This is a genomic window from Brevundimonas sp. GCM10030266 (assembly GCF_042666595.1).
GTDB lineage: Bacteria > Pseudomonadota > Alphaproteobacteria > Caulobacterales > Caulobacteraceae > Brevundimonas.
Genome location: NZ_JBHTCY010000001.1, coordinates 326,500 through 380,385 on the forward strand (window position 1 = coordinate 326,500; position 53,886 = coordinate 380,385).

Below are 53,886 nucleotides of genomic sequence, written 5' to 3' on the forward strand. Positions count from 1 at the left end.
CAGGGACCGGGCGCCCATCTTGCGCATGGCCGAGCCCCGATGGATCTTCACCGTGACCTCGCTGATATCGAGGTCGCCCGCGACCTGCTTGTTCATCAGCCCCGCGCTGACCCGCTGCATCACCTCGCGCTCCCTCTGGGACAGGGTCGCATAGCGGGCGCGCAGGTCATCGCCGTCTGCGTCCGAGGCGCGGCGCGCGCGATCCCGGTCCAGCGCCACCGAAACGGCGTCCAGCAGATCCTGGTCGCGGAACGGCTTGGTCAGGAAATCGACCGCCCCGGCCTTCATGCCCTGGACCGACATGGGGATGTCCCCGTGCCCGGTCATGAAGATCACCGGCAGATGGATGCCCAGCCCGGCCATACGGCCATGGAACTCCATCCCGCTGCCGCCGGGCAGACGCACGTCCAGCAGGACGCAGCCGGGACCGGTCCAGCCGCGCGCCTCGATGAATTCCGACGTCGAACCATAGCCCCGCGCCTCCAGACCGACGGACTCGAGCAGGGCCTGCACCGCCTCGCGCACAGGCTGGTCGTCATCGACCACATGAATGACAGCCTCAGGCAATCCGGTCCCTCCCCGGCGGAGGGTGCCACGTCTCCCGAGGCCGGACCATTCATCCAAAAGGATGAAACCGGCGGCCGTCAGCCTGTCGACATCGCCTGACGATAGCGGCCCGGGCTGACGCCGACCGCCCGGGTGAAGGCGCGGGTGAAATTGGCCTGGCTGGAGAACCGGCAGGCCAGGGCGATGTCCCCCAGGCTGTCGGCGCCGTGGGCCAGTCGCTGCTTGGCCCGGTCCAGACGACGCGCGCTCAGATAGGCGTGCGGCGTGATGCCGAGGGTGGACTGGAAGGCCCGCGCGAAGTGGAAGACGCTGACGCAGGCGACCTCGGCCATGTCGGTCAGGGTCATGTCGCGTTCAAGGTTGTCGTTGATGTAGGCCAGGACGCGTTCCAGCCGGCGCTGGTCGAGCAGCCCCGCGCCCCTGTGCAGGACGGCGGGGCGGGCCTGCTCGGCATGATCCGCCGCGAGCGTCGCGATCAGGTCCACCGCGAGCGCGTCCATCTGCAGGCCGCCGGCGGCGCCCTCCCCGACCAGTTCGCACCGGATACGCCGGAGCAGGTCCAGAACACGGGGGTTGTCGACCCGGGCCTGATAGCGCAGGTCCTGCGCCCGGAAGCCGAGCGTGCCCACTTCGCCGAGCAGGAAGCTGTGCCGGGGGATGTAGACGTGCAGCACGCTGGGGATATCGGCGGACAGGCGTGTCGCCTCTTCCTGGATATCGGCCGGGCAGAGCCAGGTGGTGCCCGGCGTGGCCGACACCTCCTGCCGGACGCCGCCGGAAGCGCGGGACGACACCGCGGACTGGTCGTCCCGGAGGATCTGGGTGATCTCGGCGTTGCGCGGGGTGAATGCGCCGATCTCGCCCGCGCCATGGCTGCGGATTTCGGCGGCGATCAGCGTCCAGGGCCGATCCGCTGATGTCGCCAGAAGACTGGCGTCCCTGAATTTCGCCGCGCCGTGGCCGTCCATCAGCCCCTCCCGACGACGGGCAGGGAACCGCGTTTGCGACCGAGGTTCAACCCCGGAGCGAAATGGAAACCGCAAACCTTGAAAAGACTGCGCGACCGTATTGGTGCAAGCTTGGGCTGTCCGCCTCCCAACCGACGCTCGCCATGCCGCCGCTGATCCACATCGTCGATGACGACAGCCTGCTCCGGGAAGCCCTCCGGGGCCTGCTGCGCTCGATGAGCTACGAGACGATGGAACACGGCTCCATCGAGGCCTTCATGGCCGCTGACAAGGGCGAGCGGGCGGGCTGCGTACTGGTCGATGTGCGCCTGCCGGACGGCAACGGCCTGGACCTGCAGGGGCGTATGGCGGCGCAGGGACTGCAGCAGCCCGTCATCATCATGACCGGATACGGCGACATCGCCATGAGCGTTCGCGCCATGAAGGCCGGCGCGGTCGACTTCCTGACCAAGCCGGTGCGGGACCAGGACCTGTTCGACGCCGTCGTCGCCGCCGTCGCGCGCGATCAGGCGCGATTGGGGGAGCGGGAGAACGCCGCCGAACTGGAGCGCCGCTACGCCAGCCTTTCGCCGCGCGAGCGACAGGTGATGACGCTGGTCACGGCGGGACGGCTGAACAAGCAGGCGGCGGCCGAGTTGTCGCTGAGCGAGGCCACCATCAAGACCCACCGCAAGTCGGCGATGCAGAAGATGAAGGCGATCACCCTGGCGGACTGGGTGCGGATGGCCGACCGGCTTACGCATCCGGAGCAGAGCCCGGCGCCGGCAAGCTGACGACGAAGGTGGCGCCCGGCCCCGGGCGCGTCTCCAGCCAGATGCGTCCGCCCAGCGCCTCAACGGTGTTGCGGCAGATGGCCAGCCCCATTCCCATGCCGCCGGGCCTGCCCGAGATGAACGGTTCGAACAGATGGGCGCGCAGGTGCGGGGCCACGCCCGGTCCGTGGTCGGTGACGGCGATCTGGACCCTGTCCTCCACCGCGCGCACCTGAACGTTCAGATCCCGCGGCGCGGGACCGGCGGTCATGGCCTGCAGGCCGTTGACCATCAGGTTCACAAGCACCTGCTGCATCTGGACCGGGTCCGCCAGCACCCTGGGCAGGTCTTCCGCGGCGTCCAGATGCACGGAGGCGTCGTGCAGCCGGAGCTCGCGGTCGATCAGGATGGCGGCGACACGCGCGGTCTCCGCCAGATCGATCGGCTGCACGTCCGGCGGCGAGGCGCTGAGGAAGTCGCGGGTTCGACCGACCACCTCCTGGGTGCGGCTGGCGTCCACCACGGCCCGATCCAGCGCCTGCTCGGCCTCCGGCAGGTTGGGCGCGTCCCGACGGAGCCAGCGCAGCGCCGCCTGCACATTGGCGAGAATGGAGGCCAGGGGCGTGTTGACCTCGTGCGCGATGGAGGCCGTCAGCGCCCCGACGGTGGAAATCCGGGACGCGCGCGCCGCCTCCGTCTGGGCCTCGACCAGCCGGGTCTGCAGCCGCTTGTAATCGGTGACGTCCAGGGCGGTGACGAGGATGTCCCGGAAGCCATCCAGGGTCGTCGGCAGGGCGGCGGTGAACAGGCAGTCCAGATGTGAGCCGTCCGGCCGGACGATATGGGTTTCGGACCGGTAGAAGGCGTCGCCGCGCCCGAAGGCGACCAGCCACTGGCCGAAGGTCTGGTCACTGTCCGGCAGGAGCCGGTCCAGCGGTCCGATCAGATCGGCCTTCGACCCCGCGCCCATCATGCGGACCGCGAAGGCGTTCACGTCCTTGACCATGACCCGCCGGCGGAGCGCCCGCGCCTCGTCCGGCCGCGCCGCATACCAGGCGCCGATATCGTGCACCCCCGCCAGCTTCAGATCCCGGATCGCCTCTCCCACGGCGGTCCAGTCCTCGCGCCAGAGGGACAGTCCGGGACGCTCGAACAGGGTGGCGCGCCAGTGCGCCTCGACGGCCTCGGCGCGCCTCTGACGGCGGGACAGCATCAGGCCGACCAGAAGGATGACCGCGCCGGCGCCCCACAGGAAAGCCTGCGTCTCGCCCGCGATCAGGGCCAGGGCGCCGCCGAGGAACATCACGCCCAGCGCCCCGACCATGGCGACCTCGGTGCGGCTGACCGGCAGACGGTCGGGAGCTGGGCGGTTGACGACCCAGTCGGGCACGGCCGCGCCGGGCGACCGGTCGAAGTCGTCCGGTGTCGGCCAGAGCGAGAAGACCTCCTTCCCGGCGCCGCCAGATCTGATCCCGTCGTTCATCGCCCCGCCCGAACCTCGACGCCCCCACGCCTTGGGCGATCACAGTACGTCCACAGCGTGGCGTCCATAATACCAAAGGTGAAGGGGCGTGGCCGAATGGCCGAGTGTTCAGCGCGGGAACCGTCGGCGATCCTTCTACTGCAACCCAGTCGGAGCCCGACCATGTCCCCAGAGCCCGCCACCGCCGCCACGGACGCCTCGCGTCGAGGCCTGCTCCTCGGGGCCGGCGCGCTTGGACTGGCGACCGCCCTGCCCGGTCAGGCCTCGGCCTCGGCCATTCCCCCGATCCATTCCGGAGAGCAGACCATGTCCTTCATCACCACCAGCGACGGCACGCGGATCTTCTACAAGGACTGGGGGCCCAAGGACGCCACGCCCATCGTCTTCCACCATGGCTGGCCGCTGAGTGCGGACGACTGGGACAACCAGATGCTGTTCTTCCTGGCCGAGGGCTATCGGGTGATCGCCCATGATCGCCGCGGACACGGACGTTCGGACCAGACCTGGACCGGCAATGAGATGGACACCTATGCCGCCGACGTCGCGGCGCTGGCCAGCGCGCTGGATCTGCGCGGCGCGATCCACATCGGTCACTCGACCGGCGGCGGCGAGGTCGCCCGCTATGTCGCCCGCCACGGCGGAGGCGGACGGGTCGCCAAGGCGGTGCTGATCGGCGCGGTCCCGCCGCTGATGGTCCGGACGCCGGCCAATCCGGGCGGTCTACCGCTGGAGGTGTTCGACAGCTTCCGCGCGGCGCTGGTCGCCAACCGCGCCCAGTTCTATCGCGACGTGCCCAGCGGCCCCTTCTACGGCTTCAATCGCCCGGGCGCCCAGCCGCAGGAAGGCGTGATCGCCAACTGGTGGCGGCAGGGCATGATGGGCGGGGCCAAGGCCCACTACGACTGCATCAAGGCCTTCTCGGAGACCGACTTCACCGACGACCTCAAGGCCATCGCCGTGCCGACGCTGGTGATGCACGGGACGGACGACCAGATCGTCCCCATCGGCGCCTCGGCCCGCCTGTCCGCCCCCCTGCTGCGGAACGCCACGACCAAGATTTACGACGGGCTGGGCCATGGCCTGTGCACGATCAATCCGGACGTCGTGAACCCGGACCTGCTGGCCTTTATCCGAAGCTGACGCTCCCCTTTCGCCCTCCACAGGAGACGCCCGATGAACGCCCTGAGCCTCCTCGCCTGCCTTGCCGCCCTGATCTTGCCCTGCGCCGCGGCGGCCCAGGCCATCACCTCCCCGCCCCAGCCCGCCGAGACGGCGGCCTTCGATATCGTCCGCACCGATGTCAGGTCGGAGGGGGCCGATGTGGTCTTCACCGTCCAGGTCCGGGGCGAGGCCGGGGAAGTGAAGCCCAAGGCGGTCGGCCAGTTCGCCGGCAGCGCTGTGTTCAGCTATGTCTGGCCGACCTCGCTGGACAGCGCGTCGGTCGGGTTCGAGAGCGATCAGGGCATTCTGGCGCTCGCGGTCACCTTCCATCCCGACTTCGACGACGCGGCCTATGGCGGGGTCAATCGCCACGTCTGGCATCCGCACTGGGTGGTGCTGGTTCCGGACGAGGCCTGCGGTCCGGGCGCCCTGAAGGTGCGCGACATCCCGGCGGGAACCACGCCCCGGGTGCCCGCGACCTGGCCCAATGTCCCCCTGCTGATCGACAGTCCGGACTATCCGACCCGGCTGGGCGGGGATCTGGTCACGGTGCGCATCCCCGCCGGGGTCATCGGCGCCCCCGAGGGGGTCAGGTTCGACGGCGTGACCTCGGCCCTGCTGGTCAACGCCAACCTTCACGCCCCCCTGCTGTGCATCTCGGACGTGTTCGACGTCGCCTCGGGCGATCTGAGCCTGCCGGGACGCATCCAGCCCTGATGCGTCCCGAAGGCGACAGCGCGCCGGTTACTCGACCCGCGTGGCGGTGACGCCGCGCTGGGCCAGGATCGACTGGACGCTGTCATCGCCGACCAGATGCGCCGCACCGACGGCGATGAAGGCCGTGCCCGAGCCCTCCAGCAGGGTCTGGATCTGGCCCGCCCAGTTGACGTTCCGGCGAGTCAGCAGGGTGTCATAGACGACCAGATTGTCTTCCTTCATCTCGTCGACGGCATAGCGTTCGATGGCCGCGACATCGCCAGCGGCCCACGAACCGACCAGACGGTCCAGCTCGACCGTGGCGTTGTCGAAGGTCTCCAGCGTGCTGCGCAGGAAGTCGAGCTGGGCGTCATCCGGCAGGCCGGCGATGAGGCCCACCTGCTCCTCGAGCGTCTCGAAGCCGTGGAGCGGCTTGCCGGCGGCCTGGGCGCGGGCCTTCAGGACCAGTTCGACACCCGACGCCGGATCGTAACCCGCCTTGACCAGCGGGGCCATCGACAGGGTCAGGCCCGCCAGCCACGGACGGTAGATGTCCAGTTGGGCGGCCGGGACGCCGATCGAGGCGGCGGCGGCCTGGAGGTCGGCGTTCTCCTCGGCGTTCAGCAGGCTGGACAGCGGGGTCTGCGGCGACAGGCCAAGACGCTGGACGAGCGGCATCATGCTCGCGGTGTCATCGGGGTTGGTGACCTCGAACCAGATCTGGTCGGCGCTGTCGAAGGCCTGGTCGACGCGGTCGGTGGCCCAGCCGGTGGTGGGACGCAGGACGTGGACCGTGCCGAACAGATAGATGGTCGAGTCCGCATCGCGGATGACCCAGAGGGCCGGACCGGCGCCCTCGGCCCGGGGCGTTGCGACGGGGGCGGCGGTCGGCGCGGCGGTCTGGGCGAGGGCCTGGACCGGCTGGAAGGCGATGGCGGCGGCCAGGCCGAGGCCCAGCATGGCGCCGAGGGCGTTGCGGCCAGCGGCGGCGGCGGTGGTTTTCAGGCGTGAGGCGAGCGTCATTGGAAGTCTCTCCTTGAAAGGCGGTTCGGGGAAGAAAAGCGGTTGGACGAGGCGATCAGGCCAGGCCGCGACGCATGGTCACGATCATGGAGACCACCAGATAGACGCCCATCAGGACGACATAGACATCCCAGGCGGTGATCGGCGGGGCGACGGCGAGGCGCTCGGCGGCGGCCCAGAGGAACAACAGCCCCTGCCCCAGCCAGAAGGTCACGGCCCCGGCCTCGACCACGGTGCGGCGGAACAGTTCGTCCACCGAGCGGTAGAGCTGCAGGTTCAGGATGGTGTGTACGGCCAGCAGGAAGCCAACCCCGGCAAGACCGGCCCAAGGGGCGACGGCGAGGCCGGACAGGATCATCGGCAGAGGCAGGATGACGGCGGACAGGCCGGTCACGGCCGCCTGGATGCGGGCGGTGCGGATCTCGTCGTCACCGGCAGGCCCTTCAAGCTTGAGCATCCGGCCGAGACCGGCGCGGTTCAGGGTGATGGCCCAGGTCGCGGCGCCGGCGATCAGCAGGATGACGGCCAGCAGGCCAGCGACGATATCGGCCCAGCGGACGCCCGAGAAGTCGGGCTCGAGACCCGGGAAGTAGTCGGCGGCGACATGGCCGGCGAGGTAGCCGAGCGCGCCGCAGACGGCGCCCGCACCGGCGGCCTTGAGCAGGCCGCGGGCCCAATCGGGCATGGAGGCGGGGAAGAGGCGGGACATGGCTGTCTCCTATTCCGAGAAGATGGATTCGATGGGTTGTTCGAAAACCCGGGCGATCTTGAAGGCGAGCGGGAGGGAGGGGTCGTAGCGACCCGTCTCCAGCGCGTTGACGGTCTGGCGGGACACGCCGAGGGCCTCGGCCAGGTCAGCCTGGCTCCAGTTGCGCTCGGCGCGAAGGACCTTGAGACGGTTGTTCATGACGGGGCCCTCACCGGCGCTGCGCCCACCAGGCGACCCAGCCGATCGTGTAGCCGACCAGCAGGAAGCCGAGCGTCAGGGTCATGCCGAAGGCCAGGACCTCGTTCGACGTCAGGCCTGTCAGGATAGTCTGGTCCTCGCGGCTCAGCAGCGTCAGGAGCACCGCGCCCCCGACCGCCATGCCGGAGCAGCCGCCCCACCACCAGGCCCATTTGTGGGCTTCGCGGGCGGCCTCGTCGATCCGCCGCCACCACCAGACGCACAGCCCCATGGCGATCGCCATGACAGTACCGTTGATCAGCAGGTTGACGACAAAGCCGGTCACGCCGGGCAGGTTGTCGGTCATGATGCTGGCGATGCCCGCCAGCAGGCCGGCGAGACCGGACAAGCCCATGATCAGCAGGAAGGCCTTCGGCCCCGCGATCGGCGGTTTGGGTTTGGCGGACGACGCCATGACAAGCTCCCATGTCTGTTTGACAAGGGTGTTTTACAACAGCGTCAGAACTTGTCAAGCGCCCTTGTCAATTAGACGCCAAGACTTGTCCTATCCGTTATCCGTCAGGCTGAGGCGGGCGCTTTCGACCAGCTCCGGACGGCTGAGCGTCCGGGGCGACGGCTCGACCGGCGGCAGCTCCGGGATGTCCTTGCCCTCGTGGTCGACCTGCAGGTCCTCGAACCGCTTGGCCGAGACCATGACCTGGCTCTCCAGCGAGCCGACGAACTGGTTGTAGCGATTGACGGCGGCGTCGAGCGCCTTGCCGACCGAGGCGGCGTGGCCGCCCATGACGGACAGACGCTTGTAGAGCTCCTTGCCCAGCTTCGCGACGTCCTCGGCGTTCTTCGCCTGCTCCTCGGCGCGCCAGCCGTAGGCGACGGCCTTGCACAGGGCGAACAGGGTGGTCGGGGTGACGATGACCACGCGCGAGGCCATGGCGTCGGTCAGCAGGTTCGGCTCGTGGTCCAGCGCGGCGGCGAGGAAGGCGTCGCCGGGCACGAACAGGGCGACGAAGTCCGGGCTGGGCTTGAACTGGTCCTGATAGGCCTTGGACGCCAGCTGACGCATGTGGGTCTTCAGGCTGTTGGCGATGCGGACCGAACGGGCGTGGGCGCGCGTCTCCTCATCACCCTGATCGAGACTGTCGTCGAAGGCCAGCGGCACCTTGGCGTCGATGACGAACATGCCGCCACCGGGCAGGCGCACGATGAAGTCGGGTCGCTGCTGACGGCCCTCGTCATTGGCGGAGGAGTTCTGCTCCTCGAAGTCGAAGCGACCGGCCATGCCGGCGGCCTCCAGCACATTGCGGCAGGTCTGTTCACCCCAGCGACCGCGACGGCCGGTATTGCCGCGCAGGGCCTCGGTCAGCTTGCGGGCCTCGTCGCGGGTGGCGGTGGAGGCGGTCATCAGCTGGGCCAGCTGTTCCTTCAGCCCGCCGGTCTCCTCGGCGCGGGTCTTCTCGAGCGCGGCCACGTGCTCCTGGAATTTGGCCAGGGTCTCGGCGACCGGCTTGAGCTGGGCGTCCATCCGCTGCTGGGCCAGAAGCTCGCGGTTGCGGAAGGTCTCGTCCGTGCGCTTCAGCATCTCCTCGGCGGCGGTCTGGGCCGACTGGGCGGCCTGGGCGCGCAGGAGTTCGGTCTGGGTGGCGGCGGCGTCCTCGGCCAGGTGCAGCCGGGCCTCGGTGGCGGCGAAGCGCTGGGACAGATCCCACGCCCGGGCGTCGGCGGCGGCGGCGCGGCGACGCTCCATCAAGGCCCATGCAAGCGCGATCAGGGCGACAACGGCGGCGGCGATGGCGGCGACGAGAGAAGCGTTCATGCTCCGTTCCTTACCGGGAGTCGGAGGCCTGCGCCACGGCGATGGGAAGACGAGACACGGGAGACGGTGGAGACGGGCGAAATACACCGTCTATGCCGTCTATCCCGTCTATCCCGTCTATCGGCCGGGAGCGGGCAGGCGGCGAGGCAAGGAATACCGAGGAGGGTCATGCGCACATCATGCCCGCCCGATGCGTCATTTCTGGTCGTACGCCCGATCAGGCCGGACGTCTGGCCCTGAGCGCCTGGACGATGGTGCCGTCGTCCAGCCAGTCCAGTTCGCCGCCGACGGGGACGCCGCGGGCGAGGCTGGTGATCTCCACGCCGTCACCGGCGAGGCGTTCGGCGAGGTAATGGGCCGTGGTCTGGCCGTCGACGGTGGCGGGCAGGGCCAGCACCACCTCGCGCGCCTCGCCGCCGCGCACCCGCCCGACCAGTTCGGCCACCCGCAGGGCGTCCGGGCCGACGCCGTCGAGCGCCGACAGCAGGCCGCCCAGCACATGGTATTTGCCGCGGAAGGCGCCGGAGCGCTCCATGGCCCACAGGGCGCCGGCCTCCTCGACCACGCAGATCAGGCCGTTGTCGCGGGCGCCGTCCGAACAGATGGAGCAGGGATTACGGGTGTCCGGCGCGCCGCAGACGCTGCAGGAGGTGACCTTCTCGGCCGTCTCGGCGAGCGAGGCCGCGAGGGGGACAAGCAACTGCTCGCGCTTCTTCAGCAGGGCCAGCGCCGCGCGGCGGGCCGAGCGGGGGCCCATGCCCGGCAGCTTGGCCAGCAGGCTGATGAGGCGTTCGATCTCAGGTCCGGCGGAGGCGGCCATCAGGTTTCCAGCCAGTAGGGCGCGCCGACGCTTCGACCCTGCAGGTCCCGCGGGCCGTCCAGCGGACGCCAGGCCGGGTCGGCGAGATCGTCGGCCGGCGGGCGAACGTGGGCCGAGAAGCGCGGATCGCTGACCCCGGCGGTGATGAAATAGATCTGGGCCTCGGCCAGGCTGACGGCGTTGGCGCCGTCCCGCAGGAGCGGATTGCCCAGCTGGGCGCCGTCATCCTCCCACCAGCAGATCGGGCAGACCTCGGACGACCCCCAGCCCTCGGCGAGGGTCTGGTAGCCACAGCAGGGGCAGGTCGTCCGCAGGGCCTGGCCCATCAGAAGAGTTTGGGCATGCCGGGGATGTTCATCCCCGCCATCGGGCCGGCGGCCTCGCGCATCAGGGCCCCGTTGGCCTCGTCCAGCTTGCGCTTGGCGTCTGCGTGGGCGGCGACGATCAGGTCGGCCAGGATCTCGCCCTCGCCGGGAGCCATCAGGCTGTCGTCGATCGCGATGCCGGTGATCTCGCCCGCGCCCTTGAGGGACACGGTGACGAGGCCGCCGCCGGAGGTGCCGGAGGCGACGGTGTCGGCCATTCGGGCCTGGGCGTCCTGCAGACGCTGCTGCATCTGCTGGGCCTGCTGCATAAGGGCGTTGAGGTCTTTCATGCTCCCTAGATAGGCGGTTCGCCGCGCTGGCGACAGGGGGTTTGAGCGCGACCGAACGTCGATCCGCAACAGAAAATGTTCCAGAACCCCTTGGCGACCGGAGCGCGCCCGCCTATTTCGCATCCGCTGCTGTTGCAGTTGATTTTCAGGAGGGACCATTCGATGGCCTTTGACGCTCTGACCGACCGCGACGCCCCGCTTTCCGACGCCGCCCTTGCCCAACTTTTCACCGAAGCCCGCACCCGCAACGGCTGGACGGATCGTCCCGTGCCGGAGGCCCTGCTGCGCAAGCTGTACGACCTGACCAAATTCGGCCCGACGGCGGTGAACAACACCCCGGCCCGCTTCGTCTTCGTCACCTCGCCGGAAGCCAAGGCGCGTCTGATCTCGCTGATGAGCGAAGGCAACCGGGCCAAGACGGCCCAGGCGCCGGTGACGGTGATCATCGGCCAGGACCTGGATTTCCCCGAGACCCTGCCGGTCCTGTTCCCGCACGCCCCGGGCGCCAAGGACTGGTTCGGCGACGAAGCGATGCGCCGCGAGAGCGCCTTCCGCAACAGCTCGCTGCAGGGCGGCTATCTGACCATCGCCGCGCGGGCGCTGGGTCTGGATGTGGGACCGATGTCGGGCTTCGACGCCGCGGCGGTGAAGGCCGAGTTCTTCCCGAACTCGAACGTCGAGCCGAACTTCATCATGAACCTGGGCTACGGCTCGGACGAGAACCTGTTCCCGCGCTCGCCGCGACTGGCGTTCGAAGAGGCGTCGCAGATCCTCTAGGGTCGAGGCCCTTGTCATCCCGGCCGAAGCGAAGCGGAGAGACGGGACGGGACGGGATGCCCCAACGCCTTCCCTCCCGGAAATCGCGTAGCGGTTATCCGGGAGACGGGCGGCCATCGCTCCCGCGTCTACCTGTCGCCCGGATCGCTGCTGACGCAGCGTCCGGGCGTCTTGTGTTTCAGGTCGGAGCGTCCCGGATCACCGCTTCGCGGCGTCCGGGATGACAAGGGTTCCGGGGCTGGCCCAAAAGCGGATGCAGTGGACGGCTGCTATGGGGCGAGAGCCGAACTTCGCCCAAGGGTGGTCAGAGACTGGCTGCCACGGGACGGCGCCAACCATATGCGATCATCCAGACGATCAAGCCTGTGAAAAGCCCCGCAGCACAAAAGACGCGGAAGAAGCCCCAATGCACACTATCGAAGTCGCTCGTCAGAAGTAGAACGACAAGCGCGCCCAATATCGCGCCAAGGAGGCCGAATATCCAGCCTCTCACAAGCTCGAGTCTATGAAGCACGGCCCAAATTAGAAACGACATCAATATAACAGGCGAACCAAACAGTGCACCAAGGAGAGAATGCCCCGCGGCGGCAACAATGAAATCGACTACTCCGATGTTGAGGCCGCCAGGGTTCCAATCCGAGGGGCTGAGGATTGGACTCAGGAGGGCGACAAACAGCCCTGGGCAGAGGAAAGCGGCTACAACCGCCAAGGCTTTCCGGGAGTATGGATCGAGCTTCTGCAAGACGCCTCCCCTCGAAGACACGCGGTTCTTATACACCATGGAAACCGGCTTGCGCCTCAACACCCGAAACGGGTCGGAAGCCGCCCCTGCCCCTCAGTCTTCCTCGTCCGATTCGTCCGGGATCACCGGCAGCTCCACCGGCGCGGCGGTGACGCGGATTTCGCCGATCTTCGCGCCCGGGAAGGCTTCCATGATGGCCACGACGAAGGGGTCCGCCTCGACCTCGGCGCGCTCCTGGGCGCGTCTCTTCTTGTCGATCTCGATGATGGTCTCGCCGCCGCCCTGGCCGTTGGCGGCGATCAGCCAGGTGCGGCCGGTCCATTCGCGCAGACGGCCGGACAGGCGCCGGGCCAGATCGAACGGGGCGCCGGGCGCGCTTTCATAGGTGATGGCGCCGGGCTTGAAGGCCACCGGCTTGACGAAGCGCTGCACGTCCATCTGCAGGCCGACCTCGCGCTTCTCGCCGATCAGGGCGACGACCTGCTCGAAGGACTGGGGGTCCGGCAGGGCGGGCGCAGCCATGGGTCGGGCGGCTAGCTGGGCGGACGCGCCGCCGCCTCCCCCGCCGCCGACGCGCTGGCCCGAGCCGGGGCCGCCGCCGACCGGTTCGCCGTCGCGCAGGGCCTTGAGCGCCTCCTCGGGTCCCGGCAGATCGGCGGCATAGGCCAGACGCACGATGGCCATCTCCACGGCGTCGGCGGGATTGGGCGCGCGCCGGACCTCGTCCAGCGCCTTGAGCAGCATCTGCCAGGTGCGCGACAGGGTTCCGGCCGAGATGACCGCGCCGAGCGCCGTCAGCTTCTGGGCCTGATCATTGGGCAGGCGGGTGGCGTTGGGCCCCAGCATCTTGGCCACCGAGGCGGCGTGGCAATGCTCGAGCAGGTCGTTGGTCACCTGCACCGGATCGGCGCCATAGCCGTAGAGGGTGCGGAACAGCTCCAGCGCCTCGGGTGTGCGGCCGGCCATGATCGCCTCGAACAGGGCGATGGTCTGGGTGCGATCGGCCAGACCCAGCATGTCGCGCACGACCGTGGCCTGGACCGTCTCGCCGCGCTCGCCCTGCACAAGGGCCTGATCGAGCAGCGACAGGCCGTCGCGGACCGAGCCCTCGGCCGAGCGGGCGATCAGGGCCAGCGCCTCCTGCTCGATCTTCATGCCTTCGCGATCGGCGACCCGGCCGAGGTGTTCGACGAGGATTTCCGGCTCGACGCGGCGCAGGTCGAAACGCTGGCAGCGGGACAGAATGGTCACCGGGACCTTGCGGATCTCGGTGGTGGCGAAGATGAATTTGGCGTGGGGCGGCGGCTCCTCCAGCGTCTTCAGCAGGGCGTTGAACGCCTGCGTCGACAGCATGTGGACCTCGTCGAGGACATAGACCTTGTACCGCGCCTCGACCGGGGCGTAGCGGACGCTTTCAAGGATATCGCGGATGTCGTTGACGCCGGTGTGGCTGGCGGCGTCCATCTCCATGACGTCCATGTGCTGGCCGGCCATGATGGCGGCGTCGTGCACGCCGTTGGCCGACAGCTCCAGCGACGGGCGGTCGATGACGTCGGTCTCGTTGTTCAGGGCGCGGGCCAGCAGGCGGGCCGTGGTCGTCTTGCCGACCCCCCGCACGCCGGTGAGCATGAAGGCGTGGGCGATGCGGCCCGTGGCGAAGGCGTTGGTCAGGGTGCGCACCATCGCCTCCTGACCGATCAGGTCCTCGAAGGTGCGCGGGCGGTATTTGCGGGCCAGCACCTGATAGGCGGCGTCATCGCCCTCGGCGGGTTCAGCGGCGGGTGCGGGTTTGGAAGCGGCGGGGGGCGCGGCGGCCTGCACAGGGGCGGGCGCAGGTTCAGGCGCGGGTTCAGGCGCGACGGGCGGGGCGCCGAACATGTCGTCGGTGTTGGGGTCGCGCTCTTCCACCGCCTCGGGGGCGTCTTCGTCCCACGGGGGGCCGTCGAGATTCGGGTCCACGTCGCTCATGCGCCAGTCTTAACCCGCCGCAGCGCCGGGGCGAAGGGGCTGGGGCACGGAGTTGTGGGTGGTCTGACACGCCGCGACATCGTCAACGGGTTGTGAGGCCCGAGGGGCGTGCTACCGTGCCGGGCAAGGGGAGCGATCATCGACATGTTCAAGGTTATTTCCGCGACCGCGCTGGCCGCCGGTCTGCTGTTCGCCGCGCCGGTCGCGGCGGAGCCGTTCGACACCTTCCACGACCTGTGTTTCGCCACCCATGGCGACAGGCCGGCGGCGCACGCCGAAGCAAAGCGTCGCGGCTGGACTGAAATCCCGACCGAAGCGCTCGGCGACATGGCGGAAGAGATGTTCCGGGAGTTGGTGATGCACACCAATTTCAATCCGGCCACCGGTGAGGCGACAGACGGCGCGCCCGGACTGCTGCTGACCGGCTGGGGCGATGGCGAGGAGATGATGGGCGCCGAAAGCGTGGTGGTGGAAATCTGCAGCCTGATGTCGCCGGAGCTCGAGCTTGAGGACGCCGAGCAGCGTCTGACCGCACTGGTGGGGGCGCGGGCCGTCGCACCGGACGAAGAGAAGATGTGGCTCTACTCCCGGGTCGATGGCCGGTACGTCTCGGAAGCGGCGCTGCAGGAATTCGCCGGCGGCGAGATCGAGGCGGTCGCCCGACAGCGGGATCTCTACGTCGCCTTCGCCATGGAGGATGACGGCGCGCGCGTGCTGATGCTGGGCGCCGTGCGATCGGTGCTCCGCCTGCGCGAGGGCCGCTGAGTTTTCAGGGAAGGTGGAGACCGCGACCCGAAGGGGAATTCGTTGTGGCTGCTGCCTTCCGGCCCTGACCAGATTGGCGAAGCCTTCGCCCGCGATCTCCGAGACGGGATATGACGATTCCGGCTCGCGGATGCAAGCGCCGCCTTGCTAGAAGCGGGGCCATGCCCCTGTCTATCCAGAACACCTTCGCCGGCAATCCGCTCGATCGGGCGGGGGATCGACGGAACGATCCCGCCTGGCTGGCCGAGCAGGCGGGCAATCCCGAAGCCCTGGCCATGGTGATCTGGCAGGGCAAGCCGCTGGTCGAGGACCATGCGGACGGGCCGCGCCTGCAGTGGCTGTCGCTGAACCACGCCCGCGACATCGTGCCGGACCGGGAAGTCTTTTTGGGTCTGTGGAAGGAGGCTCCGGTCTTCGCGGTGGAGGTCGAGGGGCCGGTCGATCCGGCGGCGGGGCCGCTGCAGGGACTGGGCGCCTTCATGGACATGCGTGAGGCGGCGGGAGTGCTGTCGGGCGCCGATGCGGCCATGGCGGGGCTGGCCAAGAGCCTGTTCGACTGGCGGGCGCGACACGGCTTCTGCGCCGCCTGCGGCAAGGCCAGCGAGACCGCCTCGGGCGGCTGGAAGCGGGTCTGTCCGGCCTGCGGGACCGAGCATTTCCCGCGCGTGGACCCGGTGACCATCATGCTGGTCATCCATAAGGGCGGCGCCGAGGACCGCTGCCTGCTGGGCCGTCAGGCGGCCTGGCCGGAGGGCCGGATGTCGGCGCTCGCCGGCTTCCTGGAGCCGGGCGAGAGCATCGAGGAAGGCTGCGCCCGCGAGATCGCCGAGGAGGCCGGGCTGACGGCGACGAAGGTCCGCTACCATTCGAGCCAGCCCTGGCCCTTCCCGTCCCAGCTGATGATCGGCCTGTTCGCCGAGGTGGACAGCGATGACGCGCGGCCGGACCAGACGGAGCTGGAGGCGGTGGCGTGGCTGACGCGGGCGGAAGCGGCCGACGTGCTGGCCGGGACACACCCGAGCATCAAGGCGCCGCCGAGGATCGCCATCGCACGCACGCTGATCCAGGCGTGGGTGGATGGGTTCGACGTCTGAGGCAGCAGGCAGCAGGCAGCAGGCAGCAGGAGTTATGGGTCAGAGCGGCGCGGTCAATCTGCTGCCTGCTGCCTGACTCCTGCTGCCTCGCGCGCGGCCTCCAGATCCGCCGGATTGTCCACCGACAGCGGGGCTTCGTCGATGACGGCGGCCCAGATCTGCAGGCCCATTTCGAGCGCGCGGAGCTGTTCCAGCTTCTCGCGCTTCTCCAGTGGAGACGGCGGGGCGGCGCAGAATTTCAGCAGGGCCTCGCGGCGGTAGCCGTACAGGCCGATGTGCCGCCAGACGGGGGCGTCGCCGTACAGGGTCGAGCGGGTGAAGTAGAGGGCGCGGCCGTGGCGCTCCTCTTCCGACAGGGCCACCACCGCCTTGACCACATCGGGGTTGGACCGGTCGGAGACGTCAGCCTCGGGCGCGACCAGGGTGGCGATGTCGCAGTCCGGCTGGCCATGCAGCAGGGCGGCGCAGGCGGTGGCCAGACCGGGATCGGCGAAGGGCATGTCCCCCTGCAGGTTGATCACCGCGTCAAAGGCGCCGTCCGGGTCGATGGCTTCCAGCGCGGCGCGAATTCGGTCCGAGCCCGAGGGAAGGTCCGGATCGGTCAGGACGGCCACGCCGCCAATGGCCTCGATCGCGTCCACGATAGCCTGGTCTCCGGCCGCGACGGCGACCTGAAGTCCAGACAGGACGGCCTGTTCATAGGCGCGGACGATCATCGGCTTGCCGCCGATATCGGCCAGCGGCTTGTCCGGCAAACGGGTCGCCGCCATGCGAGCGGGAATCATTATCAATGGATTCATCGGACTGCCTCGTGACCTGTAACGCCGGACACGCTGAAACGTCGATCCGGGCCGGTTGCGAAGGTCGCGCTAGCGTGTAAGACACGGCCACGCAAGAATTCGCCGGTCGCCTGTGCGACAAGGCCATAACAATACGGGATGCGACGACTCGATGAGCGGCAGTCTGAACGGAAACAAGATTCTGGGCGCTGCGCTGGCGACCGCCCTGGTCATCATCGGCGTTCAACAGATCACGGGCGCGATCTATCACAGCGAAGCCCCCGAGAAGATGGGCTATTTCGTCGATGCGCCGGAAGAGGCCGCCGGCGGCCCCGCCGAAGTGGTCCTGCCGCCCGACTGGGGCACCGTCCTGCCGACCGCCGATCTGGCCGCTGGTGAAGCCGCCTTCGCCCGCTGCCAGGCCTGTCATGACGCGCATCAGGGCGGCGCCGACAAGATCGGTCCGAACCTGTGGGCCGTCGTCGGCGGTCCGGTCATGCACCGCCCCGGCTTCGCCTATTCGGACGCCATGAACGCCCACAAGGCCGAGGCGCCGACCTGGGGCTATGACGAACTGGATCAGTTCATCACCGCTCCGGCCCGCTATGTGCCGGGCACCAAGATGTCGTTCGCCGGCATCCGCGACCAGCAGACCCGCATCAACCTGATCGCCTGGCTGCGCACGCAGGGCTCGGGCGGCATCGCCATCCCGGCGCCGGACCCCGCCCGTCAGCCGGGCGCCGCTGCTCCGGCGGAAGGCGAAGCCCCGGCCGAGGGCGCGGCTCCCGCTGAAGGCGCCGCCGCCACCGAAGGCGCGGCTCCGGCCGCCGAAGGCGCCGTCCCGGCGACCACCCAGACGCCGCCGGTCGCGCCGCCGGCCTCGACCAGCGCACCGTCGAACCACTAGGTTTAGACAGAGACGAGAAGGCCCCGCTGGAAGCAGCGGGGCCTTTTTCGTTGGGGTCATCACCGATGCTATCGTCATCCCGACGAAAGTCGGGCCCCAGCGGCGCGCGAGAGCGCGAAGCTGTCGAGAGCGCCGGTGCATCAGTTCTCGAAGTGTGTGTTTCGCCGCCGTCGCGGCGCCGCTGGGTCCCGGGGTTCGCTACGCGCCCCCGGGATGACGATAGCTTCTGGAACTACAGCCTTCTGAACACCGCCGCCCGGAAGCCGTCGGCGGCGTAGCGGGCCTCGGCCTCGGCGAGGGGCTCGATGACTACCGCCCCATGGTGGCCGGTGGCGTGCAGGACGCGGTCGGCGTCCAGCAGAATGGCGGAGTGGCCGTTCCACGGCCCCAGATCATCGTGCAGCCAGACCACCAGATCGCCGCGACGGGCCTCGGCGCGAGCGACCTCGCGGCCAAGCTCGGCCTGCTGGTCCGGATAGCGGGGGGCAGCGCGGCCGCAGGCGTAGAGGGCCTGCTGCACCAGACCGGCGCAGTCGGTGCCGCGCGAGGTGCGGGCGCCGGGGACGTGGGGCACGCCGAGCAGCCGCTCGGCCACGGCGACAGGGTCGCGCTCGAAATCGCCGACCGGCTGGAAGCTGGCGTCCTCGCCCTCAATGACGAGGGCGTTCAGCGGCAGGGCGGCGTCGACGGCGGCGACGCGGGCGGCCGGCAGGACGACGCCCTCGGTCAGGTCCGCGCGGCTGACCCAGCCGACCACGCCGTCACGACGGGCGCGCCCCCACAGGCGGTCGCCGTCGGCGTCCAGAACGTCGAAAATCTCACCGAAGATCAGCTGGTCGATCCGCGCGCCGGTCTCGCCATGCACATCGGCCACGGGCGCGGTGCAGCGCATCGCCCGGGTCGCGCGGTACGTCGCGGCGGGGACCACGCCCTCCAGCGCCTGCTCGGCCAGATCGGGCCGGGCCAGCGTCGTGCGGGGGTCGAGGATGTCGGCGGCTGCGGTCAAACGAGGCTCATCCGGTTGAGCCGGTGTTTTAACGCGCGGTGGTGGAGGGGCGGTTAACGGAGTGAAGGTTCTGGGTTCTGGGGGTCAGGTTCCAGGGGATGCACCTTTCCTGAAACCTGATCCCTAGAGCCTAGAACCTAAGCAAAGCGGCGCCGCAGCATCTCGAACGCCGCTCGCAAGCCCTGCGCCTCGCCGCCTTCGGGCCAGCCGGGGCGGGCGCGGGGGTTCCAGGCGAAGATGTCCAGATGCGCCCAGGCGCCGGTCGTCGGCGCGAACTTCTGCAGGAAGAGGGCGGCGGTGACCGAACCGGCCTGGGCCCAGGCGGCGGGGTCGTTGCGCAGGTCGGCGATCTCGGCCTCCAGCGCCGGCTTGTAACCGGGCCAGAGGGGCATGCGCCACAGGGGGTCGCTGACGGCGGCGGCGGCGGCGAGCATGTCGGCGGCCAGCGCCTCGTCGTCGGTGTAGAGCGGCGGTAGCTCCGGCCCCAGCGCCATCCGCGCGGCGCCGGTCAGGGTGGCGAAGTCCAGCGTCAGGTCGGGATTGTGCTCGGCGGCCCGGGTCAGGACGTCGGCGAGGATCAGCCGCCCCTCGGCGTCCGTATTGCCGACCTCTATGGTCAGGCCCTTGCGGGTGTTCAGGATGTCGCCCGGACGGAAGGCGTCGCCCGAGACGGCGTTCTCGACCGCCGCCACCAGCACCACCAGCCGCACCGGCAGCCTGGCCTGCATCACCAGTCGCCCGAGGCCCAGCACATGGGCCGAGCCGCCCATGTCCTTCTTCATGTTGCGCATGCCCGCGGCGGGCTTGAGGTCCAGGCCGCCGGTATCGAAGACCACGCCCTTGCCGACGAGCGCCACCAGCGGCAGGTCGGTCCTGTCGAGATTCCAGCCGATCTCGATGACGCGGGGCGCGCGATGAGGGGCAGCGGCGCGACCGACGGCGTGGACCGAGGGGTAGTTCTCCTCCAGCAGGGCGTCGCCGGTGATGACCGACAGGCTGGCCCCGGCACTTTCGGCGATCTCGCGGGCGATGGTCTCGATCTGCAGCGGCCCCATGTCGGCGGCGGGGGTGTCGACCATCTCGCGCGTCAGGGCGCAGGCGGCGGCGATGTCGAGCAGGGGCTGGACCTCCACGCCGGGCACGGCCAGGCGGGCGCCGGGCGCAGGCCGGGTCTTGTAGCGATCAAACCGATAGGCCCCCAGCGCGAAGGCCAGCGCCGCCTGCGACGCCGCCTCGCCCTCGACGCCCTCCAGACGCCACAGACCGGCGGGCAGCTTCACCGACAGGGCGCGGGCGCTCAGCGGCTCGAACCGGTCACCGGCGCCGAACAGGGCCCCGGTCAGGGCGCCGTCCGCGCCGGGGAGCAGCAGCAGTTGCCCCGCCTTGCCGGCGAAGTCATTGGCGGCGGCCCATGCGGCCTCGGCGCCCGACAGGGCCTGATCCTTGCCCGTCACGCGCACCGGCAGGGCGCCCGTGGCGTCGGCGGTCAGGAGGTCGGGGTGAAGAACGGACATGGCGGCGGCCTTTGTTAACCAGCAGTTGACGCGAAAGACCGATTCTTGAGGCGATCTTTCCGGAGCGCCTTTCCATGTCGCGCACGACCGCCCGTCTCGCAACCGTCCTGCTGTTCACCGCCCTCGCCTCGCCCGTGCTGGCGCAGCAGCCGACGGCCGGCCCCTCGCCCGAGGCCCCCGCCGCGCCGCGCACGCCGCCGCCGCCCGCCAGCGCGGAAGCCCGGGCCGCCGCCGACCGCGCCGACGCCCTGACCCGCTCGGTGTTCTGGACGCAGGAAGCCGAAATCTCGCCGCAGGACCCGATCGCGGGTGTGAAGGCGGCGCAGGCCCTGCGCGAACTGGGCCGCTATGACCAGTCGGCGGACATGGCCCAGCGAGTGCTGATGGTGCAGCCAGCCAACTATGACGCCATGCTCGAGGTCGGCCGCGGCCACATCGCACGCGGGCAGGCCTTCTACGGAATCCAGGCGCTGGAGAAGGCGCGTGACGCCCGTCCCGGTGACTGGCGCCCGTGGTCGCTTCTGGGCACCGCCTATGAGCAGGTGCGCCGCTCCGCCGACGCCCAGGCCGCCTGGGCGCAGGCGCTGGCCATCGCGCCCGACAATCCCGACGTGCTGACCAATATGGCGATCTCGGCCATGGCGCGCGGCGACAACGCCGCCGCCGAACCCCTGCTGCGCCGCGCCGCCGCCCAGCCGGGCGCCTCGCTGAAGGTGCGGCTGAACCTGGCCATGGTGCTGGGCCTGACCGGCAAGATGGGCGAGGCGGAACAAATTCTGCGCCGCGACCTGCCGCCGGAACAGGCGGACAGCAATCTGGCCTGGCTGAACGCGCGCAACGCCGCGGGCGGGCAGCAGGCCGCCGCCGCCCCGACCCGGACCTGGGGTTCGCTGCAGGGCGGCTGAGGCGCCGCCTTCCCTCCCCTGCCCGCAGCCCTTATCTTTCCGCCCATGATCGACGAGCTCTACAGCACGCGCATTCTGACGCTGGCGGCGAACCTGCCGCACAGTGGACGGCTGGCCGCGCCGGAAGGGACCGGAGAGCGGGTCGCCAAGCTGTGCGGCTCGAAGGCCGTGGTCGATGTGACGCTGGACGCCGACGGAAAGGTCGACACCTTCGCGCAGGATGTGAAGGCCTGCGCCCTGGGTCAGGCCGCGGCGGGCGTGCTGGGTGAGAGCGTGATCGGCGCCTCGGTCGCGGAGCTGACCGCCGCGCGCGACGCCATGCTGGCCATGCTGAAGTCCGGCGGCGAGGGCCCCGAGGGCCGGTTCGAGGGTCTGCGCGCCCTGAAACAGGTCGCCGACTACCCGGCCCGCCACGCGTCGACCATGGTCGCCATCGAGGCGACGCTGGAGGCTGTTCAGCAAGCGACGGCGCGCAAAACTCCGGACACGCGAACTAGGCTCGCCGGTGCGGCCTGATCATCGCTTGTCGTAGCCGCCCTCGCGGTCGATAAGCGCAACCGACATGGCCCTCGGCGATACCCTCTACGAACGCGGCGTCCGCCTTGCCCATCGCGGGTACAAGGTGACGCTGTCGCCCCTGATCGGGCAGCAGTGCCGGTTCCGGCCGACCTGCTCCGACTACGGGCGGGACGCGCTGATCCAGCACGGACCGCTCCGGGGGGGATGGCTCACCGTCCGGCGCCTCTGTAAATGCCATCCCTTCAGCGGCCTGGACTGGACCTATGATCCGGTGCCGCCGCCGCCCGAAAAGACAGACCGATGATCGACCTGAAATTCCCCGACGGCGCCGTGCGCCAGTATCCCGAAGGCTCCACGGCGTTCGACGTGGCCACCTCCATCTCACCGTCGCTGGCCAAGAAGGCCGTGCTGGCCGAGCTGAACGGCGAGCAGCGCGACATGCGCCGCGTGCTGGAGACGGGCGGCGACTTCCGCCTGATCATGCGCGACGCCCCCGAGGCGCTGGAGACCATTCGCCACGACACGGCCCACGTGCTGGCCGAGGCCGTGCAGACGCTGTTCCCGGGCACCCAGGTCACCATCGGCCCGGCCATCGACGACGGCTTCTATTATGACTTCTTCCGCGAGGAGCCCTTCTCGACGGACCACTTCGCGGCCATCGAGAAGCAGATGGCGAAGATCGTCGACAAGGACGCGAAGTTCGAGCGCGAGGTCTGGGAACGGACGGACGCGATCAAATTCTTCGAGGACCGCGGCGAGAAGTTCAAGGCCGAGCTGATCCGCGACCTGCCGGGGACGGAGACGATCACCCTGTACCGTCAGGGGGACTGGATCGACCTGTGCCGGGGGCCGCACTTCCCCTCGACGCGCCACGTCGGCAAGGCGTTCAAACTGACCAAGCTGGCCGGCGCCTACTGGCGCGGGGATTCCAAGCGCGAGCAACTGCAGCGCATCTACGGCACCGCCTGGGCAACCAAGGAAGACCTGGACGCCCACATGCAGCGTCTGGAAGAGGCCGAGAAGCGCGACCACCGCAAGGTCGGCAAGGCCATGGAACTCTTCCACATGCAGGAAGAGGGCCGGGGCATGGTCTTCTGGCACCCCAAGGGCTGGGTCCTGTGGCGCGTGCTGGAAGCCTATATGCGCCGCCGCCTGGACGCCGCCGGCTATGTCGAGGTGAAGACCCCGCAGGTGCTGGACCGGAAGTTCTGGGAACAGAGCGGCCACTGGGACAAGTACCGCCCCAACATGTTCGTCTGCGAGACGGTCGAGGGCGAGGAGCTCTCCCTCAAGCCGATGAACTGCCCGGGCCACGTCCAGATCTTCGACCAGGGCCAGCGGTCTTACCGCGAGCTGCCGCTGCGGATGGCCGAGTTCGGCGCCTGTCACCGCTATGAGCCGTCGGGTTCGCTGCACGGCCTGATGCGGGTGCGCGGCTTCACCCAGGACGACGCCCACATCTTCTGCCGCGAGGACCAGATTGTCGAGGAGACGGCCGAGTTCATCAAGCTGGCGCGCAGCGTCCACGCCGACCTCGGCATGGAAACGGCCTACATCAGCCTGGGCACCCGCCCCGAGAACCGCGCCGGCACGGACGAGTTCTGGGACAAGGCCGAGACCCTGATGGCCGAGGCCGCCCGCGCCGCCGGCACCGAGCCGGTCGTCACCGAAGGCGACGGCGCCTTCTACGCGCCCAAGCTGGACTTCATCGTCAAGGACGCCATCGGCCGCGAATGGACCTGCGGCACGATCCAGCTGGACTATGTCCTGCCCGAACGTCTGGACGCGACCTACATCGCCGAGGACGGCCAGAAGCACCGCCCGGTCATGCTGCACCGGGCGATCCTGGGCTCGTTCGAGCGCTTCATCGGCATCATGATCGAGAACTACGCCGGGGCCTTCCCGCTGTGGCTGGCGCCGACGCAGGCGGTCGTGGCGACCATCGTCTCCGACGCCGACGACTATGCGCGTGAGGTGGTGGCCAAGTTCAAGGCCGCCGGCCTGCGCACCGAGATCGACCTGCGCAATGAGAAGGTCGGCTACAAGGTGCGCGAGCACTCGGTCGGCAAGGTTCCGGTCATCGCCGTGGTCGGCAAGCAGGAGGCCGAGGAAGGCAAGGTCGCCATCCGCCGTCTCGGCTCGCAGGCGCAGGAGGTGGTCACCGTCGAGGAAGCCATTCGCATCCTGACCGACGAAGCGACGCCGCCGGATCTGAAGCGCGCGAGCTAAGGCCCGGGTCAGAGCCCTGAAACAGAAAGCCCGCCCCGTGGATCACGGGGCGGGCTTTTTCGTACGCCGATGGCGAACGGCTCAGAGGAGCCGCTTGCGCATCGCCTGCGACAGCATGTCGATCAGGGTGACGGCCACGACGATGATGATCGCGATGGTCGAGACCTTGGCGTATTCGAAGGCCTGCAGGCTTTCGAACAGGGTCTGGCCGATGCCGCCGGCGCCGATCAGGCCCAGCACGGTGGCGGCGCGGCTGTTCGATTCGAAGCGGTACAGGGCGAAGGAGGTCCACAGCGGAGCCACCTGCGGGATGACGCCCCAGGCGATCTCGTGCAGGCCGCCGGCGCCGGTGGCCTTCACGCCCTCGATCGGGCCCTTGTCGATCGACTCGACGGCTTCCGAGAACAGCTTGGCGAGCACGCCCGCGGTGTTGAAGGCGATGGCGAGCACGCCGGCCAGCGGGCCGAGGCCCACGGCCACGATGAACAGGGTGGCGACGACCAGATCGGGCACCGAGCGCAGCAGGTCCATCACGCGGCGCACCGGCCAGACCAGCCAGCTGGGCGACAGGTTGCGCGAGGCCATCAGGCTGAGCGGCACGGCCAGGAAGACGGCGAGGAAGGTGCCCCACAGGGCGATCTGCACCGTCAGCCACATCTGGCCGACCAGCAGCTCCCACTGGCTGAAGTCCGGGTTCAGGAACTCGCGACCGTAGCGCTGCATCTTCTCCGGATTGGAGAAGAGGTTGCCGATGTTCGGCAGATCGACGCGGTTGAAGGCGGCGATCAGGATGATGGCGAAACCGCCCCAGAGCAGGACGTCGAGCGACCAGGCGGCGACCGACTTCTTCGGCGGCGCCGGGATCTGGTCGGCGGCCAGCGCCGGCGGGGTCGGCTTCGGCAGCAGGTTGAGGATGATGGCGATGATCGCCAGCAGGCCGATCAGGGCGAACGGGGCGAATTTGGCGAACTGCTGGCTGCTGGACGGCGGCGCGACGTCCGACGGACGGCCTTCGCGCTTCGCCTGGTCGGCCTTCATCTCACGAATGGGGTCGAGGTAGCTGTTATCGGCCTCGCGGAACTGGGAGTAGTTCAGCTTGGTCATGATCTCGCGCTGACGCGCGACATCGGGGCCGTAGCCCTGGCCGTAGGTGGTGAAGAACTCGCGGATCTTCGCCTTCACATCGGCGGGCAGGTCGCCGCGGACCAGGATGCCGGACTCCGGGATCGGCGGCGACTGCCAGATGACCTCGATCGCATCGGCGATGTCCGGGTTCTGGCGACGCAGGAAGATGGTGTTGACCGAGTTCGAAGTCGCGATGTCGACCTGATCGTTGGCGATCGAGAAGGAGTTGGCCTGGTGGCTGGCCGAACGAACGGTGGCGAAGCACTCGGTCGGATTGATGTTCCGCGGGCTGAAGAAATAGGTCATCGGGGCCAGGGTGCCCGAGGTCGACTGGGCGTCGCCGATGCCGAAATCGTAGCGCTTGCCGCACTGGACGACGTCGTCGACCGTGATCCCCGAGCCCTTCCGGACGATCAGGGACGAGGTGTAGGAATCCTTGCCTTCCAGATCGACGGTGCGGGCAATCACCTCGGCGCCGGCGCGGTCGATGGCCTGCACGGCGGGCAGGGCCGAGAACCAGCCGATCTGGGCCTGATCGGCGCTCATCGCCTCGACCAGAACGCTGTAGTTCGAGCCGAAGATCGGCTCCACCGGAATGCCGACCGCGCGCTCCAGATCATCCAGCAGCGGCTGCCACAGCGGGCCCGAGGACGCCTGGCCTTCCGCCGACAGGATGGTGAAGACCAGCTTGGTCGGGCGCTCGGCGTTCTGGGCCGAGGCGACGCCCGGCGAGGTCAGGCCGAGGACGACCACGGAGAGGGCCAGAACGGCGGCGAAGGCAGTACGAAGGCGGCTCATGCCGTTGGCTTTCCGGATCGCGCCCCTGAGGGCGGCAAGGGGGGACAGGCGGTGGTTCACGGTTGAACCTCACGTTTCGCCCGAAGGCGTTGCAGTTCACGCTCGGCCTCGGCGACGCCGGAGGCGTCACGCGCGGCGCGGGCGGTGGTCAGTCTCTGGTCGGCCATCATCTCGCGGACCGGGTCCAGATAGTCGTCGTCGGCGGCGTTGAACCGCGAATAGCGCAGGCCCGACAGCACGCGGCGCTGACGCTCGGCCTCGACGCCGTTCCCCTGTCCATAGGTCAGGAAGAAGCTGCGGATTTTTTCTTTGGTCGCCGGGTCCAGATCGCCGCGCACGATGATGCCGCCCTCCGGGATCGGGGGCGACTGCCAAATCACCTGGATCTGCTCGGCGAGCGTCGGGTTCTGGGCGCGCAGGGCGGCGGCGCTGACGGTGTTCGAGGTGGCCACGTCCAGCACGCCGGAGGCGACCTCGAAGGCGTTGCGTTCGTGGTTGTTCGAGCGGACGGTCGAGAAGCAGCGCTCCGGGTCGATGCCGCGCGGATTGAACAGCCAGGTCAGCGGGGCCAGCGTGCCCGAGGTCGACTGGGCGTCGCCGAGGCCGAAGCTGTAGCGCCGACCGCAGGCCATCACGTCATCAAGGGTGATGTCCGAGCCCGCCTTGACGATCAAAGTGGCGCGATAGTTGTCCAGCCCTTCCGGGCTGACGGTGCGGGCGATCAGTTCCCCGTCGGCGTCCTGGATGGCGTCGATGGCGGGCTGGGCCGAGAACCAGCCGGCCTCGACCTCGCCCCGCTTCATGTCCTCGACCAGCTCGGCGTAGGTCGAGGCGAAATGCGGTCGGACCGGCGCGCCGACGGCCTTGGACAGGTCGTCCAGCAGGGGCTGCCACAGGGGGCCGGCGGACGCCTGCCCCTGGGCCGAGAGGATGGAGAAATCGATGCTTTCGGCGGGCCTGCCGGCCGTATCGGAGCGATCGCCGCAGCCGGACAGGCCCAGACCGGACAGGGCCAGGGCGGCGACGGCGAAAAGGCCGACACCGGAACGACGCGTCCGGCCGCCCGTGATCATGCCTTGGCTTCCCAGAAGGCGTCTTCGAACTCGGGGCCGTAGATTTCGATCAGGCGGGCGGTGTCCAGACCGGTCGAGGGACCGTCATAGACCACCTTGCCCTTCTGCAGGGCGATGACGCGCTCGCAGTAGCGGATGGCGTAGTCGACCTGGTGGAGGGTGACGATGACGCCGAGGCCGTCGCGCTTGTTCAGCTCGACCAGCAGCTCCATGACCTTGCGGGCCGAGACCGGGTCCAGCGAGGCGACGGGTTCATCGGCCAGGATGGCCTGGGCGCCCTGCACGATGGCGCGGGCGATGGCGCCGCGCTGCTGCTGGCCGCCCGACAGGGTGTTGGCGCGCTGGGCGGCATAGTCGGAGACGCCGACGCGGTGCAGGGCGGCCATGGCCTGCTCCTTGTCCTGCGATTGCCACAGGCCGAAGAAGCCGCGCCAGCCGGGCACGCGCCCGAGGGCGCCGAGCATGACGTTGGAGAAGAGCGACAGGCGGCCGACCAGATTGAACTGCTGGAAGATCATGCCCAGCTTCTGGCGCGCGGCGCGGACCTTGCCGGTCACGCGACCATCCTTCTGCACCACCTCGCCGAAGACGGAGATGGTGCCGCCGGGATCGATCGACTGCAGGCCGGTGATCGAGCGCAGGAGGGTCGACTTGCCCGAGCCCGAGGGGCCGATCAGGGCGACCATCTCGCCCGCGCCGACCTCGACGGAGACGCCGTTCAGGGCCTTGCGGGCGCCGAACGTCTTGGACACGTCCTTGACGGACGCGACGGCTGCGGTGGCTGAGGTCATGAGCACGCGGGGAAGCGGTTGCAAAAGGGCGCGCCGCATCGCCCGTGAAGGCGCGCGAGGCAAGTCTTAATGGCACGCCTGCGTCGTTTTCGTCCAGCGGAACGGCGCCGGGGCCACGCTCAGTGCTTGGCCAGAAAATCCAATCCGGCCTGCGTCCAACGGCCTCCGCGGCCCTCCGGCTCTACCAGACCGCGCGCGACGAGAACCTCCACGGCCATTTCACCCGCGCTCATGCACATGTGGTCGAGCCAGTTGTCGCCGACGTTGAGATACTGCGCGGCCATCCAGGCAAGGGCCGCGAGCATTTCCTCTTCCGCCTCGGTCATTGGGCGGCCCGCACCTCGACCGGCAGGCCCAGGGCCTCCAGTTGCGGACGAACAGTCGCAGCGTCGCCGACCACCACCCAGACGAAGGGCGCCGCGCCGAAGAGGCGGCGGGCCTCGGCGTCCAGCGCCGCCTGGTCCAGCCCTTCGTAGCGCGGGGCCAGCGTCGTCCAGTAGTCGTCGGGGCGGCCGTACAGGGCGTTGGAGCGCAGGGCGCCCAGCACCGCGGCGGAGGTCTCGAACTGGCCCGGGATCTGGCGGACATTGGCGTTGACGATCCGCTCGCGCTCGGCGGCGGTCACCCCCCGATCGGACAGGAAGGCCTTGTACTGGTCGATCAGGACCTGGACCGACTCGCCCGTGCGGTTCGACTGGACCGGGGCGGAGATCAGATAGGGCACCTGCTCCTCCAGCCCGGAACTGTTGCCGCCCAGACCATAGGACCAGCCGCGGGTCTCGCGGATGTCCTGGTTGATGCGCGACAGGAAGCCGCTGCCGATCGCCTCGTTGGCGGCGTTGAAGACGACGCGATCCTGCTGGCCGGTCGTCGGCAGGACCATGGCGCCGATGATGATCGACTGCGGCGACTGCGGCCGGTCAACCAGCACGATGCGCGGCTGGGCGGCCGGGATGGCCGCGTCGAAATTCTTCACGCCGTGCGACGACGCCGGCGGAACCCACTGGCCGAGGTGGGTCTCCAGCAGGGCGGCGACCTCCGACAGGGGCTTGTCGGAGACGACGAAGACCTGGGCGGTGTCCGGACGGATCCAGCGGGCGTGGAAGGCCTGCAGTTCGTCGCGGCTGATCGCGCCCACGCTCTCGGGCGAGCCCAGGCCGGACATCGGGCGGCCGTAGGGATGCCCGGCCCCGAAGACGAGAGCGGGCCAGGCGCGGGCGGCCATGCCGTTGGGCGAGCTGCGTTCCTGGGCGATCTGGGCCAGCTGCTGGGCGCGGCGGCGTTCAATGTCCGCCGGGCGGAAGCCGGGGCGACGGATGATGTCGCCCATCAGGGCCAGCGACGGATCGAGGTTGGCGCTGGGCGACATGAGGCTGACGACCGTGCGGTCCATGGAGGCACCGGCGCTGATGTTGGCGCCCAGTTGCTCCTCGCGCTCGGCGATCTGGGCGGCGTCACGGTCGCCGGCGGCTTCCTTGAGCAGGCCGAGCATCAGGGTCTGCGTGCCCAGTTCGTCGGCCGGATCGGCCGCCAGACCGGCGTCGAACTCGACCGCCACGCGGGTGATCGGCACGGTCGTTGAGCGGGCGTAGATGACCTCGATGCCGTTCGACAGGCGAAGGCGCTCGGTCGCCGGGAAGACCAGCGGGCGCATCTCGCCGACCGGCGGCATGGGCGCGCGCGGAGTGATCGGCAACGGCTGGGCGGGGGCCGGGGCCGGACGGCTGTCCGCCGCCTCGACATAGGCCTCGCGCTCGCCCGGATCGACGCGGATGGCCAGCACCGGACGGGTCAGCCAACGCTGCATCACGGCCTTGACCGAAGCCGGGGTCACGGCGCCGTAGGCGGCCAGCTGGCGGCGGTAGAAGCCGGGATCGTCCGCATAGAGCTCGCCCTCGGCCAGGGTCACCGCCTTGCCGGTGAAGCCGCCGGTCGGCTCCAGCGCCTGCAGCACGCCGGCGATGCGGCGGGTGACCGCCCGCTCGACCTCGGCCTGGGTCGGGCCGTTGGCGATGTAGTCGGCCAGCAGGGCGTCAAGACGGGCCGAGACCGCCGCGGCGTCGCCGCCCGGCTTCACGTTCACATCCAGATCGAACATGCCCAGCCGCTGGAAGGGCTGATAGCTTGAACTGACCGAGGTGGCGGTCTCCTCGCCGCGCACCAGGGCGTTGTCGAGCCGCGAGCTGGCCAGGCCGCCGAAGATGCTGGCGGCGATGTCCAGCGAAGCCGCCTCCTCCGACAGCAGGCCCGGCACCACCCAGGTCCGGCTCAGCTGGGTGTTCGGCACCCGGTCATGCAGCAGCTTGTCCACGCGCGCGGGCAGGGTCGGGATGTCGGCCTGGGCCGGTTCATTCTGCGCGCCACGCGGGATGTGGCCGAAATAGCGGTTCACCAGCGTCCGGGCGGTGGCGACGTCGATATCGCCGGCCAGCACCAGCACGGCGTTGTTGGGGCCGTAGTTGTCGCGGTGCCACTGGCGCAGGTCTTCCAGACTGGCGGCGTCGAGGTCGGCCATCGATCCGATGGTCGAGTGACGGTAGGGATGCCCTTCGGGGAAGAGGGTTTCCAGCACCGTGTAATAGACAAGGCCGTAGGGCTGGTTGTCGCCCTGCCGCTTCTCGTTCTGGACGACGCCGCGCTGGTTATCGAGCCGCTCCTGGCTGAGCGCGCCCAGCAGATGGCCCATCCGGTCGCTCTCCATATAGAGCGCCTGCTCCACCGCCGAGGTCGGGACAGTCTGGAAGAAGTTGGTGCGGTCGAACCAGGTGGTGCCGTTCCAGTCGGTCGCGCCCATGGCGCGCAGGGGCTCCATCAGGCCGCCGGGCACGTTCTCGGTCGGATTGAACAGGCCGATGTGCTCGAACAGGTGAGCAAAGCCGGTCTGGCCCTGCGGCTCGTCCTTGGAGCCGACATTGTACCAGGCGTGGATGGCCACGACGGGGGCCTTGCGGTCCGTGTGGACGACGACGCGAAGGCCGTTGTCGAGGGTGAACTCCTCGAAGGGGATGTCGACGCTGCGGGCCAGTTCCGAGGCCGGCACCTGGGCCTGGGCCTGCCAGGGCGTGACGGCGAGGAAGACGGCGGCGAGAAGGGCGGCGCGGCGCATGAGAGGATCCCCCGGAAATGCAGGCGCGAACCGTATCAGCGCTCTGCGGGAGGACAAGTTACGCCTGTGTCACATCAGCGGCCCGCCAAGCTCGGTCCGCATGCGGACAAATGTCGAGCAAACTCAACGCCCGCCTAGAAAAAACCGCTTTACATGACAGTCGTATGACCTCATATCGCGCCTTCCGGCGGACCCCGTAGGTCTAAACGTTGCGCTGCTAACGCCGGTCTGGGTTAACAATTACAGGGGTTTACGTGAATTGCGCACGTACCAACTTCCCCTGGACCTGGTCCGCGAGCGGTCCCCTGAACGTCCCGTCGCCCTCGTGCGGCCGCGTTCGGTTTCCGTAGCGGCGCGCTGGTTCCAGGACAATCTGAAAGCCGACGTCTTCTATGCGGTGAAGGCGAACCCTTCGCGCTGGGTCATCGAGACCCTGATCGAAGCGGGCGTCACCGCCTTTGACGTCGCCTCCATCGGCGAGATCGAACTGGTTCGTTCGGTCAGCGCCGACGCGCGTCTGGCCTTCATGCACCCGGTCAAGAGCCGCGGCGCGATCACCAAGGCCTATTTCGACCACGGCGTTCGCACCTTCTCGCTCGACAGCCATGACGAGCTGCAGAAGATCATCGAATCCACCGGCGGCGCGACCGATCTGAACCTGCTGGTCCGGATGGGCGTCTCGGCTGACGGCGCTGCCTATTCCCTTTCGGGCAAGTTCGGCGTCACGCCGGACCAGGCCCCGTCGCTGCTGCTGGCCACCCGCCAGGCAGTGAAGGACGGCCTGATGGGCGTCTGCTTCCACGTCGGTTCGCAGTGCATGCGCCCGTCCGCCTATGAGGCCGCCATGGCCCAGGTCGGCCGCGCCATCAGCCGCGCGGGCGTGTTCGTGGACATCGTCGATGTCGGCGGCGGCTTCCCCTCGGTCTATCCGGGCATGGTCCCGCCGGACATGAGCGAATACGCCGACGCCATCCACCGCGGCTTCCGCGAAATGCCCGTGTCGGAAACGACCGAGCTGTGGTGCGAGCCCGGCCGTTCGCTGGTCGCCGAATCCTCGTCGGTCCTGTGCCGCGTCGACCTGCGCAAGGGCGACGCCCTGTATCTGAACGACGGCTCGTACGGCTCGCTGTTCGACGCGACCCACTCGCGCTGGCCCTTCCCGACCAAGCTGGTCCGGGACGGTGACAGCTCGAACGACCTGAAGCCCTTCCGCTTCTACGGCCCGACCTGCGATTCCATCGACCACATGCCGGGCCCGTTCTGGCTGCCCGCCGATGTGCAGGAAGGCGACTTCATCGAGATCGGCATGCTCGGCGCCTATGGCGTCGCCATGACGACTGGCTTCAACGGCTATGGCGAGCATGACATCGCCGCGGTCGAGGACGCCCCGATGGCCTCGCTGTACGGCCTGGCGCCGCGCTCGATCCCGACCGTGCGCACCACGGCGGAAGAGCAGGCCCGCAAGGTCGTTCGCCTGTCGCGCCCCAAGGGCAAGGCCGGTCAACGCAAGAAGTCGCGTCGGTAAAACAGTCACGCTGACGCGAAAGCGTCGCTCAGGCGTTCCATACAACAGCGGCCCGTCGCTCCGTCCGGGCCGCTGTTTTCTATTCCAACGACGGGCGCTCAAAACCAAAGGGAAACCCTTGCAATGAACGCTCCCGTTCAATCGAACCAGAAGGCCCAGCTGCTCCAGAACACCGTGGAGCACGTCGACATCACCTCGTTCGACGCCCGTCCGATCATCGACAGCATGCGCAAGATGTCGTTCTCGTCGCGCGACACTGCCCGCGCCGCCGACATCTTCAACATGGCGCTGGAAGACAAGGCCTGCTCGCCCTGGCTGATCCTGGCCGGTTCGACCTCGGCCGGCGGCTGCATGCACGTGTACCGCGACATGGTGAAGTTCGGCATGATCGACGCCGTGGTCGCCACCGGCGCCTCGATCGTCGACATGGACTTCTTCGAAGCCCTCGGCTTCAAGCACTATCAGGCCGCCGGCGAGGTGGACGACAACGTCCTGCGCGAAAACTACATCGACCGGATCTACGACACCTACATCGACGAGGAAGAGCTCCAGGCCTGCGATCACACCATCCTGGAGATCTGCAACCGTCTGGAGCCGCGCGGCTACTCGTCGCGTGAGTTCATCTGGGAAATGGGCAAGTGGCTGTCGGAAGGCAACGCCAAGAAGCCCGGCTCGCTGATCCAGACCGCCTATGAAGAAGGCGTGCCGATCTTCTGCCCGGCCTTCGTCGACTCCTCGGCCGGCTTCGGTCTGGTGAAGCACCAGAAGGAGCGCATGGCCGAAGGCAAGCCGTACCTGATGATCGACGCGGTCGCCGACTTCCGCGAACTGACCGACATCAAGATCGCCGCGGGCGTCACCGGCCTGTTCATGGTCGGCGGCGGCGTGCCGAAGAACTTCGCCCAGGACACCGTCGTCTGCGCCGAAATCCTCGGCATCGAGGCCGAGATGCACAAATACGCCGTGCAGATCACCGTCGCCGACGTGCGTGACGGCGCCTGCTCGTCCTCGACGCTCAAGGAAGCCGCCTCGTGGGGCAAGGTGCAGACCACGCACGAGCAGATGGTCTTCGCCGAGGCCACCACGGTCGTGCCGCTGATCGGCTCGGACGCCTATCACCGCGGCACCTGGAAGAACCGCGACAAGCGCCGCTGGGCGAAACTGTTCGGGAAGTAAGACGGCTTCGCCGCATTCTTGTGGGCCGCGGTCAAAAGGCTCCGCCTTTTCGACCCGACGCGGCCTGACGCTTCGCGCGCTCAAGCAGCGAGCGACCGCGTCGCGAGCGTTAGCGCAAACAAGATGGAAGGGCCGGAGCGATCCGGCCCTTTTTCGTTGCGGGAACCCTGCCCTGCCCTCACCCGCTATATCAGCGAAGGAGCCATGCCATGCCGCAGCAACAGCAGCCCCAGCAGACCGAGGACGCCCGCGAGGCCGACGATCTGGGCGAGAAGCCGGATCTGGGCCGCAAGACGGACGCGCTGATCGACGCCCTGAACGGCTCGGACATGGGCTCGGACACCCGCGCGGGATCGCTGGAAGGCGGGGCTGCGACCGGCTCGGACGATGACCCTGATCAGGACACGATCAACGAAGCCCTCGCCCGCGAGGGTCAGGCGGACAGGGCCAAAGGCTGACATCAAGGCCACGTTCGGCCTCCGAACAGGCTCCATGCCGCCTTGCCGCCGCCGCACGCATGCGCCACGGTAGAGCCAGAAAAATCAGTCTCAAGGACAGGTACGGGATGAAGCGCATGCTTTGGGCCGCCGCGTTTTCGGCGGCCATCGTCATGACCGGTTGTGATACAGGCGCCGACAAGGCGGACACGCCGGTGGATGCGGCGCCGGCGGAAGGCCAGACCGACGCCGAAGCCGCCGCCGGACCGGCCGCAGCGGTCGCCAGAATGCCCACGACCGGCCCCGCCACGCCTGCCGCGAGCGGAGCCCCCGAATATGCCGTCATCTATCCGGGCGGCGCGCCCAAGGCCGAAGCGACCCCCGGAATGAGCCCTGCCGGTCCCGGCGGCATCATCGAGTTCACGACCGACGCCACTCCCGATCAGGTCGTCGGCTTCTATCGCCAGCGCGCCGAGGCGGCGGGCCTGAAGCCCATCAACACCCTGAGCCGGGACGACGCGCGTGGCTATTCAGCCGGTGACGGCGGCAACAAGCTGCTGAACGTGGTCGCCACCCCGGTTGATGACGGCCCCACCGACGTCCTGCTGTCGTGGACCGGCGGCTGATCCGGGTCGGCGCCATCGCGGCGCTGATCCTGACCTCGACCGGCTGCACCACCCTCAGCCGGGCGGCGCCGGAGCCCCTGCCCGCTTCAGGCTATCTGACCGCCGGTGATGTGGAGGCCTTGGCGGGCGAATTCACACCATCGGCCCAGACCCTGATCTGGCCTGTAAAGTCCCCGGCCCAGGGCCCCGGCTCGAACCGCTGGTGGCTGGCGACCGCGCAGGCGGAACTGCGCGCGCCCGAGGCGGCCCAGCATTTCGACTGTGTTCTGGGTACGCGGCTGAACAAGACGCCGCGGCCGGCCCTGACGCGGCTGATGAACCGGCTGCTGGTGGATTCCGACGCCCTGAGCCAACGTCTGGCCGCGGCCTTTCCCCGCCCCCGGCCGATCAGCGTCGATCGGGCGCTGGAGCCTTGCCAGCGCGTCACGGACACCATGCGCGACAGCCCGTCCTGGCCGGCCGGAGGCGCTGTGGCCGGGGCAGCCTACGGCGAACTGTTCGGCGCTCTCGCTCCCGACAAGCAGCGGGAGTTGCGGGGCATGGGCCGGGTCATCGGCCTGAGCCGTGAGGTCTGCCGCATGAACTGGCGCGCCGACGTGGCCGACGGTGAACGGATCGGCCGCAGCCTCTACGCCCGCGCCGCCGCCACGCCCGACTTCGCCGCCGATCTGGAAGCCGCGCGGACTGAGGTGGCCGAGGCCCGCGCGGAAGGCCTGACCAACCCGTCCTGCACCGCCGAGCGCTGGGCGCTCAGCGGTCGGTAAGCGGATCTCAGGCCGGGCGGCCCGTCGCCAGCGCGGCGTAGAGGTCCGTACGGCGGTCACGGAAGAAGCCCCAGGCCGCGCGGTGGCGGTCCAGGAAGTCCAGATCGAAGGTGTGCACCAGCACGCCCTCGTCGGTCGCGCCGAAGCTCTCGACCAGATCGCCGCGATGATTGGCGATGAAGGAGTGGCCATAGAAGGTCTGGCCGGCGTCCGTCACCTGCTCATGGCCGATGCGGTTGGCGCCGACGACCGGCACGACGTTCGAGACGGCGTGGCCCTGCATGGCGCGCTGCCAAGGGGCGGCGGTGTCCAGGGTGTCGTCATGCGGCTCGGTGCCGATGGCGGTCGGATACAGCAGGATTTCCGCGCCCTGCAGCATCATCGCGCGGGCGGTCTCGGGATACCACTGGTCCCAGCAGATGCCGACGCCGATACGGCCGAACTTCGTGTCCCAGACCTTGAAGCCGGTGTCGCCGGGCCGGAAATAGTATTTCTCCTGATAGCCGGGCCCGTCCGGGATGTGGCTCTTGCGATAGACGCCCATCAGGGTTCCGTCGGCGTCGATCATCACCAGCGAGTTGAAGTAGTGCGGCCCCTCGCGCTCATAGATCGACACGGGGATGACCACGCCCAGTTCCTTGGCCAGCGGCTGCAGCTGGACCACGGCGGGATGTTCACGCCAGGGGAAGGCGAACCCGAACCACTTCTCCTCCTGCGATACGCAGAAATACGGCCCCTGGAACAGCTCGGACGGCAGGATGACCTGCGCGCCCTTCGCGGCGGCCTCGCGGATGAAGCCGACGGTCTTGTCGATGTTCGCTTGGATGTCCTCGGAGGCGTACGAGGTCTGGATCGCGGCGACGGTGATGGTGCGGGTCATTGGGCCTCCTCGACGCGAGCGCCGTCGCGATAGGTTGCGATCAATCGGATCGGGCCGACGATCATCTGGTTGAAGGCGCCCAGTTCCTCAGCCGGCACCCACAGTTCCTCGTGCACGCGCCCGCCCGCGATCTGGACGGGCCAACGGTTCGTCACATCATCCGGCAAATCGAAGGCGAGCACATGACCGAGGCCTGAAGGCTCGTGTTTCGAATTCCAGTCGCGGGCGATCTGCTCAGCGTAATTGGCATTCATCACCGGATAGAAGATCGGCTGGTCCGGCAGCCGTGGTGGAAACGCTCGCCAGTCGCTTTCCGCGATCAGGGCGAGTTCCGCCGCTCCCACCGGCCGAAACAGAGTGACCGTGCTCACGCCGGTTCCTGCTGCGAGATGCAGTGGAACGAACCGCCGCCCGAGAGGATGGCGATGGACGGCAAGGGGATGATCTCGCGATCCGGGTAGACCGTCTTCAGACCCTCGCAGACCAGACGGGCGGCGGTCTCGTCGCCGTAGGTCGGGACGATCACCGCGCCGTTGGCGATGAGGAAATTCATGTGGCTGGCGGGGATCGGCTTCTCGTCCTCGTCACCGACGAAACCGGGCGACGGCAAGGGCAGGATACGGATCTTGCGGCCCTCGGCGTCGGTCATCTGCGACAGGGCGCGGGCGACCTCGGCATAGACGTCGTCATTGGGATCGCCGCGGCCCCAAGCGACCGGACAGGCCACAACGCCCGGCGCGACGAAGCGGACCAGGTTGTCGACGTGACCGTCGGTGTGGTCGTTCAGCAGGCCGTCGCCGAGCCACAGCACCTTGCGGGCGCCGAGCGCCTTCGCGAGTTCGGCCTCCGCGACCTCATCGGTCCAGCCGGGGTTGCGGTTGGCGTTCAGCAGGCACTGGCGGGTGGTGAGGATGGTCCCCTCCCCGTCGTGATCCAACGCGCCGCCCTCAAGGATAAAGTCGTTGCGGTCCAGCGGCACGCCGGAGGCCTCGCCGATCTGGGTGGCGACGGTGTCATCGTGCTCAAGATCGTACTTGCCGCCCCAGCCGTTAAAGCGGAACGCGGCGGCGCGGGCCGAGCCGGCCCCGAAGATCGGGCCGGTGTCGCGCAGCCAGATGTCGCCGAAGCGACCGTCGATGACCTCGACAGTATCCACATCGGCGAAGCGGGCGCGGGCCTCATCCAGCGCCTCGGGCTTGCCGACCATCAGCTTCACCTGCTCGCGGCCCGGACCGGCCAGGGCGCGGACCAGCGCCTCGACCTCGGCCTGGGCCGGTTCGAGGTTGTCCTCCCACAGCTCGCCATGGCTGGGCCAGCCGACCCACATCGCGCGATGCGGCGACCATTCGGCGGGGATGGGCGTGGTCATGGGCGGTGTCCTGAACTCGCGATACGGCGCGACCAGATAGGGGCCGGAGCCCCCCGCTGCAACCGCGCAAACGAAAGGGGCGGAGCCTTGCGGCCCCGCCCCCGGTCGTTTCAGCTCTAAGGTCTGGCCTTAGAAGGCAACGCCCAGCGTCAGCATGGCGGTGCGCGGAGCACCGACGTGGTAGGCGCCCGTGCCGTTCGGGTCGAACGTACGGATGTCAGCCAGGTAACGCTTGTCGAACAGGTTCGACACGTTCAGCTGCAGGTAGGCGTCAGCCGCCGACAGCCACGACGGGGTGTAGCGCAGGTCCATATCGACGACGGTGTAGTCCGGCGCGATTTCCGAGTTGATGTCGTTGGCGAAACGCTCGCCGACATACTTGCCCTGCAGACCGAAGACGAAGTCGGCCAGTTCGTACTGGGCGCGCAGGCCGTACTGCCACTCCGGGGTCTCGAACAGCATCTTGCCGGCAGTCGGGATCGGAGCGCCACCCGCCGTGATCGGCGGCAGGTCGTTCTTGATCTCGCTGTCCAGGTAGCTGGCCGAGGCGTACAGGCTGAAGCCGTCAACCGGCGACCAGCCGATCTGGCCGTCGATGCCCTGCAGGGTCACTTCACCCTGGTTACGGCTGTACGATTCACCTTCGACTTCGTCGAACACGCGAACGATGCGGTTCTTGTAGTCCGTCCGCCAGGCGGCGACCGAAGCGATGATCGTGCCCGACTGGTAGCGGTAGCCCAGGTCGAAGGTCTTGGTGGTTTCCGGAACCGGATCCGACTGGGTGCGGTCGTACAGGTCGTCGGTGCGCGGCGCCGAGATGCCTTCGGCGTAGCTGGTGTAGACCGACTGGTTGGGGGCGAAGCGCCAGGTCAGGCCGACGTTCGGCAGCAGGTCGTCGTACTTGCGCTCGAACGAACCCGGGACGCCGTAGATGTGGTTGGCGTTGGTCGGCGTGTTGTACGGACCCGTGATGGTCGGGAAGCGGACAGTGCCGTCAGCGGCGCTGACGACGGTCGGCGCAACGTTGGTGCAGAGCGCGTTGCTGGTGTCGCGTTGGTAGCAGTAGTTGTTCAGTTCGCGCTTGAAGAACGGGGCGCGCAGGCCGACGACCAGGTCGACGGTGTCCTCGACGAACGAGCCACGGTATTCCAGCGAGAACTGGTTCAGGGTGGCGTGCGACAGGCGGTCACGGCGGCGCAGGATGCTGCCGTCCTGCAGACGAACCGGCTCACCGTCACGACCGGCGAACCAGTTGTCGAACATGCCGTTGGTCAGATAGCCCTGCTGGCCGGTCTGGCGGTGACGGCCGAACTCGTAGGTGTAGGCCGCGCGGATCTGGTGCGAGTCGTTGATGTCCCAGATCAGCGAGGACAGCACGCTGTAGCGGTGCGTGTTGGTGATGTTCGGACGGGCCAGGGTCACCGTGGTGGCCGTGGGGGCCGCACCGGCAGCCGTGAAGACCAGGTCACCCGAACCGACGCCGCCGATCGAGTCCAGCTGAGCGCGGGTCCAGGTGTTGTTACCACCGCCGTGGGCGAGGGTGTACTGGAAGCTCGGGTCCACCGTCAGGCGCAGGCCTTCACCAAGGGTGAAGCGCGACTGGCCGCGGATGTTGCCGGTGTTCGACGGGTTGATGCCGGTCTGGGTCGAGCCCGGAACGTAGGTCGGACGGGTGTAGCCCAGGCCCTGGTTGAACTGGGCCAGCGAAACTTGCTGGTTGCCGAAGAAGTTCCGGTTCTCGTTGTAGTGACCCGACAGGCTGATGAAGTCGCCGTTGTCGCCCAGCGGCTGGTAGATGCGGCCGTTGAACTGCTTCTTGTCGACGCCGAACAGGGCGTTGAAGTGGTCATACTCGGTCTGCGAGTACGAGAACCACGCGGCGGTGCCCCACGGGCCGATCTCGCCGGTGTCGATCATGGCGAAGTAGCGGTTGAAGCTCTCGTCGCCAACCGAACCGACCAGGGTCACGCCGAAGTCCGAAGCCGGACGACGGGTCACCATGTTGATGGTGCCGCCGGTGGCCGAGGCGGTCGGGCTGTCGACTTCAGTGGTGCCCAGGTTCACGCCGATGCGCGACAGGGTTTCCGGGTCCGGCTGCTGGTTGGTGTAGATGGCGTAGTTGCCGGTGTCGTTCAGCGGAATGCCGTCGACGGTCAGCGAGATGCGGGCCGAGTCGAAGCCGCGCATGGTGACGTCACCGCCCGACGAACCGTAGGCGTCGGTGTTGGTGAAGTTGACGCCCGGGACCAGGTTGACGGCGGCCAGCGGCGTTTGGCCGGCGTTCTGCGTCTGGATGTACTGGTCGGTGACGGTGGCGGTCGAACGCGGGTTGCGCTGGGCGACGATCGCGCCGTCGATGCCGGTGCGGTTGCCGGTCACGACAACGGTGTCCAGTTCGGTGGTTTCCACCGTCTGCGAGCCGGTCGATTGGGCCGAAGCGGCGCCGGCCATGATCAGGCCGCTGAAGAGGGCGGTGGTCGCCCAGAACACGCGTTTGCGGTTCGTCATAGTCATCTATCCCCGATGAGTTGGGCGGAGGCGCCCGTGACCGGCGGCTGCCGATCGAAATCTCGCCCCCATTAGGCGCGCCTTTGTAACGTGGGACGACACTGATGTGACAGTGATATGACAAGCCGCAGGGGTGACATCCGGGACACACCTGTTGCAGCGCAGCATTTTCAGGCCCCGCGCGGGCCGGCCGCCCTGAATTGCGGGCGTTCGGAACAGTTTGCGCCTGAGCAAGACGAGAATGTGACGCTTCCCCGCCTGACGACAGGATTTGTCACAAAGCAAAACCGCCGGCCTCCTTTGGGAGACCGGCGGCTCTGTAGTCTGCGTCTGCCCCTCCGGCCCCGAGGGGCCGAAGGTTCGGATCGACTTCCGGGTTTAGCGGAAGTTGATGCCGATGGTGGCGCGACGGTTCAGCGGCTCGCGAACGCCATCGGCGGTCGGGCGGGCCAGGGCGGTTTCACCCTTGCCGTCCAGCGAGATCACGCCGCCGTTGATGCCCTGGGCGACCAGGGCGTCAGCCACGGTGCGCGCACGGCGGTTCGACAGGCCGATGTTGTACGCCGCCGAGCCCGAGGTGTCGGCGTGGCCGACGATCAGGACGCGGGTCGGGGTGCCCGACTTGGCGTAGTTGGCGGCTTGCGTCACCACCGAGCGGGCTTCGGCCGTCAGGTCCGAGCGATCCCAGTCGAAGTACACCACGAACTCACGCGCCGGCGGCACGGCCGGAGGCGCCGGCGGGGGCGGCGGGGGAGGCGGCGGAGGCGGCGGCGGCGGCGGCGGCGGCGGCGGCGGCGGCGGGGCTTCAACCTCGCCGAACGAGTAGCGCAGACCCAGGCTCAGGGTGTGGCTGTTCTCGAAACGACCGGCGAACGGACCCGTCAGCGCCTGGTTGGCGGCCGTGTTCGGCGAGACAAAGGTCTCGTACTCGAAGTTCGACAGCAGGTAGCGGTAGGTCAGGTCCAGGTGGGTGCGCTCACCGACGGCCACGGCCAGACCGGCCAGAGCCTGCGCGGCGACCTTGATCGACGTATCGTCGGCGCCGGTGGTCACGGTGCGACGGCCGCCCAGGGTGCCGAGCACTTCGGTCTCGACGCGGTTCAGACCGGCGCCCAGACCCACGAACGGACGGATCGACCACGAGGCGTCACCGAAGTCGTAGATCACGTTGGCCATCAGGCTGGTCGAGCCGAACTGGCCGTCCGGCGCCAGGCAGGGACCGGTCGACGGAGGCGTGATGTTGCACAGGCCGCTCGGCACGCCGCCGCCCGGGTTGGTCACGCGCGAGATGTCGTTGTCGTCGCGGTAGCCGCCTTCCAGCTCCACGCGCCAGTTTTCGTTGAAGCGGTAACCCAGACGGGCGAACGCCGCCCAGGAATCGTCCGTTTCAAACTCGAAACGCGGACCCGCGTTCTGCGACGTGGCCGTCGGGCCGCCGTCAAGAGTGTGGTAGCCGGCGTCAATCGCGCCGTACCAACCGTTCGGCTCGGCCGCCGCAGCGCCGGCCGACAGGGCGAGGGCCCCGGCGGCGCTGGACGCCAGAATGAAAGTCTTCACGCGCATGGTGGATGCCCTCCAGCCAGAATGAGTCAGGACGGCGCACAAGCCGCCGCTAAGCTTTCCATAACAGCCCCTTGGCGCGAGGTCGAGACGAACTGAGGCAGAACAATGTTCAGCGTGACCGCAAGGTTACAGCCGCCAGATTCGCCCCGACACCGGTCATCCGCCGCCGGTGCGCCCTGTCGCCTTGCCTGTCCCCTCGCAGACCGGACAGATTTCGCCGCTGTCCGTCACCCCGGCGCCCTGACACTCGGGACAGAGAGTCGCATCAGGGTGCTGGAGGGAGGCCGGATCGACCGGATCGGTCGGCGTCAGGTCACGATCATCGATGTCATGCGGGTTCATGGCAGCCGAACGGCCAAGCCCCGCCTCCGGTTTCATGATGACAGGGGACGGCCTTGGCATTAGGGAGCCGCTCGTGATGGACGAGAACGAACGCCAATCCGAGGAACGCGGCTGGGCCACGGCGAAGACGCTGGCCGAGGCCCTTCCGTATATCCAAGTCTATGACCGTGAGACCGTGGTCATAAAGTACGGCGGCCACGCCATGGGCGAAGTCGCTGTCGCCAAGCAGTTCGCCGCCGATGTGGTGCTGCTGAAGCTGATGGGCGTGAACCCGGTCGTTGTGCACGGCGGCGGACCGCAGATCAGCGCCATGCTGGACAAGGCCGGAGTGAAGTCGAACTTCGTCGACGGCCTGCGCGTGACCGACGGCGACACCATGGCGGTGGCCGAGATGGTCCTGTCCGGCGCCGTCAACAAGGAGATCGCCCACTGGATCACCGTCGCCGGCAAGGAAGCCGACGTGCGGGGCGTGGGCCTGTCGGGCAAGGACGCCGGCCTGCTGACGGTCGAGAAGACCCGCCGGACCAAGCGCGACCCCGACAGCATGATCGAACACGAGGTCGATCTGGGCTTCGTCGGCGAGCCGACCAGGGTGGACACCAAGCTGATCGACGGCCTGATCGGATCGGAGACCGAGGACTGGGTGCCGGTCATCGCCCCGATCGGCGTGGCCGAGGACGGCGCGACCTATAATGTGAACGCCGACACCGTGGCGGGCGCCCTGGCCGGAGAGCTGAAGGCCAAGCGGATGCTGCTGCTGACCGACGTGCCCGGGGTGAAGGGCGCGGACGGCGAGATCATCCGCCAGATGACCGTCGGCGAGGCCTCGCAGCTGATCGAGGACGGCGTCGCCACCGGCGGCATGATCCCCAAGCTGCAGACCGCCATGGCCGCCGTGCGCGCCGGCGTCGAGGCCGTGGTCATCCTGGACGGCCGCCGCCCCCATGCCATGCTGGTGGAACTGTTCACCGAGTACGGCGCCGGCACCCTGGTGAAGGCGTCTTGATCGACCTGGCGCATGTGAACACCTGGGTGTTCGACATGGATGACACCCTGTACCCGCGGGAACAGGGGCTGATGCGGCTGGTCCAGGCGCGGATCAACGCGTACGTCGTCGAGGCCGTCGGGCTGAACCCCGAGGAGGCCAGCGTGCTGCAGCGGCAGTTCCTGGACGAGCACGGCACGACCCTGGCCGGGCTGATGGCCAACTACACCATCGACGCCCCCCATTTCCTGCACGACGTCCACGACGTGCCGATGGACAGCCTTGAGCCCAATCCGAGACTGGCCGAACAGCTGCGCCGCCTGCCGGGCCGCAAGATCGTCTTCACCAATGGCGCGCGCGAGTACGCGGGCCGGGTGCTGGACCGGCTCGGTGTCGCCGACTGCTTCGACGGCCTGTTCGCCATCGAGGACGCCGACCTGACGCCCAAGCCCGAGCCCTCGACCTTCCGCAAGGTGATCGAGCGCTTCGGCTTCGAGCCCCGGCTGGCCGCCTTCTTCGAGGACACGCCGCGCAATCTGGAGCCCGCCAAGGCGCTGGGCATGACCACCATCCTGATCGGGGACGGGCACGGGAAACCACTGGGCGACCATATCGACCACATCGCCCCCGATCTGACAGACTTCCTGACCGACCTGACCTTCAAGGACGCCGCCGCATGACCGATCTGGCCCATCTCGAATCCGTCATCGAAGCCGCGTGGGAAGACCGCGCCAACGTCTCGACCTCGACCCACGGCGAGATCCGCAAGGCCGTCGAGGCCGCCCTGGCGCTGCTGGACTCGGGCGAGGCCCGCGTCGCCTCGCGCGGCGAGGACGGCGTCTGGACCACCCACCAGTGGCTGAAGAAGGCGGTGCTGCTGTCCTTCCGCCTGAACCCGAATGTCCGCATGGGCGCGCCGGTCGGCGCCACCATGGGCCTGAGTGATCCGACGCCGGGACCGTACTGGGACAAGGTGCCGACCAAATGGGGCCACTGGACCGAGGCCCATTTCGAAAAGGCCGGCTTCCGCGCCGTTCCGGGCGCCGTGGCGCGCCAAGGCGCCTACATCGCCAGGAACGTGATCCTGATGCCGTCCTTCGTGAACATCGGCGCCTATGTCGATGAAGGCTCGATGATCGACGCCTGGGCCACGGTCGGCTCCTGCGCCCAGATCGGCAAGAACGTGCACCTGTCGGGCGGCGCGGGCATCGGCGGGGTGCTGGAGCCCCTGCAGGCGAACCCGACCATCATCGAGGACGGCTGCTTCATCGGCGCCCGCGCCGAGGTGGCCGAGGGCGTGATCGTGCGCGAGGGCGCCGTGCTGGCCATGGGCGTCTATCTGTCCGCCTCGACCAAGATCGTGGACCGGGAGACCGGCGAGGTCTTCCGCGGCGAGGTTCCGGCCTACAGTGTCGTAGTGCCGGGCAGCCTGCCGGACCCGAAGGGCGGGCCGAGCCTGTACTGCGCCGTCATCGTCAAGCGCGTGGACGCCCAGACCCGCGCCAAGACCGGCGTGAACGAGCTGCTGCGCGACTGAGCCGACCTCGCACGGAATTCGCGGTCCAATTCGTCCAATTGGACCAGATTGAAGACTTTCGGGATCACCTCGGACATCGAGCTTCATGGCCCGAAGCCTAGCAGGTCGATGCGCCAAAAATGGACGCATCGACCGACGCCGCCGCGCCTATTTCGGCGTTGTCAGCGGCGGCTGGACCTGTGGCTCGGAGAGCGCCGCGACGACGGGCGCGACCGCAGGCGCGGGCGGCGGCGCGCGCAGGCCGACCGAGGCGACCCCCGTATCGACATTATAGTCGAACTGCAGCAGCGAGCGGGACGCCGCCTCATGGAGGTCCGCCGCGAGGTAGGCCCGCTCGTTGTACCGGATCCGGGCGTCCTCGATCGCCGGCAGGCTGATCCGGATCCAGTCGATCACCTGCCTCACCTCCGCATCCGAGGGCCTGACGTTTGCGGCCCGACCCACATGCGAGACCCGGGCCATGAGTTCCGGGGTCAGCACCACGCCTGATTCAACCGGCGGAGGCGGCGCGCCGACGCGGATCGGCGTCAGCGAGACCGTCATGCTGTCCAGCAGGGCGTTGGTCCGGACACGGTTCACCGCCTCCTGCGAATTCTGGCCGGAGATCAGGCTGTCCAGCGCCCGGAGCGTTCCGGAAGCGGCGCCGGTCAGGGCCGTGCCGGGCGTGGGCCTGAGCAGGACATCCGCCCGCTCCACCCGGGCGTCGAGGGCGAGGAGATCGTCGGCATAGGCGGCCGGCCAGGTGTTATCCAGGGTCTCCAGCCGCCCGGCCAGTTCGGCGATCCGCCGCTCGCCGATAGTGATCTGGGTGCAGACCTCGCTGATGCGTCGAAGGACCGGGAGGAAGGCGGCGCGATCGGCGGCATCCGGCCAGGCCTCGACCTTTCCGAGCTGGTCAAGAACCTTGCCGAGACCGCCCTCCCTGCCCTGGCTCAGAGCGCAGGGACCGTTCGGGTCTGACGCAGCCCTCAACGCGGCGCCGCGGTTCATCAGGACCATGTAGCGGTTCTCGATGAAACCCACGCCCAGATGGCCCGCCTGATACAGGTCTCCACGCGGCTTGCTGGCGGTGAAGTTCACCACCAGCAGGCTGGCGAGGGCGACATAGCCCCAGGCGGCGACGGTTCCGGCGCTTGAAGCCGTGCTCAGGGCCGCCCCCGTGCCCCCGACCCCGGCCAGTTCGGCCCCGCGGTCGTGGACGAACTGACCGCCCTCCCCGCGCGCCAGATAGAAGTTCCGCAACATGTCGGATCCGGCCAGCAGGCCGCTCCAGACCCCGACCGGGTCGGCGCCCCGTCGCTCAAAGGCCGTCAGACTGTCCCGACGCTGGTTGACGAGGAATTCGATGGCGCAGGCCCGGTTCGCCGCCGCTCCCGGCCGCCCCGGACGGATGCCGGGCCGGCTCGTCGGGCAAGGAACCTCGAATGGCGCAACCACGTCAGCGCCAGCCACAACCGTTGCGAGTGGAACCGCCGGAACGGCCAGAGGCGGCTGAACCGCGTCCTGCGCCTGAGCGGGCGACGACGCCATTACAAGCGCCGCCATTCCAACGAAAGCCGAAAGAGTTCGCATCTTCACCCCCCCCGGAGAAGAAACAACCCTAGGGTAGAATCAAGATTTGGTAAACCTTTGATATGCGAATGCGCGCGACCGGACTATTGCGTCGAGAGTCGCACCAGCTTGCCGTTGGCCTCGTCGGTGATGGCCCAGACGGCGCCGTCGGGGCCGACGGCCACGTCGCGGACGCGCTCGCCCAGGTCGGTCAGCAGATACTCCTCGCCGACGACGCGGTTGTTCTCGAGCACCAGACGCGAGATGCGCTTCTCCTTCAGGCCCGCGACCAGCAGGTTGCCGCGCCAGCCGGGGAACATGGCGCCGTCATAGTAGGCCATGCCGCCCGGGGCGATGACCGGATCCCAGTAGTAGACGGGCTGTTCCAGACCTTCACGGGCGGTGACGCCCTCGTTGATCGCGCCGCCGGCGTACTCGATGCCGTAGGCGATGATCGGCCAGCCGTAATTCACCCCGGCGCGGTCGAGGTTCAGCTCATCGCCGCCGCGGGTGCCGTGCTCGATGGTCCAGACGTCGCCGGTCGGGGTGATGGCGATGCCCTGCACATTGCGGTGACCCAGCGACCAGATCTCCGGCAGGGCGCCCTCCTGGCCGACATAGGGGTTGTCCGAGGGGACCGAACCGTCGGCGTTGATGCGGATGGTCTTGCCCATGTGCGAGCCCAGGTCCTGCGACTGCGGGCGCATGGGGCGGTCCGAACGCTCGCCCAGGGTGATGAACAGCTTGCCGTCCGGGGCGAAGGCGAGGGACGAGCCGAAATGCTTGTCGCCGTCATAGACCGGCAGGGCGCGGAAGATGACCTGCACATTCTCCAGACGGGTCCCGTCGTCCGACAGGCGGGCGCGGGCGACCGAGGTGGCGTTGCCCCCTTCACGCGGCTCGGCGTAGCTCCAGTAGATCAGACGGTCCTGGGCGAAGGTCGGGCCGACGATGACGTCCAGAAGGCCGCCCTGCCCGCGCGCCGAGACGGCCGGGAGACCGGCGATGGGCTCGCCGATCTGACCCTCGGCGGAGATGATGCGAAGGCGGCCCGGCTTTTCGCTCACCAGCCAGCGGCCGTCCGGCAGCAGGGCCAGACCCCACGGGTTCTGCAGGCCCGAAGCGACGACGGCGTGGGTCAGGGCCGCCTCGGTGCGAACGGCGGGGGCGCGGGTCTGGCCCTCGGCCGCCGGCTGCTGGGCCGGATTGTTGGCGGGGCGGGTCTCCAGAGGGGCGCCGTCCTGCGCCGCGGCGGGGGCGTCCTGCCCGGTGGCCCCGCAGGCGCCGGCGAGCGCAAGGGCGGAAACGGTGACGGCGAGGGCGATCAGGCGCATGGTCAGACTCCGGCAGAAACGGTTCGCCGCGAAACGGCTCAGCTGTCGTTACAGTTCCTGCGAAGCGCCGTCACCGGTCTGCGGCGGATCGCCCCGTTCGCCCCGGGTGCGGAAGCGACTTGATCCCGCCCCGTCTCGCCTCTATAGGCACGCCTCTTCCGGCGGTCAGACCAGTTCCCGCCGGGACTCGAGAAATCGGGGCTGGGTAGCTCAGCTGGTTAGAGCGGTGGATTCATAACCCACAGGTCGGCGGTTCGAGCCCGCCTCCAGCCACCATTTCCGACACGGTCCGTCAGGCTGACCCTTTCGCCTCCGATTGACTTCAGGAGGAAGCCCGGGCGTACCGCAATCACGGCTTGCAAGCGCGGCCATTCTCGGCTGATCCTCTCTCCGCGGCCCCGAGGTCTGACGCCGCCGGAGACCCGCTATGTCGTTCAGCGCCACCCTTGCCGCCCTTGCGCTTCTGCACGGCGGCCCGATTCAGGACGCTCCGGCCAGCCAACCGCCCGCCGCGCAGACCGCGGGTGATCCATCGCAACTCAGCGAGGTCGTGGTCCGGGGCGAGCGCGTCGCGAAGGAAGAGCTGACGGCCTACATCACCGAAATCGGCGGCGGACCGCCGCGACGTTTGATGGCGCGCTGGAACCGTCCGATCTGCATCGGAACGGCGAATGTACGGCGCGACTATGCCGAGCCCTTCATCGACCATATCGCACAGGTGGCCCTGAATGTCGGCGTGGCGGTCGACGGCCCCGGCTGCCGGGCCAACATGCTGGTGATCTTCACCAACGACGGCGCGGGTCTCGCCGCCGCCCTGGCCGAAGACAGCCCCCGGTCCTTCATCCCCGCCGAGCATCGCGGACCGCAACTGACCCCCGCGGACCTGGAGGCCTTCATCGCCAGCGACCGCCCGGTTCGTTGGTGGCATCTGTCTCAGGATGTCTCGGAGTCCACCGGACAGCCGGTGCAGATGGTCACCGTCGTCACGCCGCCGCCGGATGGGCAGGAGTACGAGGTGCCGCAGGTCGTGGTTGACCGGATGTCGCGTCTCGGCGGCGGCATGCGCGCCGACCTGCAGCAGGGGATCGTGATCGTGGACACGTCGAAGATCGGCGACACCTCCTCGTCCGCCCTGGCCGACTACACCGCCATGGTGATCCTGTCGCAGATCGACCCCGAAACCCGGGCCGCGGGTTTCCCCAGCATCCTGTCGCTGTTCTCGGAACCGCCGGGGAGCGACACCCTGACCGAATGGGACTGGTCCTATCTGCGGTCGCTCTACCGGACCCCGACCGGGCGCCCCAGCCGGAGATTCCAGGAGCGGGAGATCGCGGCGGAGATGCAGCGCCAGTTCGACCTGGACGCGCGTCGCCCCGAAGCCAGACGCTAGCCCCGCCCGCGGCGTCCGGTGCGGGGCGGTGAATGCCCGTTCCTGACGGGTGATCCGACCCCGCCGTCCGTACGTACCATCCGGCGGATGGTCGTCCTTTCTATCGGCGGGCGGCTGTCTCGGCGGTCCGTTCCGAACTTTAGCGAGCTACGGGGCGGGCCGCCGTCAGGCTGATGCAGCGACGCTTGCGTCCGCAAACCGACTTAGGAACGGGCAGGCCCTGGTGGCGTTCGGCCATCATGACACAGTTCAGACTTCACCCGGTCGAGCAGGCTTTCGAGCTCGCCAGAACCGGCCTCTACCGGAGCCGCAGCGAGATTTCGCGGGCGATGGAGAAGAGCGGCTACACCATGGCCGACGTCAACCAGCTGGAGGGCACCTCGCTGACCCGACAGCTGAACGGCCTGTGCCGCGAGGCGCAGGCGCGATTGCCGAAGACGGCGGCCTGACCCGACGACTTCAGGCGGGCGGCCCTCGATAGCGCAACGCCTCCACCAGCAGGGTGAAGGCGGGCGTCGGCTGGCGACGGCTGGGGTAATAGAGATGATACCCCGGGAAGGGCGGCCGCCAGTCCTCCAGCACGGGGATCAGCCGCCCCACGGCGATGGCCGGGGCGGCGACGTCGGCCATCAGAAAGCCCAGCCCCATTCCGGCCTCGGCGGCCTTCTGGATCAGGGCCATGTCGTTGAAGATCAGCTGGCCGTCGACGCGGACGTTCAGCTGGCGTCCGTCCTTCTCGAACTCCCACGCATAGAGGCCGCCGCGCGTCGGCAGGCGCAGGTTCATGCAGACATGGTCGTTCAGATCGTGGGGCGTGATTGGCTTCGGATGACGGGCGAACCATGAGGGGGCGCCGACCACCACCATGTTGACGTCCGGCCCGATGGGCACGGCGATCATGTCGCGCGCCACCTGTTCGCCCAGCCGCACGCCGGCGTCGAAGCGGCGCTCGACGATGTCGGCGTAACCCAGTTCGGTGGTGATCTCGACCTTCACGTCCGGATAGAGGGGCAGGAAGCGCTCGAGCGCCGGCCAGAGAATGCTGTGCGCGGCGTGCTCACCTGAGTTGATGCGGATGGTGCCGGAGGGGCGGTCGCGCAGCTCGGCCAGGGCCTCGATGCGGGTCTCGATGTCGGCGAAGGCGGGCCTCAGGGTCTCAAGCAATTTCTCGCCCGCCTCGGTGACCGAGACGCTGCGGGTGGTGCGTAGCAGCAGGCGCAGGCCCAGACGTGTCTCCAGCCGCCGGATCGTGTGGCTCAGCGCCGACGGCGACTGGCCCAGACGAAAGGCTGCCTTGGTAAACCCGCGCTCCTCCGCCACGACCAGAAAGGCGGCCAGATCGCCCAGCTCATCGCGCTTCATTGCTGAACTCCATTCACAGGTTCATGCCGATAATCGCGTCTATCGCGCGGGACAAGCGCCGACTATTTTCACCCGACACAAGGGCTCGCGACCGCTGGCCCCGACCTGCTGGAGCCCTCCCCATGAAGTCCTACGGATACGCCGCCCCCGCCGGTGACCAGCCCCTCGCACCGTTCAGCTTCGAGCGCCGTGATCCGCTGGCGACCGACGTGGCCATCGACATCCTGTACTGCGGCGTCTGCCACTCGGACCTGCACACCGCCCGCGGCGAATGGGCCGGCACCCTGTACCCCTGCTGCCCGGGCCACGAGATCGTCGGCCGCGTGAGCGCCGTCGGCGAGAAGGTCAGTCGCTTCAAGGAAGGCGATCTGGTCGGCGTCGGCTGCATGGTCGACAGCTGCCGCACCTGTCCGTCCTGCGTGGCGGGCGAGGAACAGTACTGCACCGGCACGGGCGCGGTCATGACCTACAACGGGCCGGACAAGGTCCTGGGCGGCCACACCTTCGGCGGCTACTCGAAGCATGTCGTGGTGGATCAGGACTTCGTGCTGAGCATCGGCCATGACGCCAGCCAGCTGGCCGCCGTGGCGCCGCTGCTGTGCGCCGGGATCACGACCTACTCGCCCCTGCGCCACTGGAAGGTCGGACCGGGCCAGAAGGTCGGCGTGGTCGGACTGGGCGGTCTGGGCCACATGGGGGTCAAGCTGGCCGCGGCCATGGGCGCGGAAGTCTGGGTCTTCACCACCTCGCCGGGCAAGGCGGAGGACGCCGCGCGTCTGGGCGCCAAGGGCGTGGTCCTGTCGAAGGACAAGGCCGACATGAAGGCCCACATGGGCAGCTTCGACTTCATCCTGAACACGGTGGCGGCGTCCATCAATCTGGACCCCTACGTGAGCGCCCTGAAGCGCGACGGGACGATGGTGCTGGTGGGCGTGCCCGCCGAGCCGCATCCGTCGCCGTCGGTCGGCAACCTGATCTTCGGCCGTCGCTCCATCGCCGGCTCGCTGATCGGCGGCATCGCCGAGACGCAGGAGATGCTGGACTTCTGCCGGGACAACAACATCGTCTCGGACGTCGAGATCATCCCGATCGACCAGATCGAGGCCGCCTATGAGCGCATGATCAAGGGCGATGTGAAGTATCGCTTCTCGATCGACATGGCCTCGCTGGAAGCCCCGGCGGCCTGAGCCTGACGGGCCGCTGCTCCGGCGGCGGCCCATTCCTCACACGACAGATATCAAGAACGGGACGGGCGCCCGACGATGACGCTCGCCTCCATCACAGGAGAGATGACGATGAAAACGCGTACTTTGGGCAATGGCCTTGAGGTTTCGGCCCTGGGCTTCGGCTGCATGGGGTTGAGCTTTGGCTATGGAACGGCGACAGACACGCCGACCGGAGTGAAGCTGATCCGCGAGGCCGTGGATCGCGGCGTGACCTTCTTCGACACGGCGGAAATCTATGGCCCGTGGGCCAATGAGCTGATGGTCGGAGAGGCGCTGGAGCCGGTGCGAGGTCGGGTGAAGATCGCCACCAAATTCGGCTTCGACATCACGGACGCGGGCGAACGCACTGGCGGGCTGAACAGCCGTCCGGAGCGCATTCGGCAGGTGGCGGAGGCGTCGCTGAAGCGGCTGCGGACTGACCACATCGACCTGTTCTACCAGCACCGGGTCGATCCTTCCGTGCCGATGGAGGATGTGGCCGGGACGGTTCGCGACCTGATCACCGAGGGCAAGGTCGGTCATTTCGGCCTGTCCGAAGCGGGCGTGGACGCCATCCGCCGGGCGCACGCCGTGCAGCCGGTGACGGCGCTGCAGAGCGAATATTCGCTGTTCTGGCGCGAGCCGGAGGCGGAGATCCTGCCGCTGCTGGAAGAGCTGGGCATCGGCTTCGTGCCGTTCAGCCCGCTGGGCAAGGGCTATCTGACCGGGACGATCACCCCGGACACGACCTTCGGCGCCGACGATTTCCGGGCGACCGTCCCGCGCTTCGACGCGACGAACCTGAACGCCAATTTCGCCCTGGTGGAGCAGCTGAAGGGGATCGCGGCGGACAAGGGAGCGACGCCGGCGCAGATCGCCCTGGCCTGGCTGCTGGCGCGCAATTCGTGGATCGTTCCGATCCCCGGCACCACCAAACTGCACCGGCTGGAGGAAAATCTGGGCGGGGCGACGGTTGAACTGACTCCGGCTGATCTTGAGGCCATCGAGGTGCGGCTGGGCGACATCCCGCTGACGGGGGGCCGCTACACCCCGGCGGCGCAGGCGATGATCAACCGTTAAGGTCGCAACCGGTCAGGGCGGGCCTGCGTTAACCGCACAGGTTCAACGCTGAGAGGGATCCCCCATGCGTATTCGTATCGCCGCCCTGACCGCTATCGCCGCCCTGTCGCTGGGCGCCGCCGCCTGCACCCAAGCCGAACAGGATCAGGCCCAGGCCGACGCCAACGCCGCCGCTGATGAAGCCGGCGAGGTCGCCGCCCAGGCGGGCGAAGTCATCGAGGCCGGCGCCATGAAGGCCGCCCAGGCGACCGAGGAGGCCGCTGGCAAGGCCGCGAACAAGCTTGAGGAAAATCAGGCTGAAGCCGCCGCCGAGGGCCGTCCCGGCGCCGTCGATCCGGCCACGGACGAGCGCGTCCCCGCTCCGGCCAACTAACGGCTCAGGCCGGCTCCGCCAGCAGGGCGTCGATCAGCGCCTTCGCTTCCGGGCTGGCCCAGTCCGCCTCGCCCGAGAAATGGGCGCGGATCCGCCCCTGACGGTCCAGCAGGATCGTCTGGGGCATCTTGCCCTTGCCCGGCAGTTCGAAGGGCAGCTGGAATTCCGGATCGCTGTACAGCGGCAGGGGTTCGTGGACGTCGATAAAGCTCTTCGCGTCCGCGATGGCGTCCTCGGTGGCGTCGACGTTGATGGGCAGAACCACGACGTCCTGACCGGCATAGTGCTGTGACAGCGTCGCCAGCGTGGGCATCTCGGTGCGGCAGGGCGCGCACCACATGGCCCAGAGGTTCACCACCACCACCTTGCCGCGGAAGTCCGCCAGCCGGGCGTCGGCGCCGTCCCGCGTCCTGAAGACATAGGCCGGGGCCTGTTCAAGGACCGCCGGGGTCTCCAGACGGGCGATGGTGCCGGTGGCGAAACGGGCCAGTTCGCTTTTTGCGGGCGGCTCCGGCGTTGCGGCTTTGTTGATCAGGCCCGGTTTGGCGTATAGCAGCGCCGCGCCGCCGCCGATCGCACCGATCAGCAGCACGCCCGCAACCGCGCCGATTACCGCCTTCGAGATAGCCATGTCCGACCAGACGCCCTCCGATCCCGCGACCAAAGCCCCCGGGGGCGCCAAAGGTCAAGACATGTGGGGCGGTCGCTTCTCGGCCAAACCGGCCGAAATCATGCAGGCGATCAACGTCTCAATCGGCGTGGACCAGCGCCTGTGGGCCCAGGACCTGGCCGGGTCGCGCGCGCATTGTCGCATGCTGGCCGCGCAGGGGATCATCCAGCAGGCCGACGCCGACGCCATCCTGGGCGGGCTGGACGCCATCGAGGACGAGATCCGCGGCGGCCGCTTCCCCTTCCGCGACCAGTTCGAGGACATCC

The 53,886-nt window shown here is 68.6% G+C and carries 55 protein-coding genes, 1 tRNA gene, 1 other RNA gene and 2 pseudogenes (2 of these 59 cut by a window edge); 26 read left to right on the forward strand and 33 right to left on the reverse strand.

All coding sequences use genetic code 11. From position 1 onward, the window contains the following. Nucleotides 1-567, reverse strand: partial view of a response regulator transcription factor gene (locus tag ACFQQC_RS01785; protein ID WP_376859113.1) — the 5' portion only. It extends 48 nt beyond the left edge of the window; the window shows 567 of its 615 coding nt (coding positions 1-567); it begins with the start codon at nucleotides 565-567; the stop codon falls past the left edge of the window. Between the two features lie 77 nt (nucleotides 568-644). Beyond that, entirely contained in the window at nucleotides 645-1,535 is an 891-nt protein-coding gene (locus tag ACFQQC_RS01790) for a helix-turn-helix transcriptional regulator (RefSeq protein WP_376859114.1), read from the reverse strand. 143 nt (nucleotides 1,536-1,678) lie between these two features. Here ACFQQC_RS01790 and ACFQQC_RS01795 point away from each other — a divergent pair, with 143 nt between their 5' ends. Beyond that, nucleotides 1,679-2,308, forward strand: coding sequence for a response regulator transcription factor (locus tag ACFQQC_RS01795; protein WP_376859115.1), 630 nt, complete (start codon nucleotides 1,679-1,681; stop codon nucleotides 2,306-2,308). Here the strand turns inward: ACFQQC_RS01795 and ACFQQC_RS01800 are convergent. Continuing rightward, nucleotides 2,271-3,770, reverse strand: coding sequence for a sensor histidine kinase (locus tag ACFQQC_RS01800; RefSeq protein ID WP_376859116.1), 1,500 nt, complete (start codon nucleotides 3,768-3,770; stop codon nucleotides 2,271-2,273). The genes ACFQQC_RS01795 and ACFQQC_RS01800 overlap by 38 nt on opposite strands. A 306-nt stretch (nucleotides 3,771-4,076) precedes the next feature. On the opposite strand from ACFQQC_RS01800, the gene ACFQQC_RS01805 reads away from it, so the two are divergent. Then, nucleotides 4,077-4,910 carry an alpha/beta fold hydrolase gene (locus tag ACFQQC_RS01805; protein ID WP_376860830.1) on the forward strand — a complete coding sequence of 278 codons (834 nt, stop codon included), beginning with the start codon at nucleotides 4,077-4,079 and terminating at the stop codon, nucleotides 4,908-4,910. A 33-nt stretch (nucleotides 4,911-4,943) separates the two neighbouring features. Continuing rightward, the gene (locus tag ACFQQC_RS01810; protein WP_376859117.1) at nucleotides 4,944-5,648 is read left to right on the forward strand and encodes a hypothetical protein; all 705 of its coding nucleotides are present in this window, start codon (nucleotides 4,944-4,946) and stop codon (nucleotides 5,646-5,648) included. A gap of 27 nt (nucleotides 5,649-5,675) precedes the next feature. Here ACFQQC_RS01810 and ACFQQC_RS01815 read toward each other — a convergent pair whose 3' ends face one another. The 8 genes from ACFQQC_RS01815 to ACFQQC_RS01850 form a co-directional block, all read right to left on the reverse strand. Then, nucleotides 5,676-6,650, reverse strand: a complete 975-nt coding sequence (locus ACFQQC_RS01815; RefSeq protein ID WP_376859118.1) for a TraB/GumN family protein — start codon at nucleotides 6,648-6,650, stop codon at nucleotides 5,676-5,678. 55 nt (nucleotides 6,651-6,705) lie between these two features. Then, complete coding sequence (locus tag ACFQQC_RS01820) at nucleotides 6,706-7,359, reverse strand: hypothetical protein (protein WP_376859119.1); 654 nt, start codon at nucleotides 7,357-7,359, stop codon at nucleotides 6,706-6,708. 9 nt (nucleotides 7,360-7,368) lie between these two features. Continuing rightward, the gene (locus tag ACFQQC_RS01825; protein ID WP_141627858.1) at nucleotides 7,369-7,557 is read right to left on the reverse strand and encodes a helix-turn-helix transcriptional regulator; all 189 of its coding nucleotides are present in this window, start codon (nucleotides 7,555-7,557) and stop codon (nucleotides 7,369-7,371) included. A 10-nt stretch (nucleotides 7,558-7,567) separates the two neighbouring features. Further along, the gene (locus ACFQQC_RS01830) at nucleotides 7,568-8,011 is read right to left on the reverse strand and encodes a hypothetical protein (protein WP_376859121.1); all 444 of its coding nucleotides are present in this window, start codon (nucleotides 8,009-8,011) and stop codon (nucleotides 7,568-7,570) included. A gap of 90 nt (nucleotides 8,012-8,101) precedes the next feature. Further along, nucleotides 8,102-9,370, reverse strand: a complete 1,269-nt coding sequence (locus tag ACFQQC_RS01835) for a DNA recombination protein RmuC (RefSeq protein WP_376859122.1) — start codon at nucleotides 9,368-9,370, stop codon at nucleotides 8,102-8,104. Nucleotides 9,371-9,587: 217 nt separating this feature from the next. Continuing rightward, nucleotides 9,588-10,190 carry a recombination mediator RecR gene (gene recR, locus ACFQQC_RS01840; RefSeq protein WP_376859124.1) on the reverse strand — a complete coding sequence of 201 codons (603 nt, stop codon included), beginning with the start codon at nucleotides 10,188-10,190 and terminating at the stop codon, nucleotides 9,588-9,590. Next, on the reverse strand, nucleotides 10,190-10,516 hold the full coding sequence (locus tag ACFQQC_RS01845; protein ID WP_376859126.1) for a CPCC family cysteine-rich protein: 327 nt from the start codon (nucleotides 10,514-10,516) through the stop codon (nucleotides 10,190-10,192). The genes recR and ACFQQC_RS01845 overlap by 1 nt, the downstream gene beginning before the upstream one ends. Beyond that, on the reverse strand, nucleotides 10,516-10,845 hold the full coding sequence (locus tag ACFQQC_RS01850) for a YbaB/EbfC family nucleoid-associated protein (RefSeq protein WP_376859128.1): 330 nt from the start codon (nucleotides 10,843-10,845) through the stop codon (nucleotides 10,516-10,518). Before ACFQQC_RS01850 ends, ACFQQC_RS01845 begins: the two co-directional genes overlap by 1 nt. A 162-nt stretch (nucleotides 10,846-11,007) precedes the next feature. Between ACFQQC_RS01850 and ACFQQC_RS01855 the strand changes: the two genes are divergently transcribed. Further along, nucleotides 11,008-11,622 (forward strand): malonic semialdehyde reductase, encoded by a 615-nt coding sequence (locus ACFQQC_RS01855; protein WP_376859130.1) that lies wholly within the window; start codon nucleotides 11,008-11,010, stop codon nucleotides 11,620-11,622. 304 nt (nucleotides 11,623-11,926) lie between these two features. On the opposite strand, the gene ACFQQC_RS01860 is transcribed toward ACFQQC_RS01855, so the two are convergent. Then, the gene (locus ACFQQC_RS01860; RefSeq protein WP_376859132.1) at nucleotides 11,927-12,364 is read right to left on the reverse strand and encodes a hypothetical protein; all 438 of its coding nucleotides are present in this window, start codon (nucleotides 12,362-12,364) and stop codon (nucleotides 11,927-11,929) included. Nucleotides 12,365-12,457: 93 nt separating this feature from the next. After that, nucleotides 12,458-14,332 (reverse strand): DNA polymerase III subunit gamma/tau, encoded by a 1,875-nt coding sequence (locus ACFQQC_RS01865; protein WP_376859134.1) that lies wholly within the window; start codon nucleotides 14,330-14,332, stop codon nucleotides 12,458-12,460. Between the two features lie 144 nt (nucleotides 14,333-14,476). Between ACFQQC_RS01865 and ACFQQC_RS01870 the strand changes: the two genes are divergently transcribed. Further along, nucleotides 14,477-15,097 carry a hypothetical protein gene (locus ACFQQC_RS01870; RefSeq protein WP_376859136.1) on the forward strand — a complete coding sequence of 207 codons (621 nt, stop codon included), beginning with the start codon at nucleotides 14,477-14,479 and terminating at the stop codon, nucleotides 15,095-15,097. Between the two features lie 9 nt (nucleotides 15,098-15,106). Here the strand turns inward: ACFQQC_RS01870 and ffs are convergent. Then, nucleotides 15,107-15,200, reverse strand: an RNA gene (gene ffs, locus ACFQQC_RS01875) — signal recognition particle sRNA small type. 58 nt (nucleotides 15,201-15,258) lie between these two features. Here ffs and nudC point away from each other — a divergent pair. Next, nucleotides 15,259-16,191: an NAD(+) diphosphatase gene (gene nudC, locus ACFQQC_RS01880; protein ID WP_376859138.1), complete on the forward strand. Its 933-nt coding sequence runs from the start codon at nucleotides 15,259-15,261 to the stop codon at nucleotides 16,189-16,191. A gap of 53 nt (nucleotides 16,192-16,244) precedes the next feature. Here nudC and ACFQQC_RS01885 read toward each other — a convergent pair whose 3' ends face one another. After that, complete coding sequence (locus tag ACFQQC_RS01885; protein ID WP_376859140.1) at nucleotides 16,245-16,991, reverse strand: 3-deoxy-manno-octulosonate cytidylyltransferase; 747 nt, start codon at nucleotides 16,989-16,991, stop codon at nucleotides 16,245-16,247. A gap of 151 nt (nucleotides 16,992-17,142) precedes the next feature. Here ACFQQC_RS01885 and ACFQQC_RS01890 point away from each other — a divergent pair, with 151 nt between their 5' ends. Continuing rightward, entirely contained in the window at nucleotides 17,143-17,877 is a 735-nt protein-coding gene (locus ACFQQC_RS01890; RefSeq protein WP_376859142.1) for a c-type cytochrome, read from the forward strand. A 232-nt stretch (nucleotides 17,878-18,109) separates the two neighbouring features. Here the strand turns inward: ACFQQC_RS01890 and ACFQQC_RS01895 are convergent, their stop codons facing one another. Next, on the reverse strand, nucleotides 18,110-18,883 hold the full coding sequence (locus tag ACFQQC_RS01895) for an NlpC/P60 family protein (RefSeq protein WP_376859144.1): 774 nt from the start codon (nucleotides 18,881-18,883) through the stop codon (nucleotides 18,110-18,112). A gap of 137 nt (nucleotides 18,884-19,020) precedes the next feature. Next, nucleotides 19,021-20,397: a leucyl aminopeptidase family protein gene (locus ACFQQC_RS01900; protein WP_376859146.1), complete on the reverse strand. Its 1,377-nt coding sequence runs from the start codon at nucleotides 20,395-20,397 to the stop codon at nucleotides 19,021-19,023. A 74-nt stretch (nucleotides 20,398-20,471) separates the two neighbouring features. Between ACFQQC_RS01900 and ACFQQC_RS01905 the strand changes: the two genes are divergently transcribed. The 4 genes from ACFQQC_RS01905 to thrS are packed head-to-tail and all read left to right on the forward strand — an operon-like array spanning nucleotide 20,472 to nucleotide 24,050. After that, nucleotides 20,472-21,302, forward strand: coding sequence for a tetratricopeptide repeat protein (locus tag ACFQQC_RS01905; protein ID WP_376859148.1), 831 nt, complete (start codon nucleotides 20,472-20,474; stop codon nucleotides 21,300-21,302). 45 nt (nucleotides 21,303-21,347) lie between these two features. Continuing rightward, nucleotides 21,348-21,818 (forward strand): iron-sulfur cluster assembly scaffold protein, encoded by a 471-nt coding sequence (locus ACFQQC_RS01910; RefSeq protein WP_376859150.1) that lies wholly within the window; start codon nucleotides 21,348-21,350, stop codon nucleotides 21,816-21,818. A gap of 46 nt (nucleotides 21,819-21,864) precedes the next feature. After that, complete coding sequence (gene yidD / locus ACFQQC_RS01915; RefSeq protein WP_376859152.1) at nucleotides 21,865-22,125, forward strand: membrane protein insertion efficiency factor YidD; 261 nt, start codon at nucleotides 21,865-21,867, stop codon at nucleotides 22,123-22,125. Continuing rightward, entirely contained in the window at nucleotides 22,122-24,050 is a 1,929-nt protein-coding gene (gene thrS, locus ACFQQC_RS01920) for a threonine--tRNA ligase (protein ID WP_376859154.1), read from the forward strand. The genes yidD and thrS overlap by 4 nt, the downstream gene beginning before the upstream one ends. Before the next feature lie 81 nt (nucleotides 24,051-24,131). Here thrS and phnE read toward each other — a convergent pair whose 3' ends face one another. The 6 genes and pseudogenes from phnE to ACFQQC_RS01950 all read right to left on the reverse strand — a co-directional run bounded on the left by phnE (nucleotide 24,132) and on the right by ACFQQC_RS01950 (nucleotide 30,943). Continuing rightward, nucleotides 24,132-24,929: a phosphonate ABC transporter, permease protein PhnE gene (gene phnE, locus ACFQQC_RS01925; protein ID WP_376860832.1), complete on the reverse strand. Its 798-nt coding sequence runs from the start codon at nucleotides 24,927-24,929 to the stop codon at nucleotides 24,132-24,134. A 240-nt stretch (nucleotides 24,930-25,169) separates the two neighbouring features. Further along, nucleotides 25,170-25,973: pseudogene (gene phnD, locus ACFQQC_RS01930) on the reverse strand (phosphate/phosphite/phosphonate ABC transporter substrate-binding protein); the annotation flags it as partial. 56 nt (nucleotides 25,974-26,029) lie between these two features. Next, nucleotides 26,030-27,046 carry a phosphate/phosphite/phosphonate ABC transporter substrate-binding protein gene (gene phnD / locus ACFQQC_RS01935; protein WP_376859156.1) on the reverse strand — a complete coding sequence of 339 codons (1,017 nt, stop codon included), beginning with the start codon at nucleotides 27,044-27,046 and terminating at the stop codon, nucleotides 26,030-26,032. Then, on the reverse strand, nucleotides 27,043-27,837 hold the full coding sequence (gene phnC, locus ACFQQC_RS01940) for a phosphonate ABC transporter ATP-binding protein (RefSeq protein ID WP_376859158.1): 795 nt from the start codon (nucleotides 27,835-27,837) through the stop codon (nucleotides 27,043-27,045). Before phnC ends, phnD (ACFQQC_RS01935) begins: the two co-directional genes overlap by 4 nt. A 119-nt stretch (nucleotides 27,838-27,956) precedes the next feature. Further along, complete coding sequence (locus ACFQQC_RS01945; protein WP_376859160.1) at nucleotides 27,957-28,163, reverse strand: hypothetical protein; 207 nt, start codon at nucleotides 28,161-28,163, stop codon at nucleotides 27,957-27,959. Beyond that, on the reverse strand, nucleotides 28,160-30,943 hold the full coding sequence (locus tag ACFQQC_RS01950) for a M16 family metallopeptidase (RefSeq protein WP_376859162.1): 2,784 nt from the start codon (nucleotides 30,941-30,943) through the stop codon (nucleotides 28,160-28,162). Before ACFQQC_RS01950 ends, ACFQQC_RS01945 begins: the two co-directional genes overlap by 4 nt. A 259-nt stretch (nucleotides 30,944-31,202) precedes the next feature. On the opposite strand from ACFQQC_RS01950, the gene ACFQQC_RS01955 reads away from it, so the two are divergent. The 5 genes and pseudogenes from ACFQQC_RS01955 to ACFQQC_RS01975 all read left to right on the forward strand — a co-directional run bounded on the left by ACFQQC_RS01955 (nucleotide 31,203) and on the right by ACFQQC_RS01975 (nucleotide 35,471). Next, nucleotides 31,203-32,468 carry a type III PLP-dependent enzyme gene (locus ACFQQC_RS01955; RefSeq protein WP_376859164.1) on the forward strand — a complete coding sequence of 422 codons (1,266 nt, stop codon included), beginning with the start codon at nucleotides 31,203-31,205 and terminating at the stop codon, nucleotides 32,466-32,468. A 79-nt stretch (nucleotides 32,469-32,547) separates the two neighbouring features. Next, nucleotides 32,548-33,644, forward strand: a pseudogene (locus tag ACFQQC_RS01960) (deoxyhypusine synthase); the annotation flags it as partial. A gap of 209 nt (nucleotides 33,645-33,853) precedes the next feature. Continuing rightward, entirely contained in the window at nucleotides 33,854-34,102 is a 249-nt protein-coding gene (locus ACFQQC_RS01965; protein ID WP_376859165.1) for a ribonuclease, read from the forward strand. A 107-nt stretch (nucleotides 34,103-34,209) separates the two neighbouring features. Next, nucleotides 34,210-34,707: a hypothetical protein gene (locus tag ACFQQC_RS01970; protein WP_376859166.1), complete on the forward strand. Its 498-nt coding sequence runs from the start codon at nucleotides 34,210-34,212 to the stop codon at nucleotides 34,705-34,707. Continuing rightward, on the forward strand, nucleotides 34,692-35,471 hold the full coding sequence (locus ACFQQC_RS01975) for a PA-phosphatase (RefSeq protein WP_376859168.1): 780 nt from the start codon (nucleotides 34,692-34,694) through the stop codon (nucleotides 35,469-35,471). Before ACFQQC_RS01970 ends, ACFQQC_RS01975 begins: the two co-directional genes overlap by 16 nt. A gap of 7 nt (nucleotides 35,472-35,478) precedes the next feature. Here ACFQQC_RS01975 and aguB read toward each other — a convergent pair whose 3' ends face one another. The 6 genes from aguB to ACFQQC_RS02005 form a co-directional block, all read right to left on the reverse strand. After that, nucleotides 35,479-36,351, reverse strand: coding sequence for an N-carbamoylputrescine amidase (gene aguB / locus ACFQQC_RS01980; RefSeq protein ID WP_376859170.1), 873 nt, complete (start codon nucleotides 36,349-36,351; stop codon nucleotides 35,479-35,481). After that, the gene (locus ACFQQC_RS01985) at nucleotides 36,348-36,722 is read right to left on the reverse strand and encodes a hypothetical protein (protein WP_376859172.1); all 375 of its coding nucleotides are present in this window, start codon (nucleotides 36,720-36,722) and stop codon (nucleotides 36,348-36,350) included. Before ACFQQC_RS01985 ends, aguB begins: the two co-directional genes overlap by 4 nt. Beyond that, complete coding sequence (locus ACFQQC_RS01990) at nucleotides 36,719-37,720, reverse strand: agmatine deiminase family protein (RefSeq protein WP_376859174.1); 1,002 nt, start codon at nucleotides 37,718-37,720, stop codon at nucleotides 36,719-36,721. Before ACFQQC_RS01990 ends, ACFQQC_RS01985 begins: the two co-directional genes overlap by 4 nt. A gap of 129 nt (nucleotides 37,721-37,849) precedes the next feature. Next, a complete protein-coding gene (locus tag ACFQQC_RS01995) occupies nucleotides 37,850-40,228 on the reverse strand; it encodes a TonB-dependent receptor domain-containing protein (protein WP_376859176.1) in 2,379 nt (792 codons plus the stop codon). 378 nt (nucleotides 40,229-40,606) lie between these two features. Continuing rightward, the gene (locus tag ACFQQC_RS02000) at nucleotides 40,607-41,791 is read right to left on the reverse strand and encodes an OmpA family protein (protein ID WP_376859178.1); all 1,185 of its coding nucleotides are present in this window, start codon (nucleotides 41,789-41,791) and stop codon (nucleotides 40,607-40,609) included. Nucleotides 41,792-41,947: 156 nt separating this feature from the next. Then, nucleotides 41,948-42,133: a hypothetical protein gene (locus ACFQQC_RS02005; protein ID WP_376859179.1), complete on the reverse strand. Its 186-nt coding sequence runs from the start codon at nucleotides 42,131-42,133 to the stop codon at nucleotides 41,948-41,950. A 76-nt stretch (nucleotides 42,134-42,209) separates the two neighbouring features. Between ACFQQC_RS02005 and argB the strand changes: the two genes are divergently transcribed. Genes argB through dapD form a run of 3 tightly spaced genes read left to right on the forward strand, consistent with a single transcriptional unit; the run spans nucleotide 42,210 to nucleotide 44,655 of the window. Beyond that, complete coding sequence (gene argB / locus ACFQQC_RS02010) at nucleotides 42,210-43,139, forward strand: acetylglutamate kinase (protein ID WP_376859181.1); 930 nt, start codon at nucleotides 42,210-42,212, stop codon at nucleotides 43,137-43,139. Beyond that, the gene (locus tag ACFQQC_RS02015) at nucleotides 43,136-43,798 is read left to right on the forward strand and encodes a pyrimidine 5'-nucleotidase (RefSeq protein WP_376859182.1); all 663 of its coding nucleotides are present in this window, start codon (nucleotides 43,136-43,138) and stop codon (nucleotides 43,796-43,798) included. The genes argB and ACFQQC_RS02015 overlap by 4 nt, the downstream gene beginning before the upstream one ends. Continuing rightward, nucleotides 43,795-44,655, forward strand: coding sequence for a 2,3,4,5-tetrahydropyridine-2,6-dicarboxylate N-succinyltransferase (gene dapD, locus ACFQQC_RS02020; protein ID WP_376859184.1), 861 nt, complete (start codon nucleotides 43,795-43,797; stop codon nucleotides 44,653-44,655). Before ACFQQC_RS02015 ends, dapD begins: the two co-directional genes overlap by 4 nt. Nucleotides 44,656-44,802: 147 nt before the next feature. Here the strand turns inward: dapD and ACFQQC_RS02025 are convergent, their stop codons facing one another. Together ACFQQC_RS02025 and ACFQQC_RS02030 are read right to left on the reverse strand one after the other, a co-directional pair. After that, nucleotides 44,803-46,092 (reverse strand): hypothetical protein, encoded by a 1,290-nt coding sequence (locus ACFQQC_RS02025; RefSeq protein ID WP_376859186.1) that lies wholly within the window; start codon nucleotides 46,090-46,092, stop codon nucleotides 44,803-44,805. A 218-nt stretch (nucleotides 46,093-46,310) separates the two neighbouring features. Further along, nucleotides 46,311-47,540, reverse strand: a complete 1,230-nt coding sequence (locus ACFQQC_RS02030) for a PQQ-dependent sugar dehydrogenase (RefSeq protein WP_376859188.1) — start codon at nucleotides 47,538-47,540, stop codon at nucleotides 46,311-46,313. Between the two features lie 199 nt (nucleotides 47,541-47,739). On the opposite strand from ACFQQC_RS02030, the gene ACFQQC_RS02035 reads away from it, so the two are divergent. The 3 genes from ACFQQC_RS02035 (at nucleotide 47,740) to ACFQQC_RS02045 (ending at nucleotide 49,379) form a co-directional block, all read left to right on the forward strand. Then, a tRNA-Met gene (locus ACFQQC_RS02035) sits at nucleotides 47,740-47,816 on the forward strand. Between the two features lie 151 nt (nucleotides 47,817-47,967). Then, nucleotides 47,968-48,930, forward strand: coding sequence for a hypothetical protein (locus ACFQQC_RS02040; RefSeq protein ID WP_376859190.1), 963 nt, complete (start codon nucleotides 47,968-47,970; stop codon nucleotides 48,928-48,930). A 239-nt stretch (nucleotides 48,931-49,169) separates the two neighbouring features. Continuing rightward, nucleotides 49,170-49,379, forward strand: a complete 210-nt coding sequence (locus ACFQQC_RS02045) for a hypothetical protein (RefSeq protein WP_376859192.1) — start codon at nucleotides 49,170-49,172, stop codon at nucleotides 49,377-49,379. Nucleotides 49,380-49,389: 10 nt separating this feature from the next. On the opposite strand, the gene ACFQQC_RS02050 is transcribed toward ACFQQC_RS02045, so the two are convergent. Continuing rightward, nucleotides 49,390-50,292, reverse strand: coding sequence for a LysR family transcriptional regulator (locus ACFQQC_RS02050; RefSeq protein WP_376859194.1), 903 nt, complete (start codon nucleotides 50,290-50,292; stop codon nucleotides 49,390-49,392). 122 nt (nucleotides 50,293-50,414) lie between these two features. Here ACFQQC_RS02050 and ACFQQC_RS02055 point away from each other — a divergent pair, with 122 nt between their 5' ends. The 3 genes from ACFQQC_RS02055 to ACFQQC_RS02065 all read left to right on the forward strand — a co-directional run bounded on the left by ACFQQC_RS02055 (nucleotide 50,415) and on the right by ACFQQC_RS02065 (nucleotide 52,950). Then, nucleotides 50,415-51,479, forward strand: a complete 1,065-nt coding sequence (locus ACFQQC_RS02055; protein WP_376859196.1) for an NAD(P)-dependent alcohol dehydrogenase — start codon at nucleotides 50,415-50,417, stop codon at nucleotides 51,477-51,479. Nucleotides 51,480-51,587: 108 nt separating this feature from the next. Next, nucleotides 51,588-52,577 (forward strand): aldo/keto reductase, encoded by a 990-nt coding sequence (locus ACFQQC_RS02060; RefSeq protein WP_376859198.1) that lies wholly within the window; start codon nucleotides 51,588-51,590, stop codon nucleotides 52,575-52,577. 64 nt (nucleotides 52,578-52,641) lie between these two features. Beyond that, nucleotides 52,642-52,950 carry a hypothetical protein gene (locus tag ACFQQC_RS02065; protein ID WP_376859200.1) on the forward strand — a complete coding sequence of 103 codons (309 nt, stop codon included), beginning with the start codon at nucleotides 52,642-52,644 and terminating at the stop codon, nucleotides 52,948-52,950. 4 nt (nucleotides 52,951-52,954) lie between these two features. Here ACFQQC_RS02065 and ACFQQC_RS02070 read toward each other — a convergent pair whose 3' ends face one another. Continuing rightward, nucleotides 52,955-53,581, reverse strand: coding sequence for a TlpA family protein disulfide reductase (locus tag ACFQQC_RS02070; protein WP_376859202.1), 627 nt, complete (start codon nucleotides 53,579-53,581; stop codon nucleotides 52,955-52,957). On the opposite strand from ACFQQC_RS02070, the gene argH reads away from it, so the two are divergent. Next, nucleotides 53,580-53,886, forward strand: partial view of an argininosuccinate lyase gene (gene argH / locus ACFQQC_RS02075; RefSeq protein WP_376859204.1) — the 5' portion only. Its footprint extends 1,124 nt past the window's final position; 307 of the gene's 1,431 nt are visible here — the first part of the coding sequence; it begins with the start codon at nucleotides 53,580-53,582; its stop codon lies beyond the right edge, outside the window. The genes ACFQQC_RS02070 and argH overlap by 2 nt on opposite strands.

Excerpts from the sequence above, each read along its gene's own strand:
- ACFQQC_RS01790 (WP_376859114.1), bottom strand. The coding sequence starts at position 1,535 with ATGGACGGCCACGGCGCGGCGAAATTCAGGGACGCCAGTCTTCTGGCG.
- ACFQQC_RS01795 (WP_376859115.1), top strand. The coding sequence starts at position 1,679 with ATGCCGCCGCTGATCCACATCGTCGATGACGACAGCCTGCTCCGGGAA.
- ACFQQC_RS01800 (WP_376859116.1), bottom strand. The coding sequence starts at position 3,770 with ATGAACGACGGGATCAGATCTGGCGGCGCCGGGAAGGAGGTCTTCTCG.
- ACFQQC_RS01805 (WP_376860830.1), top strand. The coding sequence starts at position 4,077 with ATGTCCTTCATCACCACCAGCGACGGCACGCGGATCTTCTACAAGGAC.
- ACFQQC_RS01810 (WP_376859117.1), top strand. The coding sequence starts at position 4,944 with ATGAACGCCCTGAGCCTCCTCGCCTGCCTTGCCGCCCTGATCTTGCCC.
- ACFQQC_RS01815 (WP_376859118.1), bottom strand. The coding sequence starts at position 6,650 with ATGACGCTCGCCTCACGCCTGAAAACCACCGCCGCCGCCGCTGGCCGC.
- ACFQQC_RS01820 (WP_376859119.1), bottom strand. The coding sequence starts at position 7,359 with ATGTCCCGCCTCTTCCCCGCCTCCATGCCCGATTGGGCCCGCGGCCTG.
- ACFQQC_RS01825 (WP_141627858.1), bottom strand. The coding sequence starts at position 7,557 with ATGAACAACCGTCTCAAGGTCCTTCGCGCCGAGCGCAACTGGAGCCAG.
- ACFQQC_RS01830 (WP_376859121.1), bottom strand. The coding sequence starts at position 8,011 with ATGGCGTCGTCCGCCAAACCCAAACCGCCGATCGCGGGGCCGAAGGCC.
- ACFQQC_RS01835 (WP_376859122.1), bottom strand. The coding sequence starts at position 9,370 with ATGAACGCTTCTCTCGTCGCCGCCATCGCCGCCGCCGTTGTCGCCCTG.
- recR (WP_376859124.1), bottom strand. The coding sequence starts at position 10,190 with ATGGCCGCCTCCGCCGGACCTGAGATCGAACGCCTCATCAGCCTGCTG.
- ACFQQC_RS01845 (WP_376859126.1), bottom strand. The coding sequence starts at position 10,516 with ATGGGCCAGGCCCTGCGGACGACCTGCCCCTGCTGTGGCTACCAGACC.
- ACFQQC_RS01850 (WP_376859128.1), bottom strand. The coding sequence starts at position 10,845 with ATGAAAGACCTCAACGCCCTTATGCAGCAGGCCCAGCAGATGCAGCAG.
- ACFQQC_RS01855 (WP_376859130.1), top strand. The coding sequence starts at position 11,008 with ATGGCCTTTGACGCTCTGACCGACCGCGACGCCCCGCTTTCCGACGCC.
- ACFQQC_RS01865 (WP_376859134.1), bottom strand. The coding sequence starts at position 14,332 with ATGAGCGACGTGGACCCGAATCTCGACGGCCCCCCGTGGGACGAAGAC.
- ACFQQC_RS01870 (WP_376859136.1), top strand. The coding sequence starts at position 14,477 with ATGTTCAAGGTTATTTCCGCGACCGCGCTGGCCGCCGGTCTGCTGTTC.
- nudC (WP_376859138.1), top strand. The coding sequence starts at position 15,259 with ATGCCCCTGTCTATCCAGAACACCTTCGCCGGCAATCCGCTCGATCGG.
- ACFQQC_RS01885 (WP_376859140.1), bottom strand. The coding sequence starts at position 16,991 with ATGAATCCATTGATAATGATTCCCGCTCGCATGGCGGCGACCCGTTTG.
- ACFQQC_RS01890 (WP_376859142.1), top strand. The coding sequence starts at position 17,143 with ATGAGCGGCAGTCTGAACGGAAACAAGATTCTGGGCGCTGCGCTGGCG.
- ACFQQC_RS01900 (WP_376859146.1), bottom strand. The coding sequence starts at position 20,397 with ATGTCCGTTCTTCACCCCGACCTCCTGACCGCCGACGCCACGGGCGCC.
- ACFQQC_RS01905 (WP_376859148.1), top strand. The coding sequence starts at position 20,472 with ATGTCGCGCACGACCGCCCGTCTCGCAACCGTCCTGCTGTTCACCGCC.
- ACFQQC_RS01910 (WP_376859150.1), top strand. The coding sequence starts at position 21,348 with ATGATCGACGAGCTCTACAGCACGCGCATTCTGACGCTGGCGGCGAAC.
- yidD (WP_376859152.1), top strand. The coding sequence starts at position 21,865 with ATGGCCCTCGGCGATACCCTCTACGAACGCGGCGTCCGCCTTGCCCAT.
- thrS (WP_376859154.1), top strand. The coding sequence starts at position 22,122 with ATGATCGACCTGAAATTCCCCGACGGCGCCGTGCGCCAGTATCCCGAA.
- phnD (WP_376859156.1), bottom strand. The coding sequence starts at position 27,046 with ATGATCACGGGCGGCCGGACGCGTCGTTCCGGTGTCGGCCTTTTCGCC.
- phnC (WP_376859158.1), bottom strand. The coding sequence starts at position 27,837 with ATGACCTCAGCCACCGCAGCCGTCGCGTCCGTCAAGGACGTGTCCAAG.
- ACFQQC_RS01945 (WP_376859160.1), bottom strand. The coding sequence starts at position 28,163 with ATGACCGAGGCGGAAGAGGAAATGCTCGCGGCCCTTGCCTGGATGGCC.
- ACFQQC_RS01950 (WP_376859162.1), bottom strand. The coding sequence starts at position 30,943 with ATGCGCCGCGCCGCCCTTCTCGCCGCCGTCTTCCTCGCCGTCACGCCC.
- ACFQQC_RS01965 (WP_376859165.1), top strand. The coding sequence starts at position 33,854 with ATGCCGCAGCAACAGCAGCCCCAGCAGACCGAGGACGCCCGCGAGGCC.
- ACFQQC_RS01970 (WP_376859166.1), top strand. The coding sequence starts at position 34,210 with ATGAAGCGCATGCTTTGGGCCGCCGCGTTTTCGGCGGCCATCGTCATG.
- aguB (WP_376859170.1), bottom strand. The coding sequence starts at position 36,351 with ATGACCCGCACCATCACCGTCGCCGCGATCCAGACCTCGTACGCCTCC.
- ACFQQC_RS01990 (WP_376859174.1), bottom strand. The coding sequence starts at position 37,720 with ATGACCACGCCCATCCCCGCCGAATGGTCGCCGCATCGCGCGATGTGG.
- ACFQQC_RS01995 (WP_376859176.1), bottom strand. The coding sequence starts at position 40,228 with ATGACGAACCGCAAACGCGTGTTCTGGGCGACCACCGCCCTCTTCAGC.
- ACFQQC_RS02000 (WP_376859178.1), bottom strand. The coding sequence starts at position 41,791 with ATGCGCGTGAAGACTTTCATTCTGGCGTCCAGCGCCGCCGGGGCCCTC.
- ACFQQC_RS02005 (WP_376859179.1), bottom strand. The coding sequence starts at position 42,133 with ATGAACCCGCATGACATCGATGATCGTGACCTGACGCCGACCGATCCG.
- argB (WP_376859181.1), top strand. The coding sequence starts at position 42,210 with ATGGACGAGAACGAACGCCAATCCGAGGAACGCGGCTGGGCCACGGCG.
- dapD (WP_376859184.1), top strand. The coding sequence starts at position 43,795 with ATGACCGATCTGGCCCATCTCGAATCCGTCATCGAAGCCGCGTGGGAA.
- ACFQQC_RS02030 (WP_376859188.1), bottom strand. The coding sequence starts at position 47,540 with ATGCGCCTGATCGCCCTCGCCGTCACCGTTTCCGCCCTTGCGCTCGCC.
- ACFQQC_RS02040 (WP_376859190.1), top strand. The coding sequence starts at position 47,968 with ATGTCGTTCAGCGCCACCCTTGCCGCCCTTGCGCTTCTGCACGGCGGC.
- ACFQQC_RS02045 (WP_376859192.1), top strand. The coding sequence starts at position 49,170 with ATGACACAGTTCAGACTTCACCCGGTCGAGCAGGCTTTCGAGCTCGCC.
- ACFQQC_RS02050 (WP_376859194.1), bottom strand. The coding sequence starts at position 50,292 with ATGAAGCGCGATGAGCTGGGCGATCTGGCCGCCTTTCTGGTCGTGGCG.
- ACFQQC_RS02055 (WP_376859196.1), top strand. The coding sequence starts at position 50,415 with ATGAAGTCCTACGGATACGCCGCCCCCGCCGGTGACCAGCCCCTCGCA.
- ACFQQC_RS02060 (WP_376859198.1), top strand. The coding sequence starts at position 51,588 with ATGAAAACGCGTACTTTGGGCAATGGCCTTGAGGTTTCGGCCCTGGGC.
- ACFQQC_RS02065 (WP_376859200.1), top strand. The coding sequence starts at position 52,642 with ATGCGTATTCGTATCGCCGCCCTGACCGCTATCGCCGCCCTGTCGCTG.
- ACFQQC_RS02070 (WP_376859202.1), bottom strand. The coding sequence starts at position 53,581 with ATGGCTATCTCGAAGGCGGTAATCGGCGCGGTTGCGGGCGTGCTGCTG.